This window comes from Bacillus thuringiensis, assembly GCF_001182785.1.
Lineage (GTDB): Bacteria > Bacillota > Bacilli > Bacillales > Bacillaceae_G > Bacillus_A > Bacillus_A thuringiensis_S.
Genome location: NZ_CP012099.1, coordinates 2,297,434 through 2,355,104 on the forward strand (window position 1 = coordinate 2,297,434; position 57,671 = coordinate 2,355,104).

Here is a 57,671-nt window from a genome sequence, read left to right on the forward strand (position 1 = left end):
ATGATTTTCCTCATATTGACCGTGTTGAAAAACCGGGCCCTAATATACCTGAAATGCCAGGTGTTTATGTTGCAGGAGATTGGGCAGGGCATGATGAAATATTAGCTGATGCTGCGGTAGCAAGCGGGAAACGTGCAGCGTTACACATTTTAAAGCAATATGAAAGTGAGGGTGTTCATCATGGAAACGGAGCAGTTATATGAAGCGTATCAACCATTATTATTTTCGTTAGCATACAGAATTCTTGGGAGCGTTATGGATGCTGAGGATATCGTTCAGGATGTATTTATCTCGTTAAATAATATAGAAGATCCTCAATCTATAGAAAATATGAAAGCATATCTATGTAAGATGGCGACAAATCGTTCAATTGATAAATTACGATCGGCAGCGCATAAACGTAACGTGTATGTAGGGATGTGGTTACCAGAGCCACTTGTAGAAGAGAGTGATGAGCCATCAAAGTCATTTATAATGAAAGAATCCCTTTCCACCGCATATTTATTACTTTTACAACAACTATCTGAGGTAGAAAGGATTGTTTTCATATTAAGAGAGGTTTTCAGTTATGAATACGAAGAAATAGCTTCAATTGTTGATAAGAGTAGTGTGAACTGTAGGAAGATCTTTCAACGTGCACGAAAAAGCATTTTGGAGAAACCGGAGCAATCAAAATTAAGCACGGAGAAAATGGCTTCTTATGTTGAAAAGTTTGTATCATCATTACAGTGTGGGGATGCGGAAGGTATGTTAGAAGTATTAAAAACAGATGCTATACTCAAAGCTGATGGTGGTGGTAAAGTTACGACTGCGATTAATCCGATTTATTCTGCGGATCGAATTATACGTTTGTTCTTTGGGATTGCACAACGATTGACAGAAGAGTACACTGTTGATTTCAAAATGGTAAATGGTATACCAGGAGTTATAGTTACAATAAATAATAAAGTAACGTATGTTCTTTCGTTTGCATTTGAGGATGAGAAAATTTCAAATATTTATATGATGGTTAATCCTGAAAAACTTATGCATTTAAATGTAAAAATATAAAAAAGCGCATTTCTTCAGAAATGCGTTTTTTATTATTTTTCTAACATTTCAAGAGGTACATCTTTTTCGCCCGCTACCTCAAATTTAATTTCCCCGTCTTCTTCATAAATACGTGTAATAATCGGTATAGTAATCATTAATTTTTTATGCTGCTTTCGTTTTCGAGCAGCATCTAAGCTAATCACGTTCATTTGTAAGCATCCTTTCTTCTGGAAATATATAAACAAAGAAAATGCGTCCGAAAAGGGCGCTTAATTGAATTTGAAATACCGATTCATTTAAATGGGGTTTATATAATTTAATAACTGCAATTTTAATATGAAATAATATGAATGGAATAATTGCACGTAGAAATTAACTTTACCAAAAAACGAAACAATATGCTATAAAAAATTATAAATCTTTGTCATATAACAGGAAAAAGGTTTTTGTTTCGCATATAATAAAAAGTAGACGGGCAGCAAGAGCTTTTTCATCATATTGCTTGGAAAGGCGATGAAAAGAATGGATACAGTAGATTCATTATTATTGCAACTTGAACAATATGGAGAAGAGCATGATCGAAATAAAAAAACAAGGGAAGAAAAATTACGGAATGTTTCTCGTGAGATGGGGCAATTTTTATCAATTTTAGTAAAAGGGTGTAATGCAAAAAATATCTTGGAAATTGGAACTTCTAATGGTTATTCTACATTGTGGTTAGCTAATGCGGTAGAAGAAACAAATGGAAATGTAACAACTGTAGAGCTTTCTTCAGAACGAGTTGGAGAGGCACTTGTCAATTTTGAAAAGGCAAACCTGTTACAAAGAATCGATATTCATAATCAAGAAGCCGGGGCATTTTTAGATTCGCAATTAGATCATTCATTTGATTTTATTTTCCTAGATTCAGAGCGCACGCAATACATGTGGTGGTTTGAGCATATAAAACGTATGTTACAACCAAAAGGTTTTCTTGTTGTTGATAATGCAACTTCTCATGCGAGTGAATTAGATGAGTTTATAAAAATGATTGAAGAAGATGATACGTTTGAAACGGTGTTATTAGCGTTTCAAAAGGGAGCATTTGTAGCTCGCAAAAATAAATAGAAGTGAGTGTAATAGAATTATCACATTGAAAACAGGTGAATGTCAAAAGATTGAGTGTAGCACGATTGAAAGAACGTAAATTATTTAGGGAATATATGAAGAATCCGCCTTCAGCATGTTGTTCTCTAGGTCTTAAGTCTGAGGAAAATTATGTTGATTACAGGTATACTTATAGTAAGAAACAGGGAATGACTGCATAAATAGGCATTTCTAAGAAAGTCGATTTCAAGCAGTCAGAATGTATATGAAATACGATATAATTGATGAAATATAGTGCATATAAATTCGCACATATAAATAAAGGAGCGATTTTGTTGACTGAACTCGAGAAAAAAGAACCTGTATCCATTGTGAAAGATAATAATGTAGAAGTAGTAGTTGATACAGTTATAAAAGATGCAGAATTAGAGGAACTAAATAAAGAAGCTGATCTTTATGTACAAAAGTTAAATAGCGAGCAAAATACAGATTTATCAAAAGTATTGTCTCAGCTAGGAGATTTAGGGGATAAAGAGCAACAAGCAGCAGGACAAACGTTATCAGCTTTAAAACGCCCTGTAACAGCGATGATGAATGGGAAAAATGAAGAAATTCCAAATACATTGTTAGAATTAAGAAAAGTGGTATCAGAGCTTGATCCCAATTCACTTAAAGCAAGTGGTATGAAGAAAATAATGTTTAAAGTATTCAAGAAAAATCCACTTGAAACATACGTGCATAAATACCAATCTATAGATAAACAAATCGAGGAAATTATTAGATCCCTTCTAATTGGTCGTGATAACTTACAAGAGGATACAGTTGGTCTTGAAATGTTAAAAGAACAATCGCACGATAAAATTCATGCTCTTGATAAACAAGTATACTTAGGGAAAAAGCTTGCTGGCATGCTTGAAGCTGAGAAACAAAACCCAGAGCGTCAAAGGGATATCCCGTTAATTAACGATGCATTAGAAAAGATACTTGTACGTACACGTAATATGCAGCAAGCGAAAAGTGTATTATTACAATCTATAGCTTCTGTAGACATCATTAAGAAAAATAATGAAAAATTAACAGAGGCAATACGTAATGCGATTACGATGACACAAAACGTTGTAACAGTTTCAGCTGCTATTCAGCTTGCATTAACGAATCAACGGAAAACAATTGATGCCGTAAATGCGACGAATGAAGCAATTGAATCGATGGTATTAAGTAATTCTCAAGCGTTAAAACAAAATACAGAAGAAACGACAAAATTGCTTGAAAACCCTGCTATTAGCATGGATAAATTACGTGAATCATTCCAAAATGTGTTCGCTGCAATTGAAGCATCTGAAAAATCGTCAGAACGTATTATTGAGTCAAGCAAGAAGTTCGTTATTGAACTAGACACATTTAATGATGAGATGAAGCAGAAACTCATTCAGCGTCCAAGGAAATAACGGATTATTAGAGGAGGTGAACAAATGAGTTTCATTCAAACAGTACTATTACTACTCGGTACATTGCTTTTAATAGCATTTACTGTCGTTGTTTTAGTCGTATACTTCGGGCGGAAACTGTATTTTTCATGGACGAAGCCATATAAAAGAGCGCAAGAGTCTCTAGATAAGATATCAAACAAATCAATACCGTTTCTACAAGAATTTACACAACATCCACTGTTTTATCGCTGGATCCGCACCGAAGGAAAGAAAGAACAAAATACATTAAATACTCTATTTTGTGCATCAGGTCAACGTACGAGAGAGCAAGTCTTCTCGATGTTACCGAAAGAAAAACAGAAAAAAGTGCATGTAATGGCAAAAACTACGAAAAAGCTTACGAATGAAGATATTGATGTGGCTGCGATGAAAGTGAAAGATTTCTTAAGACAAGAAACGCAGCAAACTGTAAAACCGACAGACTTATCATTTTACAAATTGTATTTTTATGACCGTTATCCAGACGCATTAAATACAATTCAAGCGTATAAACGCTCAATAAATCCTTCATTACAAAGAACGGTTGATGATATTACAATTTCAGTATTAAATGCACTTCCGTACTATCAAGAGCAACGCATGTTTGAACAACAACATAAACTTGAAACATTCTTAATGAAAGATTTAACGGCCATGTTATCGTTAGTAGTACAATTACCACCTTCACAAAGACCAGAGAAGGAAGAAGAACTGAAGATCTACTTGGAAAATTTCAAAAAAGAAATGGAAGTAGTAGAGCGAGATATTCGCGACTCGATTGATCACGATTTAAATGTGAAGATGAGAGCAGCGACTGAGAAGTTTAAGAATAAATAACAAAAAGCGCCTTAAAAGCTAAGTATCACAGCTTTAAGGCGCTTTTTTTATGAGACTTTATTTTGCTCTAACGGTAGTATGATTAGAAGCCACACTTTCATTATGCAATCGATCAACTGCAGTTACGACATACGTATACGTTTCTCCAGAAGTTGCTGTTTTATCTACATAAATTTCTCCAAGTTTTGTTTTTCTTACAGTAGTAAGTAAATTTTTCGGATTTTCTATATCCACTTCATTTTTCCCATTCACACGGTAAATAGCGTAATAAGCAGAGTCATTATCTTTATTGTCAATAATACCTACAGCAATACCTTCATTTCTTGGAATGGCACCTTTTAAAGTCGGTTGTTTTGGTGGATCATGATCAATCCAAGGCATAGGCGGGATTAATGCAGGATGTTTATATATGTCTTTTGAGAGCTTATCTTTTATTCCTAGTGGGTTGTTATTTATATCTTTTAAGCTAAAATGCATACTACCTTTTATTTCAGGATATAGCCGGTTTAATGCAATTTGTCTTGGATATTCTTCTGGATCAGACCAAGCAGGAACGGAGTTATTATTAATTTTATAGGCCGCTTGACCGATGTATAGGTGAATCGGTTTTTTATTTGTTTCTTTAACCCACCAATCTACTAATATGTCATATGCAGCTGGGGTGAAACTTATATTCCAATATATTTGCGGTGTAATGTAGTCAATATATCCTTTTTGTACCCACTCACGTGTGTCAGCATAAAGGTCATCATAGTTTCTTTGTCCTGCGGTTGTGTTAGAGCCAGTCGGATCGTCAGCTATATTTCGCCATACGCCGAACGGACTAATGCCAAACTTTACATATGATTTTTCTTGTTTTATAGCAGTATTTAAATCTTTTACAAGTTCATTTACATTGTTACGTCGCCAATCTTCTATATTTGTAAATTTACCGTTATTATACGTTTCGTACGTTTTTTGATCGGGGAATTCTTCACCTGCCACTTTGTATGGATAAAAATAATCATCCATATGCAGCGCATCAATATCGTAATTTTGTACGATTTCTAAAGCACCTTCTGTTATAAATTTTTTCACTTCCGGAATACCGGGATTGTAATATAACTTTCCGCCATAAGGGACAACCCAATCGGGATGTTGCCTCGCAGGGTGATAGTTTGATAATCGATTTATATCGGTGTGATTCATCGTTATTCGGTATGGGTTAATCCAAGCGTGGAATTCTATATTTCTTTTATGTGCTTCTTCAATCATAAATGCGAGCGGGTCATAACCAGGATCTTTTCCTTGTGTACCTGTAATGTATTCAGACCAAGGACCGTAATTTGAAGGATAGAAAGCATCAGCGGTTGGTTTAATTTGTACAACAACTGCATTCATACCAGTGCTTTTTACATCGTCTAATAACCTTATAAATTCTTGCTTCTGCTTTTCAATAGGCAAGCCAGTTTTTGAGGGCCAATCAATATTCAGAACTGATGCGATCCATACAGCACGTAATTCATGTTTTTTGTACGTAGTATTTACTTCAGCATAAGTAGAGTTAGGAGAAATGAAAGAGAAAGGGATAAACAAGATGACGATACAACATATCATTAATAAACGTTTAACGATCATTTATACGCCTCCCTATCATATGATTATTTAAAATAATATCTGAGGCGAGGTTGGCCTTGCAATAGAGAAAATTGCATATTGAAACATTAATTTAATAGGAAAAATATTTTTAATGAAATTTACTTTCATTATAACTAAATTCATTTACTACTTCATATGCTTGTTAGTAAAGTGAAACTTCCTTTCATTTGAAGGGTAATAAATTATAAGTATAGGAGGATTCATAAATGAAAGTTTTGTTCGTCTGTTCTGGAGGAATGTCCAGTGCAATTGTTGTAAACGCTTTAAAAAAAGAAGCGGAGAAAAATGGTGTGAACATGGAAGTGCATGCAATTGGAACGAATGAGGTAGAGGAAGAAGTAAAGAATGGCTGGGATGTCGTAATGGTGGCACCTCAAATAAGACACCGATTTGACTCTGTAAAAAAATTTGCAGAGGAGGAATCTATTCCGTGTGGCATCATACCGCCGCAAGCATACACACCGCTTGGTGGCCCGACTTTATTAAAAACTGTAAATGAATTAATCAGTTAGGGGGAAACGTTATGAATAAGTTTGTCACGTTTCTTGATAAAAACTTATCTGGACCGATGGCAAGGCTTTCTGAGCAGAGACATTTACAAGCAATCCGTGATGGAGTTATTTCGGCGTTACCATTTATTATAGTAGGAAGCTTCTTTTTAATAGTAGCATTTCCACCACTGCCGAAAGATAGTTTCATATCAGTTTGGGCATTAAAGAATCAAACAAGTATATTGATACCATATCGTTTAACCATGTTTATTATGTCCTTATATATCGCATTTGGAATAGGATATAATTTAGCGAAAAGTTATAAATTAGATGCTTTATCAGGAGCACAGCTCGCGGTATGTTCACTACTTTTAACATTAACGCCTGAGTTAATTGATAAAAAAGGATTCATGCTTCCGATGACAAATCTCGGAGGTCATGGATTATTTGTGACGATGATTGTTTCTATTTTATCCGTAGAGATTTTAAGATTTTGTAAGAAGAAAAATGTAATGATTAAAATGCCAGAACAAGTACCGCCATCTGTATCGCGTTCATTTGAAGCACTTATACCTGCAGCATTCGTTATTATTATAATGAGTCTAGTAACTGTCGTTTTTAGCATTGATTTACACCATGTTGTTGATAAATTAGCAGCACCATTAGTAAAAGCTGGGGATAGTTACTTCGGTGTAATGATTCCAGTGTTTTTAATTACGTTTTTTTGGTCATTCGGAATCCATGGTGTGTCGGTTGTTGGAACTGTTGCTAGGCCATTATGGGAAGTATACCTAGGGAAAAATGGTGAAGCAGTTGCTAGTGGAGCAGATCAGTTGCCATTTATTTCACCAGAGCCGTTATATCAATGGTTTATATGGATTGGCGGTTCTGGTGCGACGTTAGGGCTTGTATTAGCTATGATTATATTTGGTCGATCGAAATATTCGAAAGCATTATCAAGAACTTGTATTGTTCCAGGTATTTTTAATATTAATGAACCAGTCATATTCGGATTACCGATTGTACTAAATCCAATTTTAATTATCCCATTTATCATTACACCACTTGTAACGGCAACTGTTGCATATTCAGCAACTGCGATGGGATTTGTAACACCAACGCATATTATGCCGCCATGGACATTACCTGCTCCAATTGGTGCATATTTAGCAACAGGTGGAGATTGGCGTGCGATTGTATTAGTTTTTATAAATATAGCAATATCGTTCCTTATTTATTTACCATTCTTTAAAATGTACGACAAAAATATGCTTGAAATTGAAAAGAATGGTGACGGAGAGTCTGTTAATCCTTAATCTGCATGCTGTTATTTTGAGTGATAGACTTTTTGTCTATCACTTCTTTCACATTAAAACAAGAAAGGGAGAAATAGAATGAATATAAAATTTAGTTATAAAGGCGTATTTTTATTATTATTTGGAGTGATTTGTGCAAATTTACTTTTTGTCCCTTTACTAGGCATGCTAAATCTATCACAAATGCATAGTATCTGGCTCGTTACAAGCATTGCGGCAAGCGTTTTGCTTACGGTAGTTGTTTCTTTTATTGATGGGTCGTTTGCATCGAAAGCTCAATTGTCTTTTAGATTTATATTGTTTTCGATTGTTTGTACGTTGATTACTTACATGATTGTTTTTTAGTAAATAGGAGGTCATGCACGTTATGTATATTGCAGGGGTAATGTCTGGTACTTCATTAGATGGAATAGATGTAGCGCTCGTTCATATAGAAGGAAGTGGTGTAGATTCTAAAATCGAACTCATCCATTTTACTACTGTTCCATTTTGTAATGATATGAAAAATGAGATTCAACAAGCGTTATCAATTGAAACTTCGAATGTCCAACTTATATGTAGTTTAAATTTTAAACTTGGTTTATGCTTCGCCAATGCTGTAAAGGAAGTTTGTAAAGAGGCCAATTTTCCTTTGAGACAATTAGATTTAATAGGCTCTCACGGACAAACGATTTATCATCAGCCAAAGCAAGAAGGGAATATTATTTCTTCAACATTGCAAATTGGGGAACCAGCAGTAATAGCATATGAAACGAACACGACGGTTATCTCGAATTTCCGAACGATGGACATGGCGGCAGGGGGACAAGGTGCACCACTTGTACCATATTCAGAGATTATTTTATATCGGCATCAAACTGAAAATAGACTACTACAAAATATTGGCGGGATTGGTAATGTTACAGTGGTTCCAAGTAAACGAAGTAATGAGAGTGTTATTGCTTTTGATACTGGGCCAGGCAACATGGTAATCGATGAAGTATGTCAAAGATTATTTCAGGTACCATATGATCAAAATGGTTGGATCGCAAGTCAAAGGGTGGTTGTAGATGAAATTTTAACATACTGTATGAACCATCCATTTTTGAACGTGAAACCACCAAAATCAACAGGTAGAGAACATTTTGGAGAAGCGTTTGTGACTGAATTATTAAATCGATTTGAAAAGCATAGTAAAGGAAATATATTGGCAACTGTCACGATGTTTACAGCATGTTCAATTGTTCATCATTATAAGGAGTGTATTTTACCGTATTATGACATTGATGAGGTGATTTTAGGTGGTGGTGGAAGTTATAATAATACACTTGTTGAAATGATACGGAATGGATTAAGAGAAGAGAAATGTAGTATATGTACACAAGAGGATATTGGTCATTCTTCAGCAGCGAAAGAAGCGGTTGCATTTGCTATTTTAGCAAACGAAACGTATCATCGTAATCCGAGTAATGTGCCGAGCGCAACAGGTGCTAAGAATTCCGTGGTTTTAGGGAATGTAACATTCCCTCCAATATGTAAATGAAAATGAGGCGAACATATGAAGTATATGATTGGAGTAGATGGCGGGGGAACGAAGACAGAGGCAATTGCATTTGATCAAAATGGAAATGAAGTTGTAAGAGGTACGAGCAGATTTGGAAATGTATTAATAGATTTTAATCAGGCGCTTTTGCATATTATGGAAGCAATTAATCAATGCCAGAAGAATTTAATAAATGAGCATTGCGTTTGTATTTGTTTAGGGTTAGCTGGTATAAGCGGAGCGAATACAAATGAATTAACATTACGTTTAAAAAAGAAATACGGAACAAAAATTGAAATTTTTAATGATGCAATGATCGCGCATGCAGCTGCTTTAAAAGGTAAGGATGGAATATTAACTATAGGTGGTACAGGTGCAATTTGTATAGGAAAGAAAGGAGAAGTATATCAGTATAGCGGTGGATGGGGACATATTTTAGGAGATGAAGGGAGCGGATATTGGATTGCATTACAAGCTTTAAAGAAAATGACAATTCAATTCGATCAAGGAATCAGCCTTTGTCCATTGAGTTTGAATATTCAAAGGCAGTTTCAACTTTTGACACCGTCTCATATAAAAAGCTTAGTATATACTTCTTCTAAAGATAAAATTGCAGCAATCGCACCATTAGTTATTCAGGAAGCGAGAAGTGGCAATGATGATGCGCATGAAATTATAATGCAAGCTGGAAAGGAATTAGCAAGGATTACAGTAAATGTTTATAACAAGTTGAACTTTAAGTACTCAACGCCAATTGCAGTAAGTGGGAGTATATTGCGTTTAGTTCCTGAAATATTTGCTGTATTTAAGAAATGCTGTGAAGAAAGTATGAAAGAAATTACATTCGTATCACAAGCAGAAATGGCAGTGAAAGGAACATATTATTTAATGAGGGATATATATTTTTAAAAATAGCGTATGAGAATTTTTGTATGATTTGTAAAAATATGATGTTAAAATGTATAAAGGGATGTATGTTAAAACGTACAATATACGTAGTAATTGAATATTGTATATGTAATCCCATGTAGAAAGTGAATGATTATATGATTAATAGTATGCAGTTTTTATATTTGATGGCTTCTTATTTAATTGGAAACATCTTGACCGCTTATATAGTAACAAAATTGAGACATAACGTTGATATTAGGGGTGAAGGAAGCGGAAATCCTGGTGCAAGAAATATGGGGCGCGTATATGGAAAAGGGTATTTCATCGCTACATTTTTAGGTGATGCGATTAAAGGGGCAATCGTTGTTACTGTTGCAAAATATCTTTTTGAAGATCCTACATTCGTAATGTTAACATTATTGGCCGTTATTATTGGACATATTTACCCAGTTTTATTTAAAGGTAAGGGCGGTAAAGGTATTTCAACATTTATTGGAGGATTAATCGCATTTGATTATTTGATAGCGCTTACCCTCATAGGCATTTTTATTGTATTTTATTTAATATTTAAAGGATTTACGAAGCCAGGACTAATTACGATTGCTTGTTTACCAATTTGTATGATTCTTTATTCTTATTCTATTGTTACGACTATTTTAAGTGGAATGATTATTGTACTTATTCTATATGTAAATCGAGAATAAAATGAATGTTTAATAAGTGGGGATAATCTCCACTTATCATTTTTTATTAAATAGATAAAGGAGATAAGGCATGGGGTTAATTTATAAAGTTGCTGATCAAGATTGGGAATTTGAAAGTATACATAAATTGAATTATAAAACTTTTGTAGAAGAGATTCCGCAACATGAAGAAACGAAAGACCGGTTTCGTATAGATCGGTTTCATGAAGAAAATACATATTTAATTTGTTTAGATGAGGATAGATTAGTAGGTATGGTCGCGGTGCGGGGAAAACGACCATTCTCGTTAGATTATAAAATTTCAAATTTAGATATTTATTTGCAAGAGCATGGAGAAAAAGTGTATGAAATTCGTTTACTTTCAGTAGAACGTGAATATAGGAATGGAAGAGCGTTATTAGGATTAATTCGTTTTCTACATCGTTATTTGCTTCTAAATGGATATGAATTGGCACTCATTTCTGCAACAACACGTGAACTAGCTTTATATGAGCAAATGGGATTCAAATCTTTCCATACGTTAGTTGGTACAGAAGAAGCAGCCTTCCAGCCAATGTATGTTACCCCTGCTATGTTTGAAGAATCGAGTGTTGGAAGTATTATGACGAAAGAATACACGTTTTTACCTGGTCCAGTAGATATTGAAGAGAATGTTCGAAAGGCATTTTCTACGCGGCCTATTTCGCATCGCTCTAAGTCATTTCAAGTGACGATGGACAATGTGAAAAAACGGTTACTTCACATGACAAAAGCAAAACATGTACAGCTTATGTTAGGAACAGGGACGTTAGCAAATGATACAATTGCTTTGCAACTACGTTCTTTAAAAGGGAAAGGACTAGTATTAACAAATGGAGAATTTGGAAATAGATTAGTTGGGCATGCAAAACGAGCACAATTACATTTTGATACGTATAAAAAGGAAATGGGAGAGCCGTTTATTTATAACGAATTAGAAGAAATAATGACAACCGGAAATTATGAATGGCTTTGGTTTGTTCATCATGAAACATCTACTGGAATGTTAAACGATTTAAACGAGCTAAATACTCTTTGTAACGAGAATCAAATGAAACTATGTGTAGATTGCATAAGCTCAATTGGAGCAATACCAATAGACTTGAAGGATGTGTATTTTGCAAGTGGTGTTAGCGGTAAAGCGATTAAATCATATACAGGAATTTCTTTCGTTTTTCATAACCACATTGTAAAAATAAACGAGGCTGTGCCGGCCTATATGGACATTGGTATGTATGAAGAAAATGAAAGCATTCCATACTCACAATCATGGAATTTAATTTATGCATTGCAAGAAGCGTTGAAGAGATTTGAAGATGAAAAGGCATTTGTAAAAATTAAAGAGACATACGATTATGTTGAAGAAGTTATTACTGATATGGGCTTAAAGCTTGTTTCACCTAAAGAACATGCCGCGCCAATTATACTTACTATTGTATTGAGCGAAGATCATTCTTCTAAAGTAGTAGGCGATGCATTAGCATTACAAGGATACATCGTTCATTATGAGTCATCTTATTTACAAAAGAATAATTGGATCCAAATTGCATGTTTAAATCATTATAAAGAACGTGATATGAAGAGGATGTTAAATTGTTTGCAAATGTGTTTATTTCAGAGTGGGGTACATATATAAAGACTTTTTCTTTTCGTATAAAGGAGCTACGACTTACGAAAACTTAGGAATAGAACAGTGGAAGAGGTGTAAGTATGATAACTAGAAAACTACCATTACATATAGACGATATTAAAAAAGCTCACAAGATTCTAGATAGAAATGCTCGTAAAACGCCATTAGTAAAATCGTTTTACTTGACTAGTAAAACGGGCGGAGAAATTCATTTGAAATTAGAAAATATGCAATTAACGGGTTCTTTTAAATTTCGTGGCGCATTTAATAAAATGTCGCGGCTCACGGGTCAAGAAAAAGAAAGAGGTGTAATTGCATGTTCAGCAGGTAATCATGCACAAGGAGTTGCATTATCTGCTCATTTACTCGGTATTAAGAGTAAAATTGTTATGCCAATTTCTGCACCGCAGGCAAAAGTGGAAGCAACAAAAGGATATGGATCTGAAGTGATTTTACATGGTGAAACCTTTGATGATGCAAAGGCAAAATGTGAAGAAATTATAAGGGAAACAGGTGAGACATACTTACATCCATATGATGATGTAGAGGTAATGGCTGGTCAAGGTACAATTGGATTAGATATTCTTGATGATATGTGGGATGTAGATACTGTCATTGTACCAATAGGTGGAGGCGGAATTATTTCTGGTATTTCTGTAGCATTAAAATCTTTTAATCCATCGATTAATATAATTGGTGTCCAAGCAGATAATGTTCATGGAATGAAGGCATCTTACGATAAAGGAGCAATCGTAGAACATTATGAGGCGCCTACTATTGCAGATGGTTGCGCTGTTAAAATACCAGGGGAATTAACATTTGAAATTGTAAAAGAATTAGTAGATGATATTGTAACTGTATCAGAAAAAGAACTTGAAGTAGCGATGAAAGATTTATTACAACGTGGGAAAGCTGTTGTAGAAGGTGCAGGTGCATTAGCAACTGCTGCACTTCTTGCAAGAAAAGTTGATAGTTATATAAAAGGGAAAAAAGTAGTAGCTGTTATATCCGGTGGGAACGTGGACTTACAGCGCATATCAAGTGTATGTGAGCACTTTTTTGTCGCTAATGAAGTGAAATAGTTTTATAAAAGAAGAGCTAAGAGAAATGATCTTAGCTCTTACTTTTTGTCTACCGTTTACCTGTAAGTAGCAATAAATTTGCTGTTTAATGAATTGTTTTATTTAAGCGCCAATTTTTACACATATCTTGAACGTTACAATAATTATTTCAATATTGTCGAAACATAAGCAGAAATTTAATATAATAGTTTTAATGTGCTAATGAGCGGTGAGGAGGGCAGGTCATGAATAAAGAAGAACAGGTCATGAACGGTTTCAGGGAAGTATATAATAAGCTGGTTTGGCTTAATAAAGATAAGATGGAAGAAGGTCTTAAAGGTTTTAAGTCTTCTGAAGTTCACTGCATTGAATATATTGAAAACAATGCAGATTCTAACGTGACACAACTCGCAGAGGCTTTTTATGTGACTCGCGGTGCTATAAGTAGAATGACTAAGAAGCTCATACAAAAAGGGCTTATTGAAAGCTACCAAAAGTCAGAAAATAAGAAAGAAATTTATTTTAGGCTTACGGAAGAAGGGAAAGAAATTTATAAAATCCATGAAGATCTGCACAAGGAGTTTCAAGAGCGGGATAAAGCTGTATTTGAGCAAGTAACTAAAGAAGAATTCGACAGTATAATTAGTTTCGTGGAAAAGTATAGTAGACATTTGGATGCAGAAATAAAGAAACAAGGTATACATATTAAATCGTAATACATTTTAATAATGAAATGGCAGCCCTACTCTAATGCGAATAGGCTGCTTTTTTATTATGTCATTTTTGTTGACTAATCAACAAAACGGAGTTATTATTTTGTTGATTAGTCAACAAAGTATTTTAAGGAGAGAAGTTAAATGTCTATATTTAGATTACAAAATGAAAGGGAAACTGAAAAAAGCATAGATAAACATGCTTTACTATTCGGACTTATTTCTGTATTTCTTTGTGGTATAGGTTTCAGTATCATCATGCCTGTAGTCCCATTCTTAGTACAGCCATATATAAGTAATCCGGAAGAACAAGCATTAGTTGTAACACTACTAACTTCCGTATATGCGGCTTGCGTGTTTTTAGCTGCCCCAGTACTCGGGGCTTTAAGCGATAAGTATGGCCGTCGTCCATTACTTTTAATATGCTTATTTGGTTCTGCAATTGGGTACTTAGTTTTTGGAATAGGAGGAGCTTTATGGGTACTATTTGCTGGACGCATAATAGAAGGAATAACAGGCGGGAGCATAAGTACTATCTTCGCATATTTTGCAGACATCATTCCAAAAGAGCAGAGAACGAAATACTTTGGATGGGTGAGTGCAGTTGTAGGTGCGGGAACTATCATTGGTCCAACCATTGGGGGGGGACTTGCCAAGTTTGGTGATACTGTACCTATGTATTTTGGTGCAATCATAACGTTAATAAATGTTGTATATGGGATCAAATATATGCCTGAGAGCCTTGAAAAAAATAATAGGTTGAAAGAGATTACTTTTGTAAGGTTAAATCCTTTTGCACAGCTAGCAAACATACTTTCGATGAAAAGTTTAAAATGGTTACTTGTCTCAGCGTTTTTACTTTGGATACCTAACGGATCTTTACAAGCAATTTTCACGCAATTTACAATGGATACTTTCAGTTGGAAACCTGCATTAATCGGACTTATGTTTTCAATTTTGGGCTTTCAAGACATCTTTTCACAAAGTTTTATCATGCCAAAGCTTTTGATCCAGCTTAGTGATAAACAAATAGCAATTCTTGGGATGGTTTCGGAGATTATAGGATACAGTTTTATTGCGGCATCAGCTTTGTTTTCACTCTATCCACTACTTATCGTTGGAATGCTGATGTATGGTTTTGGGGATTCAATTTTCGGGCCTTCATTCAACGGGATGCTTTCAAAGTCTGTTAGTTCTAGTGAACAAGGAAGGATTCAAGGTGGAAGCCAATCTATTCAAGCTTTAGCAAGAATGATTGGTCCTATTATTGGAGGGCAAATCTATGTATCGCTTGGTCATGCTGCACCTGCTTTTATGGGTGTGATCCTTATAGTCGCGGCAATAGCAGTTTTGTATAAGGGGACACATGCAACTATATGACAGATAGAAATAAGAACAAATAAAAGGGTGCCAGAACTTAGGAACAAGTGCTGACACCCTATTTGTTTACGGTTTGAGGACTAAGAGAAATTCTTTTACTGTTTAGGAATTTATTCTGCAATGCTCTCATGGTAAATGACTAGATAGTTTAATTATGCTTGTGCTGAAGTAAATAATGATTCCATCTTTACTTTGCTCTTCTCTCGAATTTCAGCATCTGCGTGTCTCATAACGTATTTATGCGCTACAGCGATTGCTAAAACATCATCTAATAAGCCAATCCCAATAATAGCAGCTATATCTGGAATGAAATCAATTGCTAATACGTAATAAGATAAAGCGGCTAATATTATGAATTTCGCTTTAGTAGGTAATTCTTTCTTTTTCATTGTGTAGAATAAGATAATACTTTCATATACGCTGGATTTACCGAGGTTTACAGAGCTTTTTTTGAACTTTTTCCAAAGTGTCTGTTTCTCCATATAAACACTCCTTTTACAAAAACATAGATTTTTTAAAAGGATGGACAAAGAAGAGAGAGATTAATCAATTTTATTGTTTTTCTTAATTATATATTTCCATAAAAATAGGAGAATACCTGTTCAAAATAATATAATGTGGATTATGCAACGATTCACAGTGTTCCGTTACATAGTATATATATTGTAAAATGTATGTGGGTGATTTAGTTATTATTATGCATTTTATAAGCGGTATGGGGGAAGAAAAATGAAAATAATAGAACTACCAATTGAATTCGAATTTAACGGGCAAAAACAATGTATTTATCCAAGTTTAATTATATTACATAATGAATTAACGTTAGTCGATACAGGATATCCAAGTTTTTTACCTTTAATTGAAAATGCAATATTAAAACATGGATATGAGATGAAAAACTTAAAGAATATAATTATTACCCATTATGATGACGATCATATAGGATCTTTATATGATTTCAAAGTGAAATATCCAAATATTAATGTTATTGCTAGTGAAATTGAATCTAACTATATTAATGGTGATATAAAATCAGAGAGGTTAGTTCAAGCTGAAGAAATGTTAGAACGTATGCCAAATGAAGAAAAAGAATTTGGTAAATGGTTTATACAACAGTTAAAAAATATAAAACATATTTCCGTCGATGAAAAAGTACATGATGGTCAAATGATTTTGAATAATGAATGTCAAGTAGTGGAAACGCCAGGACATACCTCGGGGCATATTTCATTATATTTTCCCAATTTAGACTGTGTAATTACAGGAGATGCAGCGGTTCAAGAGAATCGAGAGTTAGTTATAGCTAATCCGAATTTTTGTTTAGATATAGAAAGGGCGGAACAGTCTTTAAATAGGATTAAAAGTCTTAAAGCAGCACAGTATTATTGCTATCATGGAGGAAAGCTTACTGTATAAAATAATAAAAAACCAATCTTTTCGATATAGAAAAGATTGGTTTTTTAATTCATAGATTCTGCAATTTGAATTAAATCCTTTACGTTATATTTTCCTTGTATATAGCGTTTGTTACCAATTGCAATTGTATATTGAAAACCATTCTGCTGAAAGATAAGCTTATATGCTGAATCGAAATGAGGATTATATAATGCTTTTATATTATTTTTTAAGCTGTAGAACTTAGCTCTCCTATGTACATAGAAGCCTAATTTATTTTGAACTGGTGAAACAGTGATTTTGAAAATCCCATTAATATCTTCATTGTAGTATTGGAGGTTTAAGTAATCGTTATAGATGTACCCTTGAAATTCGTGAATTTCGAACGGGAATTTTGTAGGAGTAAGTATATGTTCCTTACACTTCATTTCATATTCTTTTACGATAGTAGCTTCTTTCATAAGTGGATTGTCATCATAAATTTGATTGATTTGAGATATTTTATTATTTTTTGTTACTATTTTTAAAATGAAGCCGATAGTAAATTCATCATTAGTGCCTTTGAAATAAGAAATAAGAATTGTAGTATCTTCTTTTGGAGATGGTACTATTTTAATTTCATGAATAGGTTTTTCCTTTTGGAAAGTAGGTAGTTCAACTCCTTCTGTTACATATGACTGCATTAATTTTTTATCATTTTTGAGTAAAGCTTGTTTAAATTCACTTATCACATTTGTTCGAGATTTTGCCATAATAATTGAGGTCGATTGAAAATATAGTAAGAAAAATATGCAAAATATCTTTATGAATGTAGTGTTCAATTCCATCACCCTATAACTATATTTCCGTAAATTTGAAATATATATGTATAGGGGGGAGAAGATGAGTTTATTGCTTGATGTAATAATGGGTATAATTTTATTTTATCCTCGAAATGACATGAAATTAAAACATCATATTTCCAAATTAAGTGAATTTGAGTGGTTTCGAAGGCTACACGAAGATACAAAGTATACAAGTTTAATTTGGAGTAATAGAAAAATTAAGAAGTTCATTTTGTCTTCTACTAACATGGAAGCATTAATAAAATCTGAGAAAAAGCAAAAAGAATTTGTTCATCTAGTACAGGATGAATATAAAAAAAGAAGATAAGAATTTTTTTATTTTTCATATTTGGCGAAACAAATGGTACAATGAAAGCTAATGTGAAAAATAAGGAAAAGAAGTGGTCTATTTGAAAAACTTTTTAGAATTAGGAATTAGTGAAACTTTTAATCATACATTACGTGAAAATGGAATTACAGAAGCAACACCAATTCAAGAGCAGGCAATCCCTGTTATTATGTCAGGTAAAGATATTATTGGGCAGGCGAAAACAGGAACGGGTAAAACGTTAGCATTCGTGTTACCGATTTTAGAAAAAATCGATCCAGAGTCTAGTGATGTTCAGGCTTTAATTGTTGCACCAACAAGGGAACTAGCCCTGCAAATTACAACTGAAATTAAAAAAATGCTTGTTCAAAGAGAAGATATTAATGTACTAGCGATTTATGGTGGGCAAGATGTAGCACAACAGTTGAGAAAATTAAAAGGTAATACACATATTGTTGTTGCAACACCAGGAAGATTATTAGATCATATACGACGTGAAACAATTGATTTAAGTAATCTTTCAACGATTGTACTAGATGAAGCGGATCAAATGCTTTATTTCGGTTTCTTATATGATATTGAAGATATTTTAGATGAGACACCTGGTAGTAAACAAACGATGTTATTCTCAGCAACGATGCCAAAAGATATTAAAAAATTGGCGAAGCGTTATATGGATGAGCCGCAAATGATTCAAGTACAAAGTGAAGAAGTAACGGTAGATACAATTGAGCAGCGTGTCATTGAGACGACAGATCGTGCAAAGCCAGATGCACTTCGTTTTGTTATGGATCGTGATCAGCCATTTTTAGCAGTTATTTTCTGTCGTACAAAGGTTAGAGCAAGTAAGCTTTATGATAATTTAAAAGGACTAGGTTATAATTGTGCTGAACTTCATGGTGATATACCTCAAGCGAAACGTGAAAGAGTTATGAAGAGTTTCCGCGAAGCTAAAATTCAGTACTTAATCGCAACGGATGTAGCAGCTCGTGGACTTGATGTAGATGGTGTAACGCACGTATTTAACTTTGATATCCCTGAAGATGTAGAAAGTTATATTCACCGCATTGGCCGAACAGGACGTGCAGGTGGATCAGGTCTTGCAATTACGTTCGTTGCAGCGAAAGATGAAAAACATTTAGAAGAAATTGAAAAAACGCTTGGTGCACCAATACAAAGAGAAATAATCGAACAACCGAAGATAAAACGTGTAGATGAAAATGGAAAACCGGTACCAAAGCCGGCTCCGAAGAAATCAGGTCAAAATCGTCAAAGAGATAGCCGCGAAGGTTCAAGAAGTGAATCAAGACGTGATTCTAGAAATAGCTCAAGAAATGATTCAAGAAATAGTTCGAGAAATGAAAACAACCGATCATTTAATAAGTCAAGTAATAAAAAAGGTAGTACAAAGCAAGGTCAGCAACGACGTGGCCGTTAAATAGGTATTATTGTCAAAGAGTCGCAAAGCGTTGCGGCTCTTTTTTTATACAAAGAAGTCGATACAAGTACAAGGGAGGTGTTAAAGAGTAATTCTTGAAATTTCATTCACCGTATTAAAATATTTTAAAAAATCCATAAAGGAAATAGAAAGTATGGTGTTGTATATGTACGATAATAGGAAACTTTTTGCAAACTAAACATATAATTTTAATAGACCGACAGTCGGTCTAGTGAGAAGGAGAACTTGAATGCGAATTGTAAAGGAGTATGAGGAGCGTAGAAAGGAAATTTTAGAAATAGCTGAGCGTTTGTTTCTTACGAAAGGCTATACGAAAACAACCGTGAATGACATTTTAAAAGAAATTGGTATAGCAAAGGGGACGTTTTATCATTATTTTAAGTCGAAGGAGGAAGTAATGGATGAAATCATTATGAGGATTATTAAAGAGGATGTCACTAAGGCGAAAAGGATTGTCTCCAATCCCGATATTCCAGTTTTAGATAAGTTATTTAAAATTTTAATGGAACAATCACCAAAATCGGGAGATGTAAAAGAAAAAATGATTGAACAATTCCATCAACCAAATAATGCAGAAATGCATCAGAAAAGTTTAGTGCAGTCCATTATACATTTATCTCCTGTATTAACAGAAGTTTTAGAGCAAGGAATAGAAGAAGGCATATTTTGTACCTCATACCCACAAGAAACGATTGAACTGTTAATTTCCTCAGCGCAAGTCATATTTGATGATGGTTTATTCCAGTGGAAACCTGAAGAAATGATAAACAGAGCTAAAGCTTATATCAAAATGATGGAAGCATCTGTCGGAGCGAAAGAGGGATCTTTTAATTATATGATGGAAGTTTTAATTAAACAGAAATAGTGATTTTCTGTTTGAGTATTATCGACCGACAGTCGGTCTAGGTTAAATGAAGGATGTGACGAGGATGCCAGCAAGTATTCAATCTTCCTTGAAAGATTTTCACTTAATGGTAAGTGGTCAAATTATTACTATTTTAGGTTCAACACTATTACGTTTTGCTCTCTCACTATATGTGCTAGATATAACAGGGCGTGCAGATATATTCGCAGAGTTATATGCGGTAACGAGTATTCCGTTTCTGCTAGCACCTCTTGGCGGAGCAATAGCAGATCGTTTCAACCGCCGTAATGTAATGGTCATTTTTGATTTTATAAACGCTGCTATTGTATTAAGTTTTATAGTTTTGTTATTAACTGAATCAGTATCTATTTTATTGATTGGAACAATTATGTTTTTACTAGCAGTCGTTAGTGCAATGTACGCACCAGTTGTAATGGCGAGTATTCCTCAATTAGTTCCAGAGAAAAAGTTAGAACAAGCAAACGGTATCGTAAATGGTGTGCAAGCATTATCTAATATAGTTGCACCTGTACTAGGAGGAATATTATACGGCATAATTGGTTTGAAAATGCTCGTAATAATAAGTTGTCTCGCTTTCTTTTTATCTGCAATTTTAGAAATGTTTATTACAATACCATTTATAAAAAGAATACAGGAAGGCCATATCGTACCGATAATTGTAAAAGATATGAAAGAAGGTTTTCTTTATGTTTTAAAGCAACCTTTTATTTTGAAGGCTATGTTACTTGCAGCTTTACTAAACTTAATTTTGACACCGTTATTTGTTGTTGGAGGACCTATTATATTACGAGTAACTATGCAGAGTAGCGATACGATGTATGGAATTGGAATGGGATTAATTGATTTTGCAACTATATTAGGTGCATTGTCAATCGGTTTCTTTGCTAAAAAGTTACAGATGAAAACATTATATAATTGGATGCTTATCATAGCTTTATTAGTAATACCAGTGGCACTATCAGTTACACCGTTTACTCTTAATTTAGGATACTATCCACCATTTATCCTCTTTATACTTTCTTCTCTTCTAATCGCAATGATTATGACAATTGTATCCATCTATGTGATTACTGTAGTCCAAAAGAAAACACCAAATGAAAATCTAGGAAAAGTAATGGCAATTATAACAGCGGTATCTCAATGTATGGCACCAATTGGGCAAGTCGTATATGGTTTTATGTTTGAAGGATTCAGTACGAAAATTTATTTACCTATATTTGCTATTAGTTTCATAATGATAATAATAGCGGTGGTGACGAAGAAAATATTATCGAATGAAGGGAACTAGCTTCATATGCTTAGAGTATTAGCGAAATCCAACCCTAATCAATTCTTCATTATTTATTTCAATTACGAATCTATATTCTTTATCTAATAGCCAGTAATAAAAACTGACTGCATCAACGTCAACTAGTGATTGGAATACTTTATCAAGATTTGTACTTACTACAGGGATTTCATAGTTATCCCATATTATAAAAATCTGTTCATCAAAATCTAGTTGGTTTGCTCTAATAAGGGAAATTAGTTGTTCTTTGTTCGAAGCTATGAATTGATTATCTATCTGTTCCCAATCTATTCTTCCCGAGACAGTTATAGGAAATAAATTCATTAAAATAGTAGCAATCTGCTGGCTTTTTTCTTGGGAGAAAATGAGAGTTTCGTTTCCTAGGGATTCAAGGCATTCATTAAACAAAGGGTTTGTATCATTTCTGTTTTTTGTTTTCAGTGCTCTTAACTTTTGTCGCAATTTCCATTGTCTTGACGATCTATCATCCATTTTTAACATTCCTTATACAATTATTTAAGAATGAGTATAGCATATAAGGGAAGTCTTTATGAAAAGGAACTTTTTAAATATAAATTAAACAAAAGTGTTATTTGAAAAAAGGGCCTTTTATGGAAAGATAAGAGGCCATCAAAAAATATAACAACATAAAAATTTTATATTATGTATATACAATTTGAAAAGTTTACTGGAAATAATAAAATGTATAAAATTCTTATAAAAAAAGCCCTAGGATTAGGGGGGCTAGGGCTTACTCTGTTGGTATATCTCACACGACATTATAAAAGAAAAGAACTTAATGAAGATAACACATGAATGTTTCGTAAATGTATCAACAAAAGTGAACAAAAGCTTTATTTTAAGGACCATGATATATTATCAAGGGCTTTATAAATATAACTATACATTCGGTAAAAGAAATATTTTGGATTGTATTTTTGTTTCCAGTTCATAATAATCACCTCTCATACAAATAGCTTAATTATATTATAAGGTTATTAATGAGAATGTTAAGAAAACTTGATATGAATTAAGGTGAATTTAAACAAACTAGTAATTGTAATTAAAAAGCAGTTAGCTTTTGCTAGCTGTTTCACTCACTGGGAGTTTTTTTATGTAATTTAGACAAAGAAACTAGCCATTAAAAATATTGCTCCTATCAAAATTAGAGAATCAACTAAAATCAAGAACTGTTTTTTCTGTGGCTTTTGAAATTCCTTTATTAATCTAAAAACTGCACTTATTCCGAAACAAATGTATAACAAAATCATTATTATTGTTAGTATTACTAACAATAATAATATATTAATTTTGTATTGGATAATATATCCATATAAGTTTTTAATAAAATTCTTATTTAAATAGAAAATGCCAGCTGAAATGTCAAGGGCGTATCAGCTGGTACTGAAATAGATATTAACTTTTAATATTAGGTTTTTTAGTTCCTACTTTTGCTCTTATTTTTAGAAGAGATTGTACCAAATATTGCTCCGGACATTGCTCCGATCAAAGTCATAAAAATTGCACTCCATGCTGCAAATGACATAATTACACCTCCTAATAACAAAATGCTACAACTATATTAATTATTATATATGAATTTAAGGGTGTAAAGTGGGGAAAAGTTAGAAAATTAAACAAAAGTGTTAATTCAATTAAAAAAAGAGCCCCACTATAATGGCTGTAAGGCTTCATAAGGTCGAGTTGTGTCGTACTCACAAGGGATTTTAACATGAATGTTGTGGTAAACATACTGGTAAATGCATCTAATTTATTTAGAGCAGTTATTTTAAACAAAAACAATATTTGGTAAGTATATTGTTTTTAACAAAAATTTGATTTTATGGAAATTAAAACCCTAGTTTCCTAGGGTAATGGTATAACAGCCAAATATATTTTATTCTTATATATCTTAACTTAATATTACGCTAAAAACATCAGGTAAGTGTAACCAATTGCAGAAAATAAAAGAGCAGCTAGCAAACGCTAACTGCTCGGTTCTCCAAGGGGGAACAAGGAGAAAATCTAATGTCATATACAGTATTAACGGAATATTGAGTTTTATTCTATTTAAATCAAAAAAATGAATTTAATAATTATGATGCGATTAAAGATACTAAAAACACATTATTAATATTAAGTACAAAAGTAAGAACAATGTAAGTGTGATTGTAATTATACTTCTAAGCGTTGTTTTCGCAGTAGTTGGCGTATTCATTCCTATAAGGCCACCAATACAGGTCCAAGCTGTTAATATCAGTAAAAAAAATATTGGGTCGGTAGAACTCCAATTCATCGCTGTATTAATAGATTCATTTTCAAAGTATAGGATAAGTAAGCCAATACAAATAGTAGGAGTTTTTTCTTTGTTTGAAAGTTCAAAAAGATATATAATAATTTTCTGACTATTAAAATATGGAGGGTAAAAATGAAAACTGAAACGTTACACACACAAGAAGACATTTTAAAAATGCTTGATTCATTATTAAGACCTGCTGAACCCTTTTGGAATGAGTTTTATGAGAATAGAGAAAAGGATGTTCCGTTTTTTGAAAATGTTCCAGATGAGAATCTAGTTTCGTATATACAAAAAGAGAGAGTTTTAAAAGGGGAGGTATTAGAACTTGGATGTGGTCCAGGTAGAAATGCCATTTATTTAGCGACTCAAGGATTTGATGTAACAGCAGTGGATTTATCTGTAGAAGGCATTAATTGGGCTAAAGAAAGGGCATTGGCAAAAGAGGTAGAAATTCATTTTATTTGTGATTCGATTTTTAATTTAGAGGTTCAAAACGAATTTGATTTTGTATACGATTCGGGTTGTTTGCATCACATTCCACCGCATAGAAGAATAAATTATGTGGATTTAATTAAAAACTCATTAAAATCGGGTGGTTATTTCGGATTAACATGTTTTGCGGCAGGCGATTTAGATGAGCGAAATGGATCAGAAATAACAGATTGGGATGTATATAGAGGATGGAGTCTACAAGGTGGTCTTGCATACTCGGAAGAAAAGTTAAGAGAGATATTAAAGAATTTGAGGTAATTGAGATTAGAAGGATGAAACAAATGAAACAACCGAATGAAATGTTTGGAGAATCATTTCTTTGGACAGCATTATTTAAGAAGAAATAATAAAGTAGATAATTGACAAACTCATCGTTTTTATAGACAATATATTCATAGGAATATACGTTCGGTTTTTGAGTGACGTATGTTTTACATAAATACATAACAAGGGGCTGTCTCCATATGAGTAACGCAAATCAAAAAATTACTACGTTTTTAATGTTTGAGGGCAAAGCTGAGGAAGCGATGAATTTTTATACTTCGCTATTTGATCAATCAGAAATTGTAAGTATTTCTCGCTACGATGAAAATGGACCTGGTAAAGAGGGAACTGTAATTCATGCAACTTTTACGCTAAATGGCCAAGAGTTTATGTGTATTGATAGTTATGTAAATCATAATTTTACATTCACTCCAGCTATGTCTCTTTATGTAACTTGTGAGACAGAAGAAGAAATTGAAACGGTCTTTCATAAACTAGCGCAGGGTGGAGCAATTCTTATGCCTTTAGGTTCTTATCCGTTTAGTAAAAAGTTTGGCTGGTTAAATGATAAGTATGGTGTATCTTGGCAGTTAACTCTTGCTGAATAAAAAAGAAAAATCATAGCTTATTTGTTTAAAGGATTTAGTTAAAAGCTTGAAAAATGAAATAACATAAAAAAGCGTTCCAACTGTTAACAGATTTGGAATGCTTTTTTTATGTGGAAGTGAGTTGTTTAAAACTTACCAATTCTACGATTAGTTTAAATGAATGGAATAGATGTGTAATTCTTTGTCTTTTTAGAATTATTTGGTAATTATTTGCATTTATCTGTTAATGTAAATATAGACAACTATGTATGAACTATCAGGCAGGTTAATAGAAAAAGGAAAGCATTAAGCTTACACATTGAATGCAACTAGATCGTTAGGAGGACTAATCGCGATGGATACTACACAACAAAAACAGCAATGCATGGGATAAGAAGGTTGAAGAAGGTTCTAGATACACGCAGCCTGTAAGTAGCGAGATTGTTGAGAAAAGCAAATCAGGTGAATGGGAGATTACAGTCACTACGGAAAAATCAGTTCCTAGAGAGTGGTTTCCAAAGTCATTAGATGGATTAAAGATACTTTGCTTAGCATCAGGTGGTGGACAACAAGCACCTGTTCTAGCTGCTGCTGGAGCAGATGTAACAGTAACTGATATATCTAAGAAGCAATTGGAACAAGATGAAAAGGTAGCAAAAAGGGATGGTTTGTCTTTAAAAACCGTACAAGGAGATATGTCAGACCTTGGTGATTTTGAGGATGAATATTTTGATATTGTAGTAAATCCTGTCTCTAATTTGTTTGTAAAAGATGTTCATCTTGTATGGAATGAAGTTTCTAGGGTTTTAAAGAATAAAGGTATTCTTATTGCTGGATTTACAAATCCGTTACTATGGATCTTTGATGATAACCAAGAACAAAAAGGTATTCTTGATGTTAAACATTCAATTCCTTCATCAACATTGGATTATTTACCAGAGGATGAAGTTCAAGATTACATCGATTCAAATCAAACAATAGAATATGCGCATACTTTAGAAGACCAAATCCAAGGCCAAATTGAAGCTGGTTTTGCTATAACAGGTTTTTATGAGGATGATTTTGGTGGGACAAGGATATTAGATAAGCATATTAAAACATTTATTGCGACAAAAGCTATAAAGTTAAAGATGGATTAAGAATTTTTGCTTGTCATACGGGGCGTTAGTCGAAGAATGCTCTTAAAATAGAAAAGGATGGCGCTTTCCATCCTTTTCCTTATGTATTTTGAGTGTCGAAACTATTCTCAAAACAAGTTTTACACTACTAATTGTATAATTAGGTTATGCTTCTATATTAAGAATTTTGCTGACCGAATCTTTTCCCGAGTTTAGCTAACAATTCAGGTTGATCGCTTTGGCTCATTATAACTTCAATAAAGATAAGTTGATTCTTATTAAAAGTTATATTTGTTAAGACTTCTGCTAATTCTGCTTCATTTTCTACTTTAAATGTTAGACTTTTTTCTTCTGATCCAAATACCATTGATAGTTTATTGTAATCCCACATCTGTATGTCATTATATGATTGGTTTTGTCCGTGAATGGCACGTTCAACAGTGTATCCGTTGTTATTGATTAAAAATATAATCGGTTTTAAATTTTGACGTAGTATAGTTGATAACTCTTGGGCAGTTACTTGGAAAGAACCATCACCAATAATTAAAATGTTGCGCCATGATAAATTGGCGAGCTGTGTACCAAGTAGAGCGGGCAGTGTATATCCGATAGATCCCCATAACGGTTGTCCTACATATGCAGTGTTATTAGGTAGAGGGATAGCAGCACTACCAAAGAAAGGTGTTCCTTGCTCTACAATTAAGACGTCGTTTTCTTGTAAGAAATGGTACATTTGCTGCCAAAAACGTTTTTGTGTGACCATTTGTGCTTTTGGAATGAACTCTTCAGTAAAAGGTGATGATTCTAAAATAAATGGCTTAACGTCAAGGGTATCTTTATTACGATGCTCAATTGAATCACTTAAATGTTGTAAAACATCCTGCATTACAACTGGACCGTATTTTTTATCTATAATTTTCACAGTGTAGGGATGAATTTCTATAACTTGTTCTTTTGTAAAACCTTGTGTGAAGCCGCCTGTAATAGTATCAGTTAACTTCACACCAATACTAATAATACAATCAGATTCATCAATTCTTTTTCTCAAGTACGGAGAACTTACATCACCAGTATAAATCCCTATAAATTGAGGGTGTTTTTCTGGGAATATTCCTTTTCCCATACTTAACGTCGCGATGGGAAACCCAGTTATTTCTACGAATTGATGTAAATTTTCTTTAGCGTGAAATCGATCTACTTCAAAATCAGCTAAAATTACAGGTTTTTTGGCGTTATTTATTATTGAAGTGGCATGTAGAAGCATTTTATCCAACGCTTCTTTATTACTTAAAATCGGTTTATATAAAATTGGTTCTGTAGGTTTATTAATTGGTTTATTATACACATCAATCGGCAAATTAATATGAACCGGGCGTTTTTCATTCCAACATGCGCGTAAAACACGGTCAATTTCCTCAGCAGCATGCTCAGGTGTTACATTTGTTTGTGCCACAGTGATTTCTCGATACATATTGGAAAAGTGATCGAACTTTCCATCTCCTAACGTATGATGGACGATTGCTCCATTTTCCATTACTTTTGTTGGTGGCGTACCCGTGATTTTTATAACTGGCACGTTTTCCGCATATGAGCCAGCAATACCGTTAATAGCGCTTAATTCTCCAACACCGAAAGTAGTAATAAGAGCAGCGATTCCTATTATGCGAGCATACCCATCTGCTGCATATGCAGCATTTAATTCATTACAATTGCCAATCCACTTTAAATTTTCATGTGCTACCACATCATCTAAAAAGGCAAGATTATAATCACCAGGAACCCCAAATATATGTTCAATTCCTAATTCGTGTAGTCTATCCAATAAATATGTACTTACAGTGTATTGTTTTTTCAAATGAATCAGCTCCTAATTATGCAATGAATGTTTCAATAGACTGAACAAGTTCTAATGCGTTGATTAAAATATTCATTACTAGATTGTGGTATAATTTACATACAGGGGGAAAGTAGATGACACAACATAAAGAAGAACAGATGAATGAGGCATTAGCATTATTTTATTTTGCATATAAAACATTTACTGAAAAGCCAGATGAAATTATAAAAGAATATGGCATTCAACGAGTACATCATCGAATTTTATTTTTTATCGCACGTTTTCCAGGGATAAGTGTAAATGAGTTATTATCACTATTAGAAATAAGTAAACAAGCTCTTCACGGACCGTTACGTCAACTTGTGGAAAAGGGCTTAATTGAGAGTAATGAGGCTATGCATGATCGACGTGTAAAACAGTTGTCTTTAACAGAAAAAGGTGCAGATTTAGAGAAAAAACTGAGTGATGTACAAAGACAACAAATGGGTGCTATTTTTTCAAAATTTGGTGAATCATGTGAGGACAATTGGCACCAAGTTATGAATGAAATGGCAAATAGCCGATCAGGTTTTGATGCTTGGGTATCAAAACGGGAAATACCAGTCGATCAAAAATAATGAAAAAACTTCTGTTTTTATCGTTTGAAAAAGAACAAATTTTATCCATACATTTGGCAACTATCGTTTGGTCATAGAGTGAATGGATAAAAAGATACATTACTAGATACTTTATACGTGTACGCAATGGAACAATAAAATTCACATTTCCGAAAGGGGAATTATAATGATAAAACTTGTACTTATTCGTCACGGACAAAGTTTATGGAATCTTGAAAATCGCTTTACTGGATGGACAGATGTTGATTTATCAGAGAACGGATTAAGTGAAGCGAGAGAAGCAGGAGCAATATTAAAGAAAAACGGATATACTTTTGATGTGGCTTATACATCTGTATTAAAACGCGCAATTCGGACGTTATGGATTGTACTTCATGAGATGGATCTTACTTGGGTCCCAATACATAAATCTTGGAAGCTAAATGAAAGGCATTATGGTGCATTGCAAGGGTTGAATAAAGATGAAACTGCTCAAAAATATGGTGAGGAGCAAGTTCATATTTGGAGAAGAAGTGTTGATGTAAGACCACCGGCTCTTACTGAAGACGATTCTCGATATGAAGCGAATGATCCAAGATATAAAACACTCAAAAAAGGTGAATTCCCATTAACTGAATGTTTAGAGGATACGGAGAAGAGAGTACTTGCTTATTGGCATTCAGAAATTGCGCCGACATTAAAAAGTGGTAATAAAGTAATTATTTCATCACACGGTAACACAATTCGCTCGCTAGTAAAATACTTAGATAACCTTTCAAGTGATGGTGTAGTTTCATTAAATATTCCAACTAGCATTCCGCTTGTTTATGAATTAGATGAAGATTTACGTCCGATTCGTCATTATTATTTAAGTATGGATGGAGAAGTACCTGAAGGGGAAATTCCGAAACATATTTCTTTTTAATACGAAAATTTGAAATGGATGCTTGTCTACATATACAATGTAGACTCATGGTAAAGTAAAACTTTAATCAGTGGGGGTCTTATTGCCCACAAATAGCAGGATAAAAGACGTGGCACCTTCTAATATATATGCGATGTAGCTAAATTTAGAAGCTTGTCCACGTCTTTTGTCATAAAGAGAGCAGCTTGCGCATGTAATGATATCGTGAGTAGTTTTTGAATGGAGGGTGATGTGATTAATGATCTCTAACATTCGAATTGGCTTATTTGTTTTAGCGATTGTCTTTGTAGTCCTTGTTTTCTTTTATTGGAAAAATGAAGAGTTGTACGAGGAGAAGAAGCAACGTATTAGAAAGACTTGGTATGGTTTGTTTATCATATCTGTCACTGTGTATTTCATGATAAAAGGAATCGACTTAACCCTCTGGAAAAATCTTTTGATGTTTACTGCAATGGTTATTTTTGTTGATATTGCGTTCATTTTAACACCTAATATTTCAGAAATATGGGGTGCGAAATTTACCGATATTGGCAAGACAGTTCAATCAATAAAACGATCATTAATTGCATCTAAAGCGAGAGGAGAAATATACACGACAATTATTCAAAATGTTAACCCATCAGTATTCGGTACGATGGAATGGCATACAGAAGAGGAATATACAAAGAGCTTAAATGCATTTTTAGATTCATATGGGGAAAAGATTGGTGCGAAAATTGTTGTTTTTGAAGCCGCGAAAGAATTAAATACAAACTTTCGGGGTATTCGCTCGCAATTTAGTATTATCGTTCCGTTAGAACATATCGAGCAATTGAATGAGCAGAAAGCGGTGCAAGTAGAAAATGTCGGGATTATACCAGCAAAAATAGTAAGTGACGTTTTCATTATTATTGATGGAAAGAAAAATAACCTGCAAGATCGAGATTTTGAAAATGTATATAATTTAACAATACATCATAGTTATTTTAGTAAATAAGGACAGAATCTTATTCTGTCCTTTTCTTCTATACATAAATTAAAAACAAAATCCGACAAAGTTGAATAAAATTGGACAATCATTCCTACACTAGCATGTAGAGGTGATTGTAGTGGTAAAAGATTATGACAATGATTTTTTTAAAGAAGATAACGAAGACACAACCGATTTCTCTTTAATAAAAGGTGATACGTTGCAGCAAGTAGAAGAATTAGAAGAAGAATTAAAAAGAAAATCATAAGTGTACACTCTTTCTATATTTGCTATATAATATAAATAAAAGGTTGTATCTTTTTGAAAAGGGGGAGAAGAGATGGCTGAAGTCAATGTACAAAAGTCTTCGTTTTTTAAAGAAAAAAAAGAAGAATCAAATACAGATTTCTCTCTTGTGAAAGGTGCATTAACGGAGAATATAAATCGGTTAGAGAAACTGATGAATAATAGTAGTTCAAAATATATACATGTGAAAAAAACAAAAGAAAATGCATAGAGCATTTTCTTTTGTTTTTTTATTTAATAGTAAACTTTTCTCTTATTTTTTCAGGCAAATCTGCTTTCTGAATCTCTTCATAGGACTTTACTTCAATTGATGATATTTCATTTTTATTATTATCATCTTGATCTACATAAAGGCGTAAAAACGCGTCTTCATTTAATTTATGATTGTTTTCTTTTTTTGTACTTCTAAATGTAATTTGTTTTTTGACGCCATCTTTATCATATGCGGGCAGCGTATAGTTTCGTAAGTTTCTACCATCTACTTTTTCGATAGTTCCTTCGCCTTTTATCTGCATGTAATATACATCTTTACCAATTCTATTTAGTGACGCTCTCTCACAGCCAATAGTAAAACTAGAAAATAATAAACATAGTGTAATAATTGCTAAAAACTTTTTCATTTTCTTTATCTCCTTTAATGTGTTTCTTTAAAAAGTATAAGGCTATTATTAAATGAGAAAAATCGATATAGATTACAATACCCTTACAATGTTGTAAGAGTGTTGTACATAAAATGAACAATAAAAGTTAAAAGAAAGGTAAAATAATGAATCATGGTATAATGATAAAAGACTTACATACTATTTTTTCATTTTGAGAGGAGCTTGAAAAATGTATTCTACTTTAGAACAATTAACAAAGCACCCTGTATTTTATCATTTTGCAGAAATTTCAAAGATTCCTAGAGGATCAGGTAATGAAAAGGAAATTAGTGATTATTTAGTGGGCTTTGCAAAAGAGCGTAACTTAAAAGTCATTCAAGATGAAGCATTAAATGTCATTATTAAAAAAGAAGCAACAGCTGGTTATGAAAATGTACCAGCTATTATTATTCAAGGTCATATGGATATGGTTTGCGAAAAAAATCAAGCAACAGTACATGATTTTGAAAAAGATCCAATTGAATTACGAATCATTGGGGATATGTTATATGCAAATCAAACAACTTTAGGTGCTGATAATGGTATTGCAGTTGCGTATGCATTAGCTTTATTAGATTCAAAAGAAATTACGCATCCAGCACTTGAAGTCGTTATCACTACTGAAGAAGAAACGACAATGGGCGGGGCTTTTGCTATTGATCCAAATCATTTTGAAGGAAAGATATTTATAAATATTGATTCTGAAGAAGATCATAAATTACTTGTAAGTAGTGCAGGTGGTGCGAAAGCTGTTGAAACAATCCCCGTAATTTGGGATGAAACGCCAGCGAATATGGATGCATACCGTCTATATGTTGGCGGTCTAAAAGGCGGACATTCTGGTATGGAAATTGATAAACAACGCGGTAATGCGAACAAAGTATTAGGACGAGTATTACGTGACTTATCAGCACATACGGAGTTTAACATAAGTGAAGTTCACGGCGGATTAAAAACGAATGCAATTCCGCGTGAAAGTGTAGCTACAATTTTAATTCGTACAGAAGATGTAGGACAAGTAGAAGAAAAACTAGAGTCATGGACACGTGTATTACAAGAAGAAATGCGTGCTGTTGATCCAGATGTTCATGTTACACTGACAAAATTGGATGGAACAGTTGAAAAAGTATTTGCTAAAGAGACACAAAAGCAGCTTATTTCATCATTATTCTTAATTCCGAATGGCATTCAAAGTATGAGCATGGATATTAAAGGTCTTGTAGAAAGCTCAACAAATTTAGGCGTTATTGAAACGTTGCAAGATGAAATTAAATTACGTAACGAAGTGCGAAGTTCTGTAAGTAGTTTAAAACAACATGTTGCAGAAGAAATCAAATATATTGCTGAATTAGTTGGTGCTACATTTGAAATAGAGTCAGAGTATCCAGAATGGCCATACAATCCAAACTCACAAATTCGTAATTTATTTGAAAAAGTACATCAAGAAAAATACAATAAAGAAATTGAAATCTTCGCTGTACATGCGGGGATTGAGTGTAGCGCATTCGTTCAAAAGATGCCTGAATTAGATGCAATTTCATTCGGACCAGACATTTTCAACGTCCACACTCCAGATGAACATATCAGTATCTCTTCTGTAGTGAATAACTGGGGATTCTTCATTGATGTAATGAATGGTACGAAAGAATTAGCTAAGTAATAACGACGAAATAAAAAGGAGCCTATAAAAATTTATAGGCTCCTTTTTTGTATTGGAATTTATCCCGCTATTTGCCGAGCAGCCCGATTGGTTTAACTAATAAACAGTGGGTGATGCATAAAACCCCTACTGATTAAAGTTTCATTTTATGAGAAGGCATTTTTCGTTAGTATGTAATATTAAGCTTGAACAATTAATAAGGATGAATTGTTGATGTTTTTTAGTACTGATGAAGGGGTGGAGAAATGAAGGGAAGAAATCATTTTATTGTTTGTATGTTTTTATTGTTCTTCACATTTAGTTTTATTGGTGTTCAGAAAATAATAGCAGAAGAAGTTGAATTTTCAGGGACAACAGCTCCATTGAATGTAAATGTTAGAGAGGCGAAAAGTTTGAATGCAAATATTGTAGATGTGATTCCCGGAAATACAAAAGTATCTTTTAAAGGATGGGAGTATGGTGAAGCGGTTAAAGATTACTGGACAGGAAATTTAGACAATCGTTGGTTTTACTATTTTAAAGATGGAAAAAAAGTATATGTAACGTCAGCGTATATTAATGGAAATCCTCCAAGTACACCAATAGACCGTAAATTATCTGTACCTAACATATTACAAGAAAGATCAAATTGGTGTTGGGCAGGCACTTCGGTCTCAGTTTTAAATTATTTTGGGAAAACTCCTTCACAAGATCAGTACGTTAGGTATGTTAAGGGTGGATCATATAATAATCCTGCAACTTCACGTGAAATACAATATGGATTATCGGGATATGGTGTTAGCTCAGCTATAAGTTCTGGAGCAAAATCGTATGAGTGGTTCAAAAGTCAAATTAATAGTAATCAGCCGATGATTGCACTCATTATGTGGCAAAATGGAGCTAGCATCGGACACTTTCTAGTACTTGATGGATTTTATAAAGGGACAAATGGAACAGATTATATAACGTACATGGACCCTTGGTATGGTGATCATTATAATCATAATTTCAGTACGTTCCATAACAATAATAATTTTTGGTGGAGTGAAACTGTTTATAATATCCATGCAAACTAATAATATTAAAAGCGGGGGTTCATAAATGGGAAAACTATTTAAGCTTGTGATACCGTGCATGTGTTTAATGACCGTTATTATTTTCGCTAGTAAAATTAGTTATGCATCAAAAAATAAAAGTGAATCGGTACAATCGATCGCATTAAAAGATTATCAATATAGTAAGGGAAGTTCTTCTGAAAATTTAAGCTTTGAAAAAATAACAACATCTCCATTTTCGTTACCAATCTATGAAACAATTCCAGCACAGCAAATTTTAAATAGCTCTGAATTTAAGCATTTACTATTACCAACAAATGAAAAGTTGTGGTTTATTATGAAGGGTGAGCAGCCAGAAGGAATGATTGTTGCGAATGATATTGAACCGATTCGAACGGGCGGAGAAAATAGAAGTAAAGATTTATATGGATTATATACAGCAATAAAGAATAATACAAATGAAACAAAAGATATTAGTTATTTCGAATTTGAAGGGCAAGGAATATTGGTAGTAAATCAAAATAATGATCAAGAAATATACCTTAGTAAAGGTGCCGCTGCCATATTAAAACTTCCTGCTGGTCAAAAAGTATTGAGCAGTGAAGTAATACAGAAAATGAAAGAGAGAATTGTAACTGCTTTTGAATAGTTAATTATAAACTGAATAAATATATATGTATTTAGTATGAAATTTCATGTACTGTATTATTTTCAAAAATAATACAGTACATGGTATAAAAAGGATAACAAGAGAAAAGAGTGTAAGATATTATGAAAAATGATGATTATAGTAGGAAGAGTTGATTCTTACTTGTTTTGTATAGAGTTCGATTCAAATTGCACTTCACATTTAAAATATTTAAATAATTCAAACAGAAAAGCTTGACCTTCACACTATGTAAAGGTTTACAGTAAGACAGAAAAGGAGGTTAAGAAATGAAAAAAATAACGAATTTGTGTATGAGTGCTATACTAACCACATCTATTTTCGGTGGTTATGCTCTAGGGAAGGGGATTGAGAAAGTTCAGGCGAAGGAAATTGAAAAAACGCAAAGAAAAGATATGAAGAAAGTAGAGGTGCGAAAACAAGTAGGAAAGTATACAATGCCAGATGAAAAAAGCAAACATGAAGGAACATGGCTACAATGGCCTCATGAATTTACATATGGGCAAAAATATCAGCAAGAAGTAGAGCCAATTTGGATTCAAATGACAAATGCTTTAAGCAAAGGCGAAAAAGTTCATATTGTTGCATATGATCAAGAAGAAAAAGAAAGAATTACTGAGGTTTTAATAGATCACGGGGTGAATATGGGAAAAATTGATTTCTTTATCGCACCTACTGACGATGTATGGACAAGAGATACTGGACCAATTTTTGTTTATGATAATGACAAAAATCTAAAGATATTAGACCCGGGATTTAATGGATGGGGAAAGAAAACACCATATAAGAAAGATGCTCATCTTCGTGAGAATCTTAGCAAACAGTTAGGTATTGAAAGAATTGATTGGAATAAATTTGTTCTTGAAGGTGGCGCATTTGAATTAGATGGTAATGGAACTGCTTTACTAACTAGAAGTGCTGTGACGAATAAAAATAGAAACGCTAAATTGTCAGAAAAAGATATTGAAAAATATATTAGTGACCTTGGGGTAACAAATTTTATTTGGTTAGATGGAGTACCTAACTTAGATATTACTGATTTTCATATTGATGGATTTGCAAAATTCCACGATAAATCTACTATTATAACATTAAACAAAAAAGATTTAGCTGAATGGGGAACGTCTGATAAAGATATTAACAAGTTGTTGCAGGCAAAAGATGCTGAGGGTAATAAGTACAAGTATGTATATCTGCCGCTAAGCAAGAATAATGTTACATTAGAAAACGGAAAGCAACTCGATTATAAAGGTTCATATATTAATTATTATATAGCGAATCAAGTTATCTTAGTTCCTAACTATAATGATCCTAATGATAAAATAGCAAATGAGATGATTCAAAAACTTTATCCTGATCGTAAAGTTGTGGGGGTTGATGTAAGAGAGCTTTATAAAAATGGTGGTATGATCCATTGTATTACTCAACAACAACCAATTAATTTAAAATAATATATTTATAGTGTTCAGTGGAGTTTTCTATTTTTTATGAAAACCTGTTTATCTATAGGATAGGTAAAGATGCGATGGCATTTTTACCTATTTTATTGTAATTTTTATGAGTTAAGTATACCTTTCCTATAAACTGAAGAAACCCACCCTTTTTGAAAAGAGCTTAATCAAAATGGATGGACTTTCTACATTAAAAGCTATACTTGCTGTTGCAGAAGAAACATTGTCTAAAGGTATGTTTTTACTTTTTAAAAGTCATTCGAAGCCCTTCAATAAAACATCCAAAGAGTCCTCTATTATTGGGATTTTAAAAGTTTCTGGTACAATCATTCTTACTAAAATATCTAAATACAATCTATATTTTTTCTTTTAGCAATCCATACATGCCCATCACCTTCAGAATTACCTTAAATAATAAAAGTTCAGCGACTTTTCTGTTTTTATTTGTAAATGAACACATTATACTTGGCCAATTATTGTGCAACCTTTTCGAATAAATGATTTTCTTTATTTGAAAATAAGGGTGCATCTATAAAACCATAATGATAAACTAAAATACCTAATTCCACTCTAGAATTAATATGCCATTTTTCTTTAATATGATTAATTATCGTTGAAATTCTTCGAGGGGTAACATATATTTTTTTTGAAATTTCTACATCTGTAAATCCTTTTGCTACATAAATAGCCACTTCTAACTCTCTTTCGGTCAACATTCTTTTCATAAAATACGCTCCTTCGAAATTATCTATATAAAAATCAAAAGAAACTATTAAAAGAAATAAAGGTGAAAAACCATATTTATTTTAATCTGGCTATTTGCGGGTAGTAAGACTCCCACCTCAAAATTTAGATGTGGCAAAGAAGTCGGACTCCCTGTAAAAGCCTATCTGGAGTGGACTAATAATCAGTGATGATGAATAAAACTCCCATTGATTATTAGTGAACCATATTTTAATAATTTCTCGTATTGTGATACAAGTTTGTAAAAGAAACTATAAATCCATATAATTAGTAATTGTAACTATATTAATTTTACATTACATTAAAAGTTGGAAAATATTCTTATACTCATAAAGTGTTACATTTGAGGGAGGAAAGATGGAATTCTACAATTTTGGTATTATTATTAAAGAACTTAGAAAGAAAAAAAACATGTCACAATCTGAATTATGTCATGGAATATGTTCACAAAGCCAAATTAGTAAGATAGAAAAAGGTATTATTTATCCATCTAGCATATTGTTGTATCAATTATCTGAAAGACTTGGTATTGATCCAAATTATATATTTGCGCTAACGAAAAACAAAAAAATAAAATATATTGAAAATGTAAAATGTGTAATGAGAGATTGTGTGAAACAAAAAGAATATAATGAGCTTTACGAAATAGTGAAAAAAGAGAAAAACGAAAATAATTTCCAATCAAAAGAAGATAGACAATTTCTATTATGGCATGAAGCGATTGCTATATATTATGTAAATGGAGCAACAATTAATGCTTTTGACATTTTAAATAGAGCACTAAAACAAACCTTAAGTAGTAGTAACTTTTTATCAGAAAAAGAAATAAGCATAATGAATTCAATTGCTATAATACATGCAGAAAATGAAGACTATGAGAAAAGCATAAATATATTAAAACAAAGTTTAATTAATTTTAATAAGATAGAATTCCCTAGAGAAAAAGAAATCAAATTAAGACTCATTCATACGTTAACAAAATGTTTACACCTTGCAAATCAATATGAAGAAGCAATAAAGTATAGTGAAATAGGCATAAAATTAGCTATAAATATGAATACTTTATACTTATTAGGTGAATTGTTTTTTGAAAAAGGTGCAATTTTATTAAAAGTTCAGCACTCTAATGAAGTTGGTTTAACATACATAAAAAAGGCATTATTTATATTTGAATTAACAGAAAGAAAACAATATATAAAAATGATCAAGGATAAATATATTAAAAATCAAGAATAAACAAGAAATAATTCTAACATAAGTTATTCCTAATTGGTATTTATTCCTAAAAAAAGTGCTGTAATACGAACTATTCCTAATTGTTGTTTATTGCTAAAATAAGTACCGTAATATTAGATAAAAATAAAGGGTGGCATTTTATGAAAACAAGAGGGAGTACTCGTAGAGCAGATAGCATGGGGCGTATTGTTATTCCAATGGAAATAAGACGGAGTTTAGGAATTGTAGAAAAAGATTCTCTTGAAATGTTTATAGAAGAGGACCAGATTATTTTACGAAAATATCAATCACCAAGAGCTTGTGCACTTACAGGGGATATTTCAGACAGCAATATTTCGTTAGCGAATGGGAAGATTATTGTAAGTCCAAACGGGATGGAACTGTTAATAAAGAAGTTACAGCAATATCTTTTAAAATAAAAGGTAAGTAAGAAATTTAAAATAGAATATACTTGGAAAAAGGTCCTCTATTACCATTTAGGGGACCTTTTTATTGTTATCAATAAAATTGAGAGGCCGTAGTTGGTTCAATGAAATACGAATTACCTTATAAATAGTCTGACTATTTTTTATAAAAAAACTATTGATTTACATTTTTTGGTTTCGTGTTATATTTTTAGTGTTAACATATTTATATTGAAAATTCTGATTTTAAACTCAGGAAAACTTTAGAAAATGAAATACTCTTACTTGAATTGAAAATCATATAAACATAGTTTGAAAGTAAAGTATGAAAATGAATCAGATTTTCAAATTAAATTTGCCAATTTAACGGAGATTCGTGGGGGAAATGTGACTAAGAAGAAATCTCTTATACTCCACGTTTTTTATCTGTAAATTGGTAGTTCTAATAGCGTTGAAGAAAAGCAAAGGAGCAAAAAAGAAGTAGGTAGTTCATTTAATAGAAGATATGGTGTGAAAAAATAAAACAACGGAGGTTTTATAATGAATAAAGGAACACTGCAGATTACAGAAATCGAAGAAATTAGCATTCCTAATGTATTGAAGGATAAAATGAAGAATCTAATAGACCATGAATTAAAAACTCATAATCCTTATACTTGTGAACAAGAAATAGCTGCAAGCTTTTCAAGAGAGTGGCTTAATTGTTTGATTGATTATTCAAAGAAAACTTCGAATTCAGACATGAAAAAACTACTACATATGATAAATGTAGCGAATTGTGGTGGGAACGTACCACCTACTCTTATTAAAAATATTCCATGTGATCCTATGGAAACCCTATTACCTGGGGAAAATCGCAAAGGTTTTAATTATGGTGAAGACGAACACGATAGAATGAAAAAATATTTTTATGCAGAATGGGTCACATGGCTTTTTGCCACACTTTTTAATTATGATGCTTTAATTCACCCATCCGAACATGCAGGGAAAAATAGATTTCACCTCATTTCCCCTTTGAACAACGATGAAGTTTTGCGAAATGTCGGTGCAAGCACCGGTGGCGGAAACTTTTATCAACATAACGATGCCACAGTGTATACAGATATGAAAGACCAATCAGATATTGAAGCAAGATTGAAAACATTCAATACGAATTTAGAAATTGTATCAAATAGACTTAATAAATCCGTAGAACGAATAGTGTCTGAAATTACTTGTGGAAAATTTACTAGAGTTGATGCTCTTTTATTAAAAGGAGTGTTAAATTTAAAAACTCAAACTCATATTGGAACGCCAAAATTACTTCAAAAGCATCTTGAAGAAAATCACTTCAGTAAAGATGATATATTTGCGGTAAGTAAAATGCCTATTGCTCATATCGCAGGAATGGCGGATGGTGAAATATCTGGATTTGTAGGGGAAATAAACCAAATCATATTTTTGGATGATAATGGTGATATTATTGCAACTTGTTTGAATGGAGCAGAAAATAGATTGATTTATGTGGGAGAAAGTGAAGAAGAAAAATTGAAATTTGACATGTTTTTAGAACTCTTACGAACAACGCCCACTTATAAGGTTCCACTTACATCTGAAGATTTATTAATTATCCCAAATTCATACTATGGTAAACAAACAAATGTAACTCATGGTAGGGAAAGGTTATCTGAGGAAGAATATAAAATCCCGATTGGAGATAATAAGTACGGAAGAAGAATTGTTTGCAGGCAGTACGTTTCCAGCCGATTACGTGATCAGAAAGAAAGTTACTTTACAGATATCATTAACTAGTTTAAAGAGAGGAGGGGCGATGGGGAGGTTTGGGTTATAATAGCTCAAGCCTGCCCCTATTCTTTGTATGGATTTTACTATTGAATTACTCATACTACTATTTTTAGTAGCTGTATTAGCAGGATGGATAGATACAATTGCTGGGGGCGGTGGTATGATAACTATCCCGATAATGTTATTAGTAGGTATGTCTCCTTCTGTAGCGATAGCAACTAATAAACTACAAGGGAGTAGCGGAACCCTCATGGCAACAATGATTTTTATTAAGAAGAAAGAAATTAATCTCAAAGATATGCGTTTGTCCATCTTAATGACCTTTTTGGGATCCGTTTTCGGTGGATGGCTTGTTTTACAGATACGGGCAGAATATCTAATCATGATATTACCTTTTTTACTTATTATTATTGGTCTTTATTTTCTATTATCTCCAAATATAGCAAACGAAGATCGACCGAGAAAAATAAGTATGTTGTTGTTTGCGTTAACAGTGGCTCCGTTACTTGGATTTTATGATGGTTTCTTCGGCCCTGGAACAGGTAGCTTGATTGCTTTAGCGTTCATTCTCTTATGTGGATATAGTGCTACAAGAGCAACTGCAAATGCTAAGATCTTGAATTTTACAAGTAATTTCGCTGCTTTGTTATATTTTATTATTTTTGGCCAAATCGATTGGACAATTGGGTTGATTATGATGCTTGGTCAAATTATAGGATCATATATTGGAGCGAAGATGGTGCTTACAAAAGGGACGTCATTAATACGACCAATAGTGGTTATTGTTTGCTTTGTCATGGCAATTAAAATTTTTTTACAAAATATAAACTAAATGTAATCAATATATTATTTGTATCAAAGTTAGAGTGTTTTCATGTTCTTATTGCAGTATTACGCTGTTTAAGTTGTGTTCAAAATTACACAATTTGACTAGTGTAATGTATTGCGTTATGCTTTTTTTAGTATAAAAGAAAGGCTTGAAGATAATGATTCGTCGTTTGAGAAAGCTAAAAAATGTAGCAGTCGTATTAAGCTTCTAAGTAAATTACAAAATATATAATACTTAGAAGCGAGGAATAAAGTTATGAAGTATCCATTATTTAATCATTGGTCAGAAACAAAGTATATAAAAGATATAGTAACAAATCCACTCATTGAAGTAGGAGAGTACTCCTATTATTCAGGCTATTATAGTCATCAAAATTTTGAAGATGGCTGTGTAAGGTATTTGTGGGGGGATGCTAAGTCTCAAGCACTTTTCAATCCAATTGAACAGATGGGATGGCATCTTGATAAACTCATTATTGGGAATTATGTTTGCATTGCAAGTGGAGTAGTCATTTTAATGGGTGGTAACCATAATCATCACTCAGAATGGATTACAGTATATCCATTCGCTGAGCAAATTGAACAATCATATGAACCTAAGGGTGATACAGTCATAAAAAGTGATGCTTGGATTGGAATGAATGCTATAATAATGCCTGGCGTTACTATTGGTGAAGGGGCAATTGTTGCTGCAGGATCTGTCGTAAGTAAAGATGTTCCGCCGTATACAATAGTTGGTGGAAATCCTGCTAAGGAAATAAAGAAACGATTCACTGATACAGAAATAAACATGTTAATGGAAATGCGTTGGTTTGATTGGGATAGGAAATTGATTGAGAAGGCAATTCCGCTGTTATCTAGTCCATCCATCGAACCATTATTTGCTTTTTATAAAAATGAAGTGAAAAATAAATAAATCAGTTAGAAAAACTACATCCAGTATAGGGTGTAGTTTTTTTATTACAAAAAACTAATAGTTTAGACTAAAGAAAATTCATCTCTAATATAAGTCTAGCAAATAGCTGAATTGAGTAATTAAAATCCTTGATAGCTAATAAAGCATTAACGGGCAGTAAGACCCCAACTGATTAAAGTTTCACTTTATTTTTTGTAAATATGGAACAAATGTAGTATCTAGATTGTCTATTAATTGTAATCCTAAAAAATATGAAAGTGCGAATCATTTTGAAAAATATAAGGGGATTAAAAATAGGGATATGTGTGGGAATACAAAGTATCAGGGCATCTAAAAGTGTCGGATGAGATGGTCTATATGAAAGCGATTCTAATGTCTTATATGTATATACAATTTGAGAACACTGTCTGTTTTTTTGAGATTATGTTAGAATAACGCTTTTTTGAGTACAAAGATATTGGAGGTAACAGAAGTGAAAGGTATGCTTTGCAAGAGATTTATTGCAATAGTAACAGTGCTTACACTATTTTGTAGCATGTTCGTTACATTTGGAAGAGCAGCGGCGGAAACAGCTTCTGCTATAGAGGTTGAAGCAGGATCAGCAATTTTAATAGAAGCAAATTCCGGGAAAATTTTATATGAAAAAAATGCAGATGAATCATTGGCAATTGCTAGTATGACAAAAATGATGAGCGAATACTTAGTTCATGAAGCGGTGGATAAAGGAAAACTTAAATGGGATCAAAAAGTTAAAATCTCTGAATATGCACATAAGATTTCGCAAGATCGTTCATTATCAAACGTTCCATTAGAAAATGGTGGCTCTTATACAGTAAAAGAGTTATATGAGGCAATGGCAATTTACTCTGCAAACGGTGCAACAATTGCTTTAGTTGAAGAGATTGCTGGTAAAGAAGTCAACTTTGTAAAAATGATGAACGATAAGTCGAAAGAGTTTGGAATGAAAGATTATAAATTTGTAAACTCTACAGGCTTAACAAATCACGATTTAAAAGGATATCATCCAGAAGGGACAACTCTAGACGAGAAAAATAAAATGTCTGCAAGGGATTGTGCAATTTTAGCACAACGTCTTATTCAAGATTTCCCCCAAATATTAAATACAGCAAAAATTCCTAAAAAAACATTCCAAGAGGGTGGTAAATATCCAATTGATATGGCGAACTTTAACTGGATGTTAAAAGGTTTAATTAAGCAATATGAAGGTGTAGATGGTTTGAAAACAGGAACGACTCCAGAAGCGGGAGATTGTTTCACTGGTACAGTAGAAAGAAATGGTATGCGCCTAATTTCTGTAGTGATAAAAGCAAAATCTCATACGGCACGTTTTGATGAAACAAAGAAATTATACGATTATGGATTTGCGAATTTTGAAGTGAAGAATGTCTACAGAAAAGATTCAGTAGTAAAAGGGCATGAAACAGTGCGAGTAGCAAATGCAAAAGACAAAGATGTAGTAGTTCAAACGAAGCAAGCTGTTTCACTTCCAATGCCGAAGGGCAATAAAGACATTTATAAAAAAGAATTTAAAGTATTGAATAAAAAACAAGAAGCGCCTATGAAAAAAGGTGTAACAATTAGTGAAATGATTATCTCGCCTAAAGATAATACAGATCCTGGGTTCTTATCAGGTAAATCGTTACAAATAGATCTTGTAACAAAATCTGATGTGGAACAAGCAAATTGGTTTACACGTTTTATACGTAAAACAGGATCTTTTTTTAGTGGTATGTGGGATAGTGCGATTGATATAGTAAAAAGCTAATTTTATAGGATACAACTAAATATTAGTCTGAAACAAAAGGTTTCAAAGTCTTATAGGTTCTTATGTGCATAGTTTGGAATGAAAGAGTGTATTACTTTTGAAATTTGGTTCTTCGGAACATTTTGTATTTCTATCAAGCTAAAATAAATTTATATCCAAATATCCCTAAAACGCTATTCTTTTTGTAGAAATATACAGAAAGGATGGCGTTTATTATGAATTTTTCGATTTAAAGGATTCGGGTGCAAGGTTAGTTTAATAAAGTTACATGATGAAAAAACACCCACTATTCCATCAATTTACAATAAAAAATTAATATCTGGTACGTATTTCTGTAATTAGATTGTATCCCGCTATTTGCCGGGCAGTAAGACCCCCATCTCAAAATTCAGCGGAAGCAAGGAAGTTAGGTGGGGGCCCTGCTGCCCGTAAACGCCCGATTGGCGAGGGCTGATTAAAGTTTCACTTTATAAAAATTTAATAAAATCTTTTCTTTGTATTAAATATTTTGTTTTAAATTATGTATATAAAGAAATGGAGGTCAAATTAACTTTGTACTGCTTATATTAGGAATTTAAAGAAACAATATGTACAATCCACCCACTACATTCTTATAGTGGCCTTTATGAACAGCAAAATTTACAATTTACAAGGAGAACATTTTATGAGTAAGAGAATAAAAGAATTAGATTCCATACGAGGGTTAGCGGCACTTACTGTGGTATTTGGACATTTTTGTTTAATGCTACCATCGTTGCCTAATTCTATTAAATTTTCCCCGCTTAGGTTTTTATGGGCGGGTGGGGAAGCTGTTATCGTTTTTTATGTACTAAGTGGTTTTGTGTTATCTATGGCACTTTATCATTCAAAAACAAATTATTGGGGATATTTAATTAAGAGATTTGTAAGAATCTATATTCCTTATTATTTTTGGATAATCGTTACCTTTGTTTTATTTATTTTATTTTCGTCGTATGAAGTGGTAGGATTACGAGATTGGTTCTATGATAGGTGGCAAGGGTCTATAACAAAATTAGATATTCTAAACCACTTTGTGCTTCTTAATAACTTTTTTACGGAAAATTATAATCCAGTTATTTGGTCATTGGCTCAAGAAATGCGTATATCTATTGTGTTTCCTTTGTTATTCCTTCTTTTTTATAAACTGAATTGGAAGAAAACGATACTATTTGCATTGAGCTTTTCTTTAATTAGTGTTGTTCTTAATATGTTGCATATTGGGAAAGCTGAAGGATTTTATAATGGTTATGCTGATACACTGCATTTTACATCTATGTTTATGGTTGGAATGTTACTTTTTAAGTATCAGGAAAAACTTATCTACTCATATAGGAACATGAAAAAATTTAAAAAAGGATTTCTTATTGCATTAGGGATTATTCTATATTTATATTCCATTTTAATTTATGGTTTTTCCCGTAATGATACAACTTTCTTATTAAAAGATTGGGGTGTCGTAATGGGGGTTAGTATATTTATTATAATGGCTATGAGTAACCTAAAAGTAAAAGCATTTTTAAATAAGAGTGTATTTGTATATTTAGGAGAAATTTCATACAGTATCTATTTGTGTCATTTTCCAATCATGATGGTATTATTTAAACTTTTGTATACAAAGATACCTATCTTTTTCCTTCTTACTTTGTGCATTGCAATGACACTACTTTTTTCTATAGTTTCATATCATTTAATCGAAAAGAAATGTATCAACTGGGCAAAACAAAGAACAACAAATTTTTTGAAAAAAGTATAATTACTAGATAGATTTTATTTCTTTAGTAAATATATGAATATGACCGATTCCTAAGTATACTTAGGAATCGGTCAATTTTGGATTCTAAATGTAAATATAGTAAAGTGGAATATAATTGAAATCGAAAACCACTTAGAAATAACAATTACGGTGTGAGCTATTGTATAGTATAGATATGGTTAATAATAAAGGGGGAATACATATGTGGAAGCGATTTGTAGCAATTGGTGATAGTTTTACAGAGGGGATAGGGGATAAAGTTGAGGGAATTGCATTAAAAAGTTGGGTAGATCATTTTGTTCAACTGTGTGAAAACGATATAGAATATGCCAATTTTGCAAAGCGTGGGTTAGTAACTAAAGAAATTCGCTCGCAGCAATTGGAAAAGGCGTTAACTTTTAATCCAGATTTGGTTAGTCTCATTGCAGGGGCAAACGATGTTTTAAAAGGACGTTGGAATCATGATGCATATAAGAACGATATGGAATTTATGATAAATACATTAAGTAAAGCAGGGGCTGATATTATTATAGCAAACCTTCCAGATTTTACAGTTAGGCTTCCTTTTGCTTCTGAAAAAAAACAAGTAATAAAAGAACAATTATTAGAGGTAAATGAAGTTATATATTCACTGAGCAGAGAGTATAAGCTTCATCATGTTGATTTTTGGAATCATCATTTAGTTAATGACAATACGCTTTGGTCTAAGGATTTAATTCATCCAAACTCAAAAGGATATGTAAAAGTTGCTGAATTAATTTTTAGTAGTTTGCCTGTACAGAAGATAAAATAATAGTTTGCAATTTAACGAATATGATATTAAGTGTATAAAGCTATGTTTTTTAGTAAATAGAAAGAACTAAACATTTAGCAAACAAAGCGTTTCTACGATATATTTCTACAGTAGTGCACAAATACAGAATCACAAAGAAAGATCACTTATGGAAATAGGTGGTCTTTAAATGTTTTTTATAACTAAATTAGTATATACTGTATTACTAACAGTTTCGTACTACATAAAAATTAAGTTCTCTTATAGAAAAACTGATTTTATATTATCTTAAAATATAATAAAACGTTCAAATCATATTTTGGGTATGTATCTTAATTGTGAATGATGTGTAATTTTTTTGAAGTATAAATATCCAATAAATAAAATAGGTAGTAGGTGCAGAAGTATTAATACTATATTATTCAATTCTTGTTATGAGTACATTAGTGATTGGTAATATTATATTTTTATTATCAACTTTAGTTATTGGAATTAATTTGCATAGAAAATATGTAGGATTAGAAAAAATATACTTTATTGTATATTTTTTTTGTTTAGTTGGATTTACGGTCTCTTTAAACTATTATGTTAATAAAATTAAAAAACTTAATTCTTAATACCCTTATGGTTAAAGCTATCTATAAAATGAAAATATAACTAAATAATAGTTTGCTATGATTTGTGGATTTGGTTTTTTATCCGAATTTTCTGATTCAAATATTTCAACTTTATGAATATAGTAGGTGAAATATTTGTGTGATAGTATTTGAGATAGAAAAAAGCCAACTTTAAAAAGGATGTGAATTGAATGTGTAAACGACTGTAAAGGGTTATATTAAGGCAACGTTTAGCTGTTATTAGTGTAAGGTAAAGATATATTTTGTAACAGTTGATATAAAAATGAAGGAATAGGTACGCTTTCGTTTGTCTGACTATTTTAAATATACGAAAAATAATACCGATTTGAGTTTTGACGAAGTTAAATTCTAGGTGAGATGTCAATAATGATTAATTAGGTTTAATAAAGAGGTACCTTATACGCAAAAGCGTTTATATTAGTAACCTAAGGAGCTTGCTTTTATGAAAACTACTGATTCAAAAGGCCTATTAGGAAATAGGGTTTATTTACAAGTTTTCTCTGCCTATTCATTGCTTATGCTTGGTGTTTTTATTGATATGTTAGCGATTATGACTATAGTTGGGTTTGAATGGGAAGTAGATCCTACTATGATTGGATTGATTCCTGTTGCATATGCACTTCCTGGAATTATTTTTGGCTCATGGGCAGGTGTTATTGCGGATCGTTTTAGAAAAATTCCAATTATGATGTTCTGTAATCTAATGGTTGGTCTAATAACAATTGCTCTTTTATTTGTACAAGATATCCACTGGCTCTTAGTGGCATTAATGATTCGTTCCATTTTTATTGTTTTCTATTATCCTGCACAGCAAACACTAACAAGACAGATTGTATCCCCGGACTTGCTTACTAAAGCAGTAAGTATCAACGGAATAGTAGAGCAGGGTACAAAGATAGTAGGCCCACTTATAGGGGGCATGTTGCTGAGCTGGTTTCAACCAGAGTTCTGCCTCATTATAAGAGCTATAAGTTGTTTATTAGCTACCTTAGTTCTGATACCCACAATAAAATTTAAAGAAACTATATCGAAAGAATTTGTTGAAAAGCAAAAACAAAGTACTTGGACCGCTTGGGTACAAGGGTGGGGTTATGTGTTATCTAATCGGATAATATTATCAACCATGATTTTCGTTACAATAGCCATGGCAGTATTACAATTAGTAGACTCACAATTCCCAACTTTATTTAAGAGCTTATTCCCACATGATAAAAGTAAAATGGGATATATCATTTCTATTATTGGTCTTGGCGGAATACTTGGTGCATTACTAACTCAGAAATTAAAACAATTTCAATATGGCTGGGTAGTATGTGGAGGTATGGTTTTAATGGGAATTGGTTTTGGGGGGATTGGTTTGATAACGCCCGGTACGGTCTTCGTTTTAGCTTATTTAATTAGTTTTATCGCTGGTATCGGAAGTGGGCTGATGCTTGTATCTAATCAAGTCATTTTACAAATAGAATCCGATCAAGATCAAGTAGGAAGAGTATTTGGTATACAAAGCAGTTTAACAAACGCAGTTCTAATTATTTCTCCTGCTCTTAGTGGTCCATTAGTGCATTTGTTTGGAGTAACTCAACTCTATGTTTATGGAGGGATTGGGCTTGTTATTATTGGAGTAATTGGAGTTTCACTGCAGAAATATTTATGGGCTAAACATAAACACGAACCTATAAGAGCAAATAATTTTTGAAGGGAAGATTTTTATGACCAATGAGGAATGCTATCCATTAAGCCATCCGCAGCGAAGAATATGGTATACAGAAGTCGTTCATTCTGATAAAGGAATATGTAATTTAAGATTTTTATTTAAACTTCATCGAAAAATGAATTATTCAAAATTAAACCAAGTTGTGAATCGCGTTATCAGTGAAAATGACGGTCTGTGCATTAGGTTAAAAGAAAATGGGCATCAGGAACCGAAACAATATTTTACTAAACATGAAGAACAAGAATTTGAGTTTTTTGATTTCAGTAATGTGGAGAATACAAATTTGCTTGAGGAATGGATTGAGCAGAAAACAAAAGAAACGTTTACATTATTTAATTCAAATTTATACTATTTCGCTTTAATAAAATTAAACGATAATGAATGTGCAGTCTTTGGAAATGTTCATCATATTATTATGGATGGTTTATCAATTCAAATATTTACTGAGCAGATTGCAAAATATTATTATGACATGCATAACGAGAATGAGGAAGGCGAAATTAAAAATTCATATGTTCAATTTCTGACCAACGAACAAACATACTTGAATAGTAGTCGCTTTCAAAAAGATCAAAAGTTTTGGTTAGAGGAATTTAAAACACTGCCATCTGTGACTGGATTGAAGCCTTATAATACGTACCAAGTTAGTACAAAAGCATCACGTGAGACGTTTATATTAACGGAACATTTGAAGAGAAAGACAGAAAAATTTTCTGAAGATTACAAAATTAGTTTATATACTCTTTTTGTTGCTGCTTTCTCGTTGTCCATGTATCGGTGGACCTCATCGCTTGATATTGGTTTAGGAATGGCTTACGGCAATCGTATGACTAAAATGGAACGAAAATTGATTGGAATGATGGTGAGTACAGTTCCTTTAAGGATGGATATTGATCCAGAAGAAGAAGTACTTTCATTTATTAGTAGGGTGTCCAGAAAACAAAGTAAATCATTGAGACACCAGAAATATCCATTTGATTTGTTATTAAAGCAGATTAATAAAGAGAATAACAGTAATGTGAGACTTTTCGGAACTACGATTGATTATAGGGATCGTGATGAAAGTGGTGACTCACTATGGATTCCAAACCGTGAAGAAGTACAAGATTTTGCAGTGCATATTGAAAATCTAATTGATATAGACTCTTTACATGTACATATTGATTATCGTGAGGAGCTATTTTCTAAGGAAGAGATAGAACGATTTTTTAACGTTATGCTAGTGATACTAGAAAATACTTTTGAAAACCCAAAGCAGAAGGTGGCTGAAATAGAAATCATTTCTGAGGAAGATAAAAGAAAAAGTTTAGTTGAGTTCAACAATCCTAAACTGGATGTCCCACCTCAAGTAACTATTCATGAAATGTTCGAACGGCAAGCGATGATTTATCCAAATTCTATTGCAGTTACGTATGAAAAAGAAAAAATTACTTATAAGGAGCTTAATGAACGTGCAAACCAGTTAGCTCATTATCTGCAGAAAAAGGGAGTAGGACCTGATACTTTAGTTGGACTGTGCGTTGAACGTTCCCTCGAGATGATTGTAGGTATTTTAGGAATTTTGAAGGCTGGTGGGGCTTATGTTCCACTTGATCCAACATATCCAGAGCAGCGACTTCAATATATTTTAGAAGATGCTAGCATTCAGTTATTCGTAACGCAAGAAAGTTTAAAAGAATTGAACTGGTTACCAGAAAATGTTGAGTCGATTTGCCTGGATCGTGATCAAGATGAGATTGGGAAAGAAAGTAAGACTTTGCCGGTTTCTAATATCGGTCCCCAAAATCTGGCATATGTAATCTATACTTCGGGATCAACGGGAAATCCAAAGGGCGTTATGATAGAGCATTACAATGTTATACGGTTATTTAAATCGACGGATTGTTTGTATCAGTTTAATGAAAAAGATACTTGGACGCTTTTTCATTCGTATGCATTTGATTTCTCAGTATGGGAAATTTGGGGAGCGTTATTATATGGTGGAAAATTAGTTGTTGTTCCGTACTGGATTAGTCGATCACCTAAGGATTTTTATCAATTATTGGTGGAGGAAGAAGTCACAGTTCTAAATCAGACACCTTCCGCATTCCGCCAATTAATACGAGTGTGTGAACAAGAAGATAAGAATAAAAATTTGCAGCTGCGTTACGTGACATTTGGCGGAGAAGCGTTAGAACCTATTGGCTTGTTACCGTGGTTTCAAAGGTATGGGGAGAAAAAACCACAGTTAATTAATATGTATGGAATTACCGAAACTACAGTTCATGTTACATATTATCCAATTACTCTAGATGATGTGCAGCATGCTTCAAGAAGTAATATTGGAAAGCGGATTCCCGATTTAGAAGTGTATATACTAGACGCTTATCAACAACCTGTTCCTATAGGTGTTGATGGTGAACTTTATATTGGTGGAGCAGGATTGGCACGTGGATATTTAAATAGACCTGAATTAACAGCAGAGCGTTTTATATCTCATCCATTTAGTAGTAATCCGAAAGAAAGATTATACCGGACAGGAGACTTAGCTAGGTATTTGCCAGATGGGAATCTAGATTATCGTGGAAGAATTGATCATCAGGTTAAAATACGTGGTTTCAGAATTGAGATTGGGGAAATTGAGTCTACTTTAAATACATATGCATCTGTAACAGAGGCAGTTGTAATTGTAAGAGAAGATCAGCCGGGCGATAAAAGATTAGTAGCATATGTTGTAGGAGATGGAAATGTAGATGCGTGGAGAGAGTATCTTAAAGCGAAACTACCAAGTTATATGGTTCCTTCGGGATTTGTGGCGATGGAAGCTATTCCACTTACAGCTAACGGTAAAGTTGATCGTGAGGCCTTACCTCTGCCAGAGGAAAAGCAGATTAATAGTGAATGTGTTGGCCCTCGGAATAGTAACGAACAGATACTGACTACCATTTGGAAGCGAGTATTAGGTGTTAAAAAGGTGGGAATCTATGATAATTTCTTTGAAATTGGTGGCGACTCGATTCTCAGTATTCAAATCATATCTCAAGCAAGTCAAGTGGGGTTAAAACTTACTCCAAAGCAAATGTTTGAATGCCCAACTATCGCTGAGCTGGCACAAGTGGCTATAGAAACGCAGGGAGTACAAGCGGAGCAGGGAATTGTGATAGGTGATGTGCCTCTTACTCCAATTCAGTGCTGGTTCTTCGAGCAAGAACATCCACATACAGAGCATTGGAATCAATCAATGCTTTTAAGAGTAAAAGAAAGATTGAATGTGAAATTACTAGAGGGAGCGATATTAAATTTACTGAAACATCATGATGCTTTACGTTTCCGGTACGAACAGTTACCAAACGGAACGTGGAGGCAGAGAAATGAAGGGACTGATGAGCTGTCAGTACTCCATGTTGTAAAACGTAATCAAGTTAATGAAAAAGAGTGGAATAAAATAATACAAGAAGAGATGAACATTAATCAAGCTAGTTTCAATTTAGTTACTGGTCCGTTAATGAGAGTAGTGTACTTTGAAGATAACTTGACTGGAAATGATCGAATATTCTGGGTGATTCATCATTTAGTAGTAGATGGAGTGTCATGGAGGATTCTATTGGAAGATTTACAGGTGGTATATAACCAGATGAAACAAGGTCAAGAAGTTCGCTTACCTGCGAAAAGTACATCTTTTAAAGAGTGGTCTGAACGACTCCAGACATACAGTGATTCGGGTATTTCAAAAGAAGTACAAAATTATTGGAATGAACAAGTAGAAAAAGAAACGATGAAAATTCCAATGGACTATCCAATACAAGAAACAACAGAAGAATCGATTGATCAAGTGACGAGGACTCTAGGAATAGAAGAAACACAAACATTGTTATACGAAGTTCTAGTCACTCATAAGACAAGGATTGATGAGGTACTATTAACGGCATTAGGACAAGCTATCGTTGATTGTATAAATCAGCAAACCGTTTCTATTCATCTAGAAGGACACGGAAGAGAAGAGATGATTGAAGGTATTGATTTATCAAGGACAGTGGGCTGGTTCACGAGTATTTATCCCGTTCATCTCAATTTTCAAGGAACTCAGACACCTATTGAAGGGTTAAAGGCTGTCAAAGAACAATTACGTCGAATTCCAAATCGCGGAGTTGACTATGGTATTTTACGTTACTTGAATAAAGGATTACTTCCGTTTTATCAGCAAAAGCCTTCAATAAGCTTTAACTATTTGGGCCAATTTGATCAGGTGTTTTCAAGGGACTCTTTGTTTATGCAAGAGACAGGATTTACATTTTTAGATCATGCTCCAGATTCCAAACCGTCTCATCTAATTGATGTTATCGGAATGGTGAAAGATGAAAAGTTACATTTTATTTGGATGTATAGTAGGGAACAGTTTTCTAAATTAAAAATTCAAGTGATAGCAGATGGTATGTTAAGGCATCTCCGTCAACTTATAAATAAACCAACAACAGAGTCTGCTTTTACGGTATCAGATTTTGCTGATGCAGAGGATCTTACGGAAGAAAGCTTAAGCAAAGTATTACTTAAATTAACAAAAAAGAGGGTGTAAAAATGGGAGACGTTATTGATATATATGGTTTATCACCTTTGCAAAAAGGAATACTGTTTCATACTTTATACGATCAAGATGATGAACATTCTTTTTCCTATATTGTACAAGTAGGTTTCTTGCTCGGGGGGCAATTGGATATTGCTACTTTTGAAAAAGCTTGGGAATATGTTATTCAACGACATGAGGTTCTGCGCTCAGTATTTGTTTGGGAGGAAGTAGAAAAACCTCTACAAGCAGTTTATGAATGTCTTCCTTTTACTATTCATCAAGAGGATTGGAGTACCTATTCGCATGAGGAGAAGGAGAAGAAATTACAACAGTTTTTGACTGCAGATCGTAGGAAAGGATTTTTATTGGATGAAGCACCATTGATGAGAGTCACTGCGATTAAAGAAGCAAAAGAGGAAACGAGAATTATCTGGACACATCATCATATTTTGCTAGATGGATGGAGTGTGTCATTGGTCTTTAGTGAAGTGATGGAAGTTTATCTCAAGATGATAAAGGGAGAATTGTTGAATCTTCCTAAATCTCTTCCTTATAAAAAATATATTCAATGGATAAATAAACAAGATCAAAGTCAAGCAGAGGAATTTTGGAAAGAAGAATTAAAAGGGTTCTATGCACCCACTCCATTAGCAATGGAAAGAAAGGATCAAGGACAAGAGAAGGGTTATGGAGAGTTTGCTTATCAAGTATCTGAGGAACTTACTGAGAGTTTACAAAAGTGGGTACGAAATAGTCGATTAACGTTGAATACGTTAGTACAAGGTGCATGGGCTTATTTGATGAGTAGGTATAGCGGTGACAGTGACGTCGTATTTGGCGTAACTAGCGCTGGACGTCCTACTGATTTAATAGGAGCAGAGAATATGGTGGGGCTATTTATTAACACATTACCTACCAAAATTCGATTAACGGATAATGCATCAGTAGTAGATTGGCTTCGTAAAATACAAATGAAAGAAATGGAACGAAGACAGTATGAGTATAATTCGTTGATAGATATTCAAGGCTGGAGTGAGGTTCCGCGAAATTGCTCCTTATTTCATACCTTGTATGTGTTTGAAAATTATCCAATTCAAGGTGAGAGAAATGATGATTTAAGATTACTAGATGTTAAAAGCACGGAACAAACAAATTATCCTTTAACACTCATTGTAATGCCCGGTAAGAAGATTACTTTAAAGTTGATGTATGATCGAAGCTATTTTAATGAAGAAACAATAAATCTGATTCAGAATCACTTATTGCAAATATTAATTCAGATGACGAAGAGCCTAGATTCAAAACTATTTGAAATTACTCATTTAACAGAAGAAGAACAAATACAGTTACTAGAGGAATGGAATCATACTCAAGTTAATTATTCGGCTGAAGGCATGATTCATACGATGTTTGAGGAGCAAGTAAAAAAAACACCGGAAGCAATCGCGGCTAGTTACGAAAATGAACAAATTACCTATAAAGAGTTGGAGAAGCGTGCAAATCAGTTAGCTCATTATTTACAAAAGCATGGTGTAGGCCCAGAGTCTCTAGTTGGGGTATATATGGAACGTTCATTACAAATGATGATAGCGTTATTAGGTATTCTAAAATCAGGAGCAGCGTATGTTCCACTTGACCCTACTTATCCAGAGAGTCGACTTCGATATATATTAGAGGATGCTGGAATCGAAGTACTAGTGACGGAAGAGAATTCTAAAAATTTGTTTGTATCTGAAAATATAGAAACGATTTGTATGAATAAAGATTACACTGCAATTGAAAAAGAAGAAACAACCCCATGTATAAGTGGTGTAACAGGAGAAAATTTAGCGTATGTTATGTATACTTCAGGATCTACAGGGAATCCAAAGGGAGTAATGATTGAGCATCATTCAGTAATTAATTATCTAGAATGGATGCAACATAAATATCCGCTTTCTGAAAAGGATGTGGTCTTGCAGAAAACGCCATTCTCATTTGATGTCTCTGTTTGGGAATTGTTTTGGGGCATTCACGTTGGTGCAAGTGTATCTTTCCTACCTCCAGGTGGAGAAAAAGATCCTTCTATTATAGCTGAAGTGATTAAACAACATCAGGTTACTATAGTTCAATTTGTACCTTCGATGTTATCTGTTTTCTTAGATCACTTCAATCATATTGAATTGAACATGAATTGTTCGTCCGTACGCCATGTATTTTCTGGTGGAGAAGAACTAAGTTCAGGGTTAGTTAGACGATTTCAACAGAAATGGAATTATAGTGAACAAGTGAAATTAACCAACTTTTATGGACCAACTGAAGCCACTATTTATGTGAATGCATTTGATATTCAGCCTAATCAAGAATTTGTTTCTATTGGGCAGCCAATACAGAACACGCAATTATATGTATTAGACCAAAATCAACGCTTGCAATCAATAGGAACTGAGGGTGAGTTATATATTGGTGGTGCTGGTTTAGCGCGTGGATACTTAAATCGTCAGAATCTTACTGCTGAAAAATTCATTTCGCACCCATTTCGATTGGGGGAAAGACTATATCGAACAGGAGATTCAGTAAGATATCTAACTGATGGAAATATAGAATTTATAGGTAGAATGGATCATCAAGTCAAAATGCGTGGTTTTAGGATTGAATTAGGAGAAATTGAAGCAACTTTAGAAAAATGTTCGTTTATTAAAGAGGCTGTTGTATTAGTTAGAGAAGATCGTCCAGGTGATCAACGATTGGTTGCATATGTAATAAGCGATGGAAATACCCAAGAGTGGAGAGAGTATTTACAAAACCAATTACCGAATCATATGATTCCAGCGCACTTTATAGAGTTAGAACACTTCCCGCTTACTCCGAATGGGAAAATTGACCGAAAGGCCTTGCCAGCACCTGATGAGCAAGCTATTGAAGATTTAAATGCGCTACCTCGGACGCCATCGGAAGAGCTTATTGCCTCGGTTTGGAGTCAAGTGTTAGGAACAGAAAATATTGGTATTCAAGATTCCTTCTTTGAACGTGGTGGGCACTCACTACTTGCTACTCAAATCGTCTCTAGATTGCAAGAACTGTTCCAAATTAAAATTCCATTACGTGAACTTTTCAAGCACGATACAGTGGAAGCATTGGCGAAACGAGTAGATCAGTTACGAAAAGAAGATAAAAAACGAGAGGTTGCTCCTCTTGTACCTATGAAAAGAGAAGAAGTTATCCCACTTTCCTATGCGCAAAAACGTCTATGGTTTATTGATCAATTAATGCCAAATAGTGCTATGTACAATATTCATGCAGCGTGTCGCTTAACAGGTAAATGGTCAATTGAAGCATTGGAGGTCGGATGGAATCAATTGTTGGAGCGTCATGAATCATTAAGGACGACAATTCTAGAACAAGAGGGTGAACCTTTTCAACAGGTTCAATCTCATGTGTTCAGACATATTCCTCAAACGAATCTAACAGATCTTTCTTTGGAAGATAGGGAAAGAGAAATGAAACGCCTTATTCAAAACGAGGCGGAGGAACCATTTCATTTTGGACAAGATCCTCTGATTCGAACACGAATATTGAAAGTGGACAGGGAAGAATGGGTTCTCATTTGTACGATGCATCATATTATTTCAGATGGATGGTCAATGGGAATCTTACTTGAAGAATGGATGGCTTTTTATGAAGGAGCACTAACCGGAAAACCAGTGGAATTGAAGGAGTTATCTATCCAATATGCAGATTTTGTCATGTGGCAGAAG

Annotated in this window: 49 protein-coding genes and 2 pseudogenes (2 of these 51 only partly in view); 43 read left to right on the forward strand and 8 right to left on the reverse strand. The window is 33.2% G+C overall.

The genetic code is table 11. The annotated features are described in order from the left end of the window. Both AC241_RS11965 and AC241_RS11970 read left to right on the forward strand, forming a co-directional pair. Window positions 1-203: the end of a phytoene desaturase family protein gene (locus AC241_RS11965; protein WP_050843576.1), read on the forward strand. 1,108 nt of this gene lie to the left of the window's left edge; 203 of the gene's 1,311 nt are visible here — the last part of the coding sequence; its start codon lies off the left edge, out of view; the stop codon is at window positions 201-203. Next, window positions 181-1,050, forward strand: coding sequence for a sigma-70 family RNA polymerase sigma factor (locus AC241_RS11970; protein WP_016081647.1), 870 nt, complete (start codon window positions 181-183; stop codon window positions 1,048-1,050). The genes AC241_RS11965 and AC241_RS11970 overlap by 23 nt, the downstream gene beginning before the upstream one ends. Window positions 1,051-1,082: 32 nt before the next feature. Here AC241_RS11970 and AC241_RS34760 read toward each other — a convergent pair whose 3' ends face one another. Beyond that, the gene (locus AC241_RS34760) at window positions 1,083-1,241 is read right to left on the reverse strand and encodes a hypothetical protein (RefSeq protein ID WP_001100984.1); all 159 of its coding nucleotides are present in this window, start codon (window positions 1,239-1,241) and stop codon (window positions 1,083-1,085) included. Window positions 1,242-1,545: 304 nt separating this feature from the next. Between AC241_RS34760 and AC241_RS11980 the strand changes: the two genes are divergently transcribed. The 3 genes from AC241_RS11980 (at window position 1,546) to AC241_RS11990 (ending at window position 4,424) form a co-directional block, all read left to right on the forward strand. Continuing rightward, window positions 1,546-2,139, forward strand: a complete 594-nt coding sequence (locus AC241_RS11980; protein WP_002094007.1) for an O-methyltransferase — start codon at window positions 1,546-1,548, stop codon at window positions 2,137-2,139. Between the two features lie 314 nt (window positions 2,140-2,453). Continuing rightward, window positions 2,454-3,566 carry a toxic anion resistance protein gene (locus AC241_RS11985; protein WP_000137396.1) on the forward strand — a complete coding sequence of 371 codons (1,113 nt, stop codon included), beginning with the start codon at window positions 2,454-2,456 and terminating at the stop codon, window positions 3,564-3,566. Window positions 3,567-3,590: 24 nt separating this feature from the next. Further along, on the forward strand, window positions 3,591-4,424 hold the full coding sequence (locus AC241_RS11990) for a DUF3974 domain-containing protein (protein ID WP_050843579.1): 834 nt from the start codon (window positions 3,591-3,593) through the stop codon (window positions 4,422-4,424). A 57-nt stretch (window positions 4,425-4,481) separates the two neighbouring features. On the opposite strand, the gene AC241_RS11995 is transcribed toward AC241_RS11990, so the two are convergent. After that, window positions 4,482-6,041, reverse strand: coding sequence for a glycoside hydrolase family 10-like protein (locus tag AC241_RS11995; protein WP_016081645.1), 1,560 nt, complete (start codon window positions 6,039-6,041; stop codon window positions 4,482-4,484). 227 nt (window positions 6,042-6,268) lie between these two features. Between AC241_RS11995 and AC241_RS12000 the strand changes: the two genes are divergently transcribed. The 10 genes from AC241_RS12000 to AC241_RS12045 all read left to right on the forward strand — a co-directional run bounded on the left by AC241_RS12000 (window position 6,269) and on the right by AC241_RS12045 (window position 15,788). Continuing rightward, window positions 6,269-6,574 (forward strand): PTS sugar transporter subunit IIB, encoded by a 306-nt coding sequence (locus AC241_RS12000; RefSeq protein WP_000865907.1) that lies wholly within the window; start codon window positions 6,269-6,271, stop codon window positions 6,572-6,574. 11 nt (window positions 6,575-6,585) lie between these two features. Continuing rightward, window positions 6,586-7,869, forward strand: a complete 1,284-nt coding sequence (locus AC241_RS12005; RefSeq protein WP_001032277.1) for a PTS sugar transporter subunit IIC — start codon at window positions 6,586-6,588, stop codon at window positions 7,867-7,869. A 78-nt stretch (window positions 7,870-7,947) separates the two neighbouring features. Continuing rightward, window positions 7,948-8,214, forward strand: a complete 267-nt coding sequence (locus AC241_RS12010; RefSeq protein WP_016081644.1) for a hypothetical protein — start codon at window positions 7,948-7,950, stop codon at window positions 8,212-8,214. 22 nt (window positions 8,215-8,236) lie between these two features. Beyond that, complete coding sequence (gene anmK, locus AC241_RS12015) at window positions 8,237-9,391, forward strand: anhydro-N-acetylmuramic acid kinase AnmK (RefSeq protein WP_050843580.1); 1,155 nt, start codon at window positions 8,237-8,239, stop codon at window positions 9,389-9,391. Between the two features lie 15 nt (window positions 9,392-9,406). Further along, window positions 9,407-10,300, forward strand: a complete 894-nt coding sequence (locus tag AC241_RS12020; RefSeq protein WP_050843582.1) for a BadF/BadG/BcrA/BcrD ATPase family protein — start codon at window positions 9,407-9,409, stop codon at window positions 10,298-10,300. A gap of 137 nt (window positions 10,301-10,437) precedes the next feature. After that, window positions 10,438-10,986 carry a glycerol-3-phosphate 1-O-acyltransferase PlsY gene (plsY, locus tag AC241_RS12025; protein WP_050843585.1) on the forward strand — a complete coding sequence of 183 codons (549 nt, stop codon included), beginning with the start codon at window positions 10,438-10,440 and terminating at the stop codon, window positions 10,984-10,986. A gap of 70 nt (window positions 10,987-11,056) precedes the next feature. Continuing rightward, on the forward strand, window positions 11,057-12,640 hold the full coding sequence (locus tag AC241_RS12030) for an aminotransferase class V-fold PLP-dependent enzyme (protein WP_050843587.1): 1,584 nt from the start codon (window positions 11,057-11,059) through the stop codon (window positions 12,638-12,640). Between the two features lie 74 nt (window positions 12,641-12,714). Next, window positions 12,715-13,716: a bifunctional threonine ammonia-lyase/L-serine ammonia-lyase TdcB gene (gene tdcB, locus AC241_RS12035; RefSeq protein WP_048565407.1), complete on the forward strand. Its 1,002-nt coding sequence runs from the start codon at window positions 12,715-12,717 to the stop codon at window positions 13,714-13,716. A 224-nt stretch (window positions 13,717-13,940) separates the two neighbouring features. Next, a complete protein-coding gene (locus tag AC241_RS12040; RefSeq protein WP_048565406.1) occupies window positions 13,941-14,411 on the forward strand; it encodes a MarR family transcriptional regulator in 471 nt (156 codons plus the stop codon). A 141-nt stretch (window positions 14,412-14,552) separates the two neighbouring features. Beyond that, window positions 14,553-15,788 (forward strand): MFS transporter, encoded by a 1,236-nt coding sequence (locus AC241_RS12045; RefSeq protein ID WP_050843588.1) that lies wholly within the window; start codon window positions 14,553-14,555, stop codon window positions 15,786-15,788. A gap of 152 nt (window positions 15,789-15,940) precedes the next feature. Here the strand turns inward: AC241_RS12045 and AC241_RS12050 are convergent, their stop codons facing one another. After that, entirely contained in the window at window positions 15,941-16,270 is a 330-nt protein-coding gene (locus AC241_RS12050) for a YkvA family protein (protein ID WP_016081636.1), read from the reverse strand. Between the two features lie 247 nt (window positions 16,271-16,517). Here AC241_RS12050 and AC241_RS12055 point away from each other — a divergent pair, with 247 nt between their 5' ends. Next, complete coding sequence (locus tag AC241_RS12055) at window positions 16,518-17,204, forward strand: MBL fold metallo-hydrolase (RefSeq protein ID WP_043938142.1); 687 nt, start codon at window positions 16,518-16,520, stop codon at window positions 17,202-17,204. Between the two features lie 44 nt (window positions 17,205-17,248). Here AC241_RS12055 and AC241_RS12060 read toward each other — a convergent pair whose 3' ends face one another. Beyond that, complete coding sequence (locus tag AC241_RS12060) at window positions 17,249-18,010, reverse strand: hypothetical protein (RefSeq protein ID WP_080990777.1); 762 nt, start codon at window positions 18,008-18,010, stop codon at window positions 17,249-17,251. A 55-nt stretch (window positions 18,011-18,065) separates the two neighbouring features. Here AC241_RS12060 and AC241_RS12065 point away from each other — a divergent pair, with 55 nt between their 5' ends. The 4 genes from AC241_RS12065 to AC241_RS12080 all read left to right on the forward strand — a co-directional run bounded on the left by AC241_RS12065 (window position 18,066) and on the right by AC241_RS12080 (window position 21,968). Next, a complete protein-coding gene (locus AC241_RS12065; protein ID WP_050843593.1) occupies window positions 18,066-18,335 on the forward strand; it encodes a hypothetical protein in 270 nt (89 codons plus the stop codon). Window positions 18,336-18,408: 73 nt separating this feature from the next. Further along, on the forward strand, window positions 18,409-19,773 hold the full coding sequence (locus tag AC241_RS12070) for a DEAD/DEAH box helicase (protein WP_050843595.1): 1,365 nt from the start codon (window positions 18,409-18,411) through the stop codon (window positions 19,771-19,773). Between the two features lie 250 nt (window positions 19,774-20,023). Beyond that, window positions 20,024-20,659, forward strand: coding sequence for a TetR/AcrR family transcriptional regulator (locus AC241_RS12075; RefSeq protein ID WP_016081632.1), 636 nt, complete (start codon window positions 20,024-20,026; stop codon window positions 20,657-20,659). 64 nt (window positions 20,660-20,723) lie between these two features. Continuing rightward, a complete protein-coding gene (locus AC241_RS12080; RefSeq protein ID WP_016081631.1) occupies window positions 20,724-21,968 on the forward strand; it encodes an MFS transporter in 1,245 nt (414 codons plus the stop codon). A gap of 18 nt (window positions 21,969-21,986) precedes the next feature. On the opposite strand, the gene AC241_RS12085 is transcribed toward AC241_RS12080, so the two are convergent. Beyond that, window positions 21,987-22,460, reverse strand: a complete 474-nt coding sequence (locus AC241_RS12085) for a CDI toxin immunity protein (RefSeq protein ID WP_050843597.1) — start codon at window positions 22,458-22,460, stop codon at window positions 21,987-21,989. Between the two features lie 1,936 nt (window positions 22,461-24,396). On the opposite strand from AC241_RS12085, the pseudogene AC241_RS12095 reads away from it, so the two are divergent. The 3 genes and pseudogenes from AC241_RS12095 (at window position 24,397) to AC241_RS12105 (ending at window position 26,749) form a co-directional block, all read left to right on the forward strand. After that, window positions 24,397-25,106, forward strand: a pseudogene (locus AC241_RS12095) (class I SAM-dependent methyltransferase). Between the two features lie 117 nt (window positions 25,107-25,223). Beyond that, entirely contained in the window at window positions 25,224-25,631 is a 408-nt protein-coding gene (locus AC241_RS12100; protein WP_016081628.1) for a VOC family protein, read from the forward strand. Window positions 25,632-25,965: 334 nt separating this feature from the next. Further along, window positions 25,966-26,749 (forward strand): annotated as a pseudogene (locus AC241_RS12105) (class I SAM-dependent methyltransferase). 157 nt (window positions 26,750-26,906) lie between these two features. Here AC241_RS12105 and AC241_RS12110 read toward each other — a convergent pair. Beyond that, on the reverse strand, window positions 26,907-28,592 hold the full coding sequence (locus tag AC241_RS12110; protein WP_080990779.1) for an alpha-keto acid decarboxylase family protein: 1,686 nt from the start codon (window positions 28,590-28,592) through the stop codon (window positions 26,907-26,909). A 107-nt stretch (window positions 28,593-28,699) separates the two neighbouring features. On the opposite strand from AC241_RS12110, the gene AC241_RS12115 reads away from it, so the two are divergent. The 5 genes from AC241_RS12115 to spoIISB all read left to right on the forward strand — a co-directional run bounded on the left by AC241_RS12115 (window position 28,700) and on the right by spoIISB (window position 31,552). Next, a complete protein-coding gene (locus tag AC241_RS12115; protein WP_016081625.1) occupies window positions 28,700-29,182 on the forward strand; it encodes a MarR family winged helix-turn-helix transcriptional regulator in 483 nt (160 codons plus the stop codon). Between the two features lie 166 nt (window positions 29,183-29,348). Further along, window positions 29,349-30,086, forward strand: a complete 738-nt coding sequence (gene gpmA / locus AC241_RS12120; protein WP_016081624.1) for a 2,3-diphosphoglycerate-dependent phosphoglycerate mutase — start codon at window positions 29,349-29,351, stop codon at window positions 30,084-30,086. A gap of 238 nt (window positions 30,087-30,324) precedes the next feature. Next, window positions 30,325-31,062 (forward strand): type II toxin-antitoxin system SpoIISA family toxin, encoded by a 738-nt coding sequence (locus AC241_RS12125; protein WP_016081623.1) that lies wholly within the window; start codon window positions 30,325-30,327, stop codon window positions 31,060-31,062. A gap of 112 nt (window positions 31,063-31,174) precedes the next feature. Further along, a complete protein-coding gene (locus tag AC241_RS12130; RefSeq protein ID WP_000237818.1) occupies window positions 31,175-31,303 on the forward strand; it encodes a hypothetical protein in 129 nt (42 codons plus the stop codon). 72 nt (window positions 31,304-31,375) lie between these two features. Next, window positions 31,376-31,552 (forward strand): stage II sporulation protein SB, encoded by a 177-nt coding sequence (gene spoIISB, locus AC241_RS12135; protein WP_016081622.1) that lies wholly within the window; start codon window positions 31,376-31,378, stop codon window positions 31,550-31,552. A gap of 19 nt (window positions 31,553-31,571) precedes the next feature. Here spoIISB and AC241_RS12140 read toward each other — a convergent pair whose 3' ends face one another. Next, complete coding sequence (locus AC241_RS12140) at window positions 31,572-31,961, reverse strand: YxeA family protein (protein ID WP_016081621.1); 390 nt, start codon at window positions 31,959-31,961, stop codon at window positions 31,572-31,574. A 211-nt stretch (window positions 31,962-32,172) separates the two neighbouring features. Between AC241_RS12140 and pepD the strand changes: the two genes are divergently transcribed. The 4 genes from pepD (at window position 32,173) to AC241_RS12160 (ending at window position 36,794) form a co-directional block, all read left to right on the forward strand. Further along, window positions 32,173-33,642: a beta-Ala-His dipeptidase gene (gene pepD / locus AC241_RS12145; RefSeq protein WP_050843601.1), complete on the forward strand. Its 1,470-nt coding sequence runs from the start codon at window positions 32,173-32,175 to the stop codon at window positions 33,640-33,642. Between the two features lie 245 nt (window positions 33,643-33,887). Then, window positions 33,888-34,697 carry a C39 family peptidase gene (locus AC241_RS12150; RefSeq protein WP_050843603.1) on the forward strand — a complete coding sequence of 270 codons (810 nt, stop codon included), beginning with the start codon at window positions 33,888-33,890 and terminating at the stop codon, window positions 34,695-34,697. A 25-nt stretch (window positions 34,698-34,722) separates the two neighbouring features. After that, window positions 34,723-35,325, forward strand: a complete 603-nt coding sequence (locus AC241_RS12155) for a hypothetical protein (protein ID WP_050843605.1) — start codon at window positions 34,723-34,725, stop codon at window positions 35,323-35,325. Between the two features lie 287 nt (window positions 35,326-35,612). Beyond that, window positions 35,613-36,794, forward strand: a complete 1,182-nt coding sequence (locus AC241_RS12160) for an agmatine deiminase family protein (RefSeq protein ID WP_050843608.1) — start codon at window positions 35,613-35,615, stop codon at window positions 36,792-36,794. 473 nt (window positions 36,795-37,267) lie between these two features. Here the strand turns inward: AC241_RS12160 and AC241_RS12170 are convergent, their stop codons facing one another. Continuing rightward, the gene (locus tag AC241_RS12170; protein WP_000827555.1) at window positions 37,268-37,519 is read right to left on the reverse strand and encodes a response regulator transcription factor; all 252 of its coding nucleotides are present in this window, start codon (window positions 37,517-37,519) and stop codon (window positions 37,268-37,270) included. 376 nt (window positions 37,520-37,895) lie between these two features. Here AC241_RS12170 and AC241_RS12175 point away from each other — a divergent pair, with 376 nt between their 5' ends. From AC241_RS12175 to AC241_RS12225, 11 genes are all read left to right on the forward strand, one after another. Continuing rightward, window positions 37,896-38,774, forward strand: coding sequence for a helix-turn-helix domain-containing protein (locus AC241_RS12175; RefSeq protein WP_050843610.1), 879 nt, complete (start codon window positions 37,896-37,898; stop codon window positions 38,772-38,774). Window positions 38,775-38,914: 140 nt separating this feature from the next. Beyond that, window positions 38,915-39,193, forward strand: coding sequence for an AbrB/MazE/SpoVT family DNA-binding domain-containing protein (locus AC241_RS12180; RefSeq protein ID WP_016081613.1), 279 nt, complete (start codon window positions 38,915-38,917; stop codon window positions 39,191-39,193). A gap of 525 nt (window positions 39,194-39,718) precedes the next feature. Then, complete coding sequence (locus AC241_RS12185) at window positions 39,719-40,969, forward strand: hypothetical protein (protein WP_050843613.1); 1,251 nt, start codon at window positions 39,719-39,721, stop codon at window positions 40,967-40,969. Between the two features lie 67 nt (window positions 40,970-41,036). Continuing rightward, entirely contained in the window at window positions 41,037-41,795 is a 759-nt protein-coding gene (locus AC241_RS12190; protein WP_050843615.1) for a TSUP family transporter, read from the forward strand. Between the two features lie 252 nt (window positions 41,796-42,047). Next, the gene (locus AC241_RS12195) at window positions 42,048-42,707 is read left to right on the forward strand and encodes a CatB-related O-acetyltransferase (protein ID WP_000876934.1); all 660 of its coding nucleotides are present in this window, start codon (window positions 42,048-42,050) and stop codon (window positions 42,705-42,707) included. A gap of 472 nt (window positions 42,708-43,179) precedes the next feature. Next, complete coding sequence (locus tag AC241_RS12200; protein ID WP_016081610.1) at window positions 43,180-44,493, forward strand: D-alanyl-D-alanine carboxypeptidase family protein; 1,314 nt, start codon at window positions 43,180-43,182, stop codon at window positions 44,491-44,493. Between the two features lie 625 nt (window positions 44,494-45,118). Further along, the gene (locus AC241_RS12205) at window positions 45,119-46,267 is read left to right on the forward strand and encodes an acyltransferase family protein (RefSeq protein WP_080990780.1); all 1,149 of its coding nucleotides are present in this window, start codon (window positions 45,119-45,121) and stop codon (window positions 46,265-46,267) included. Between the two features lie 202 nt (window positions 46,268-46,469). Next, a complete protein-coding gene (locus AC241_RS12210) occupies window positions 46,470-47,060 on the forward strand; it encodes an SGNH/GDSL hydrolase family protein (RefSeq protein ID WP_043938099.1) in 591 nt (196 codons plus the stop codon). Window positions 47,061-48,119: 1,059 nt separating this feature from the next. After that, window positions 48,120-49,373 (forward strand): MFS transporter, encoded by a 1,254-nt coding sequence (locus AC241_RS12215; protein WP_050843619.1) that lies wholly within the window; start codon window positions 48,120-48,122, stop codon window positions 49,371-49,373. Between the two features lie 13 nt (window positions 49,374-49,386). Beyond that, a complete protein-coding gene (locus tag AC241_RS12220) occupies window positions 49,387-53,943 on the forward strand; it encodes a non-ribosomal peptide synthetase (protein WP_050843622.1) in 4,557 nt (1,518 codons plus the stop codon). A gap of 2 nt (window positions 53,944-53,945) precedes the next feature. Beyond that, a protein-coding gene (locus tag AC241_RS12225) for a non-ribosomal peptide synthetase (RefSeq protein WP_050843624.1) crosses the window boundary here: on the forward strand, window positions 53,946-57,671 show its 5' portion. It continues 2,745 nt past the right edge of the window; only the first 3,726 of its 6,471 coding nucleotides appear in the window; the start codon lies at window positions 53,946-53,948; the stop codon falls past the right edge of the window.

What these genes read in the sequence shown, in the direction of transcription:
- AC241_RS12180 (WP_016081613.1), top strand. Translation starts at nt 38,915, where the DNA reads ATGAAAACAAGAGGGAGTACTCGTAGAGCAGATAGCATGGGGCGTATT.
- AC241_RS12005 (WP_001032277.1), top strand. Translation starts at nt 6,586, where the DNA reads ATGAATAAGTTTGTCACGTTTCTTGATAAAAACTTATCTGGACCGATG.
- AC241_RS12175 (WP_050843610.1), top strand. Translation starts at nt 37,896, where the DNA reads ATGGAATTCTACAATTTTGGTATTATTATTAAAGAACTTAGAAAGAAA.
- AC241_RS12020 (WP_050843582.1), top strand. Translation starts at nt 9,407, where the DNA reads ATGAAGTATATGATTGGAGTAGATGGCGGGGGAACGAAGACAGAGGCA.
- AC241_RS12040 (WP_048565406.1), top strand. Translation starts at nt 13,941, where the DNA reads ATGAATAAAGAAGAACAGGTCATGAACGGTTTCAGGGAAGTATATAAT.
- AC241_RS11980 (WP_002094007.1), top strand. Translation starts at nt 1,546, where the DNA reads ATGAAAAGAATGGATACAGTAGATTCATTATTATTGCAACTTGAACAA.
- AC241_RS12170 (WP_000827555.1), bottom strand. Translation starts at nt 37,519, where the DNA reads ATGAAAAGAATGTTGACCGAAAGAGAGTTAGAAGTGGCTATTTATGTA.
- AC241_RS12045 (WP_050843588.1), top strand. Translation starts at nt 14,553, where the DNA reads ATGTCTATATTTAGATTACAAAATGAAAGGGAAACTGAAAAAAGCATA.
- AC241_RS11990 (WP_050843579.1), top strand. Translation starts at nt 3,591, where the DNA reads ATGAGTTTCATTCAAACAGTACTATTACTACTCGGTACATTGCTTTTA.
- AC241_RS12030 (WP_050843587.1), top strand. Translation starts at nt 11,057, where the DNA reads ATGGGGTTAATTTATAAAGTTGCTGATCAAGATTGGGAATTTGAAAGT.
- AC241_RS12125 (WP_016081623.1), top strand. Translation starts at nt 30,325, where the DNA reads ATGATCTCTAACATTCGAATTGGCTTATTTGTTTTAGCGATTGTCTTT.
- AC241_RS12055 (WP_043938142.1), top strand. Translation starts at nt 16,518, where the DNA reads ATGAAAATAATAGAACTACCAATTGAATTCGAATTTAACGGGCAAAAA.
- AC241_RS12190 (WP_050843615.1), top strand. Translation starts at nt 41,037, where the DNA reads ATGGATTTTACTATTGAATTACTCATACTACTATTTTTAGTAGCTGTA.
- plsY (WP_050843585.1), top strand. Translation starts at nt 10,438, where the DNA reads ATGATTAATAGTATGCAGTTTTTATATTTGATGGCTTCTTATTTAATT.
- AC241_RS12185 (WP_050843613.1), top strand. Translation starts at nt 39,719, where the DNA reads ATGAATAAAGGAACACTGCAGATTACAGAAATCGAAGAAATTAGCATT.
- pepD (WP_050843601.1), top strand. Translation starts at nt 32,173, where the DNA reads ATGTATTCTACTTTAGAACAATTAACAAAGCACCCTGTATTTTATCAT.
- AC241_RS12210 (WP_043938099.1), top strand. Translation starts at nt 46,470, where the DNA reads ATGTGGAAGCGATTTGTAGCAATTGGTGATAGTTTTACAGAGGGGATA.
- AC241_RS34760 (WP_001100984.1), bottom strand. Translation starts at nt 1,241, where the DNA reads ATGAACGTGATTAGCTTAGATGCTGCTCGAAAACGAAAGCAGCATAAA.
- spoIISB (WP_016081622.1), top strand. Translation starts at nt 31,376, where the DNA reads ATGGCTGAAGTCAATGTACAAAAGTCTTCGTTTTTTAAAGAAAAAAAA.
- AC241_RS12000 (WP_000865907.1), top strand. Translation starts at nt 6,269, where the DNA reads ATGAAAGTTTTGTTCGTCTGTTCTGGAGGAATGTCCAGTGCAATTGTT.
- AC241_RS12140 (WP_016081621.1), bottom strand. Translation starts at nt 31,961, where the DNA reads ATGAAAAAGTTTTTAGCAATTATTACACTATGTTTATTATTTTCTAGT.
- AC241_RS12220 (WP_050843622.1), top strand. Translation starts at nt 49,387, where the DNA reads ATGACCAATGAGGAATGCTATCCATTAAGCCATCCGCAGCGAAGAATA.
- anmK (WP_050843580.1), top strand. Translation starts at nt 8,237, where the DNA reads ATGTATATTGCAGGGGTAATGTCTGGTACTTCATTAGATGGAATAGAT.
- AC241_RS12215 (WP_050843619.1), top strand. Translation starts at nt 48,120, where the DNA reads ATGAAAACTACTGATTCAAAAGGCCTATTAGGAAATAGGGTTTATTTA.
- AC241_RS11970 (WP_016081647.1), top strand. Translation starts at nt 181, where the DNA reads ATGGAAACGGAGCAGTTATATGAAGCGTATCAACCATTATTATTTTCG.
- AC241_RS12050 (WP_016081636.1), bottom strand. Translation starts at nt 16,270, where the DNA reads ATGGAGAAACAGACACTTTGGAAAAAGTTCAAAAAAAGCTCTGTAAAC.
- AC241_RS12085 (WP_050843597.1), bottom strand. Translation starts at nt 22,460, where the DNA reads ATGGATGATAGATCGTCAAGACAATGGAAATTGCGACAAAAGTTAAGA.
- AC241_RS12195 (WP_000876934.1), top strand. Translation starts at nt 42,048, where the DNA reads ATGAAGTATCCATTATTTAATCATTGGTCAGAAACAAAGTATATAAAA.
- AC241_RS12075 (WP_016081632.1), top strand. Translation starts at nt 20,024, where the DNA reads ATGCGAATTGTAAAGGAGTATGAGGAGCGTAGAAAGGAAATTTTAGAA.
- AC241_RS12060 (WP_080990777.1), bottom strand. Translation starts at nt 18,010, where the DNA reads ATGGAATTGAACACTACATTCATAAAGATATTTTGCATATTTTTCTTA.
- AC241_RS12065 (WP_050843593.1), top strand. Translation starts at nt 18,066, where the DNA reads ATGAGTTTATTGCTTGATGTAATAATGGGTATAATTTTATTTTATCCT.
- AC241_RS12115 (WP_016081625.1), top strand. Translation starts at nt 28,700, where the DNA reads ATGACACAACATAAAGAAGAACAGATGAATGAGGCATTAGCATTATTT.
- gpmA (WP_016081624.1), top strand. Translation starts at nt 29,349, where the DNA reads ATGATAAAACTTGTACTTATTCGTCACGGACAAAGTTTATGGAATCTT.
- AC241_RS12160 (WP_050843608.1), top strand. Translation starts at nt 35,613, where the DNA reads ATGAAAAAAATAACGAATTTGTGTATGAGTGCTATACTAACCACATCT.
- AC241_RS12205 (WP_080990780.1), top strand. Translation starts at nt 45,119, where the DNA reads ATGAACAGCAAAATTTACAATTTACAAGGAGAACATTTTATGAGTAAG.
- AC241_RS12100 (WP_016081628.1), top strand. Translation starts at nt 25,224, where the DNA reads ATGAGTAACGCAAATCAAAAAATTACTACGTTTTTAATGTTTGAGGGC.
- AC241_RS12080 (WP_016081631.1), top strand. Translation starts at nt 20,724, where the DNA reads ATGCCAGCAAGTATTCAATCTTCCTTGAAAGATTTTCACTTAATGGTA.
- tdcB (WP_048565407.1), top strand. Translation starts at nt 12,715, where the DNA reads ATGATAACTAGAAAACTACCATTACATATAGACGATATTAAAAAAGCT.
- AC241_RS12155 (WP_050843605.1), top strand. Translation starts at nt 34,723, where the DNA reads ATGGGAAAACTATTTAAGCTTGTGATACCGTGCATGTGTTTAATGACC.
- AC241_RS11995 (WP_016081645.1), bottom strand. Translation starts at nt 6,041, where the DNA reads ATGATCGTTAAACGTTTATTAATGATATGTTGTATCGTCATCTTGTTT.
- AC241_RS12010 (WP_016081644.1), top strand. Translation starts at nt 7,948, where the DNA reads ATGAATATAAAATTTAGTTATAAAGGCGTATTTTTATTATTATTTGGA.
- AC241_RS12150 (WP_050843603.1), top strand. Translation starts at nt 33,888, where the DNA reads ATGAAGGGAAGAAATCATTTTATTGTTTGTATGTTTTTATTGTTCTTC.